The organism is Rhodocyclus gracilis (assembly GCF_009617575.1).
In the GTDB taxonomy this organism is placed as follows: Bacteria; Pseudomonadota; Gammaproteobacteria; order Burkholderiales; family Rhodocyclaceae; genus Rhodocyclus; species Rhodocyclus gracilis.
Genome location: NZ_WIXJ01000002.1, coordinates 163318 through 220988 on the forward strand (window position 1 = coordinate 163318; position 57671 = coordinate 220988).

The following is a 57671-nucleotide window of genomic DNA, read 5'->3' on the forward strand; positions in this document are numbered from 1 at the left end:
ACATGCTGACCGCCTTCGCCGATATCGCGACGACGCACAACTACGCCCGGCCACGCTTTACCGAAACACCGGGTCTCTGGATCGAAGGCGGACGTCACCCGGTAGTCGAAAGTCAGCTCGCCGATGGCAAGCCCTTCATCGCCAACGACCTCAGCTTCGACGACACGCGCCGCCTCCTGCTGGTCACCGGGCCGAACATGGGCGGCAAATCCACCTACATGCGGCAGAACGCGCTGATCGCCCTGCTCGCCCATATCGGCAGCTTTGTGCCGGCAACGCGCGCCCTGCTCGGGCCGCTCGACCGCATCTTCACGCGCATCGGCGCCGCTGACGATCTCGCATCCGGCCGCTCGACCTTCATGGTCGAAATGACGGAAGCCGCCGCCATCCTGCACCACGCCACCGACAGGAGCCTCGTGCTGATGGACGAGATCGGTCGCGGCACGTCGACCTTCGACGGCATGGCGCTCGCCGGCGCAATTTGCCGCCGCCTGCTCGAAAAGAACCGTTGCCTGACGCTCTTTGCCACGCACTATTTCGAGCTGACCCTGCTCGCCAACGAATACCCGCAACTCGCCAACGTCCACCTCGACGCGGTGGAACACGGCCACGGCATCGTTTTCCTCCACTCCGTCGAGGAAGGGCCGGCCAATCAGAGCTACGGCATCCAGGTCGCCGCGCTCGCCGGCATCCCCGCACCCGTGCTGCGCGCCGCACGCCGCCAGCTCCGCGAATTCGAGGAGCGCGCCGCCGCCAACCCGCTCTACAACTCGCTGCAACCGGATTTGTTCAGTGCTGGCGCCAGTATCGACGAGGGCTTCGACAACGCGCCGGAAGCCCCGGCACCCCTGCACCCGGCGCTGGAACGACTGGCACAGACCGATCCCGACGTGCTCACGCCACGCCAGGCCCTCGACGCCCTCTACGCCTTGAAAGCCCTGCTCGGCCCCAGCGACGCCTGAGGCGAGACCTTCTCCCCGCTTGCGCTCGCGGCGCAAGGCCGCCGCCCACCACGAGCGGTGACCGCAAGACGCCCATAAAAAAACCGGCGCCCCCGCCAAGGAGGCGCCGGCTCGGCGCTGATCGCTGTCGGGCAGCCAATCAGTCTTCGTCAGCCTCTTCGTCGTCGATGCCGCCGCGTTCGATCTCGGCAGCACTGGCGGGACGAACCGCCGTCACCGTGCAGGTAAATACCAGCGCCATGCCGGCCAGCGGGTGATTGCCATCGAGGACGACTTTATCGGCGGCGATTTCGGTCACGCGATAAATCTGGAAGTCGTCTTCGTCAGAGGCTTCCGGCGCTCCTTCAAACTGCATGCCGACCTGCAATTCCTTAGGGAAGGCGTCGCGCGGCTCGATCTGGATGAGCTCGGCGTCGTATTCGCCAAACGCGTCGGCCGGCTGCATCTTCACCGTCACCGACTCGCCGACCTTCTTGCCGTGGATCGCTTCTTCGATCATCGGGAAAACATCGTCGTAACCACCGTGCAGATAGACGATGGGATCTTCGCCTGCATCGACCAGCACGCCATCGGGATCGGTCACGTTGTAGTCGAGGGTAACGACCGTGTTCTTTGCTACTGTCATGTTCATGAATCGAGTTCCTTAACTACGCGGAGCATTTCGAGCGCGTGGCCCTTGGCGTTGACGCCATAGAGTGCCAGCCTGACGACGCCCTGTTTATCGATGACGAAAGTCGAGCGAACGATGCCGTGTTTCTTTTCACCGTCGACCTCTTTCGCCTGCCAAACGCCGTACTGCCGGCAGATTGTTCCATCAACGTCAGCAAGGAGACGCACTGCGATGCCGTGTTTGTCGCGAAACTCGGCGTGACGCAGACAATCGTCCCGGCTAACGCCGAGAATGCAACAGTCGAGGCGCGCAAACGCCTCTTCGTGATCTGAAAAATCGGTCGCCTGCAAGGTGCATGAAGGCGTGTTGTCCCGAGGGTAAAAATACAGGAGCACACGCCGGCTTCCACGAAATGCAGCCAGATCGACGGCTTCCATATCAGCATCGGGAAGCACGAAGGTCGGCGCCATCTGGCCTGGTTTCAGCATGCGGACTCCTCAAGGACGCATCCCGATTCGGACGGCAATCGGGACGGCCTGATTCTAACCAAGGCAAGCCGCACTGACCACTACACGCCGATGAAAAACCAACACTCGCCATGGATAAAACCGGGAGGCGACAAAGACGCCGGAAATACAGGCTAGCGTGCGCGCGCAGCCGCGGGTGGCATCGGCGCAGAAGACGGCGCCGCGCTGGAAGAATCCGTTTCGGCGGGATGTTCGTTGGCCGCCTGCATGCGGTCGGGAATCTGCACGAAAACCTCGCTTTGCTTGATCATCCCCAGCTCAAAGCGGGCACGCTCCTCAATGGCCTCGAAGCCCTGCTTCAGATCGCGCACTTCGGCATCGAGGCCGCTGTTGCGAATCTGCAGCTTCTGGTTGGCCTCGCGCTGCTGCTCCAGCTGGTGACCGACGTCCCAGACACGAAGCCAGCCACCTTTGCCGATCCACAAGGGGTACTGCAAGAGGGCAATCAGAGCGATCAGAGAGAGCGTCAGCCAGCGCATTCAACCCCTCCCGCACAGCACGCCGACGCGCGACGCGAACGAGCACGAGTTTCCTCGAAGCCGTTCGCCGCCACGCGCCGTCGAGGCACTAGCGCAGATTGTAAAAAGCGTCGCGACCAGGATAGGTGGCGGTATCGCCGAGATCTTCCTCGATGCGCAGCAGTTGGTTGTATTTGGCGATGCGGTCCGAGCGCGACAGCGAGCCCGTCTTGATCTGCAAGGCGTTCATACCGACCGCGATATCGGCAATGGTGCTGTCTTCGGTTTCGCCGGAGCGATGCGAAATCACCGCCGTGTAGCCGGCGCGCTTGGCCATTTCGATGGCGGCGAAGGTTTCCGTCAACGTGCCGATCTGATTGATCTTGATCAGGATCGAGTTGGCGATGCGCTTCTGAATGCCTTCTTTGAGGATGCGCGTGTTGGTGACGAAAAGATCGTCACCGACGATCTGCACCTTGTTGCCGAGGCGCTCGGTGAGGAGTTTCCAGCCGTCCCAGTCGCCTTCGGCCATGCCGTCTTCGATCGAGACGATCGGGAATTGATCGGCCAGATTCGCCAGATAATCGACGAACTGAGCGGAGGTCAGTTGCAACTTTTCGCCGGCAAGGTGGTACCGGCCGTCGCGGTAGAACTCGGAGGCGGCGCAGTCGAGCGCGATCAGGACATCACTGCCCGCCTGATACCCCGCTTGCTCGATCGCTTGCAGAATCAGCTGAATCGCCTCGGCGTGGCTGCCGAGGTTCGGCGCAAAGCCGCCCTCGTCGCCAACAGCGGTAGAGAACCCCTTCTTGTCCAGCAACTTCTTCAGCGCGTGGAAAATCTCGGCGCCGCAGCGCAGCGCTTCGCGGAAGCTGTCCATGCCGACCGGCATGATCATGAATTCCTGAATGTCGAGGCTGTTGTTGGCGTGCGCGCCGCCGTTGATGATGTTCATCATCGGCACCGGCATCTGCATCGAACCGGAGCCGCCGAAGTAGCGATAGAGCGGCAGGCCGGATTCTTCGGCAGCCGCTTTGGCAACGGCCATCGACACGGCGAGAATGGCGTTGGCGCCCAGACGCGACTTGTTGTCGGTGCCGTCGAGGTCGATCAGAGTCTTGTCGATGAACGCCTGTTCTTGCGCGTCGAGGCCGATGATCGCTTCGGAAATCTCGGTATTGATGTTCTCAACCGCTTGCAGGACGCCCTTGCCGAGATAGCGGCGGGCATCGCCGTCGCGCAGTTCGATCGCTTCACGCGACCCCGTCGACGCACCCGACGGCACGGCAGCGCGGCCCATGACGCCCGATTCCAGCAGGACATCGCACTCGACCGTGGGATTACCGCGCGAATCGAGAATCTCGCGGGCAACGACATCAACGACAGAACTCATGAAAGAACCCCTTCAGACAGTAAAAAATGTCGCGAACGCGACGACAGCAGATGCACACCCCATCCCTGATAGCCCTGCCGCGATTCTGCCGCTACTCCCCGGCGAGAATGCCGCTCGCTGCCGAATCTCGCACTACCCAAGGTGGTGCGCTCACCGGCATATCGTATCAAGCTGTTGCCTTACACCATCTACCTGCCAGCAAACCCGGACGGGCCAATGATCCGTCAGACGTGGCGCAACTCTTCAAAACCTGCCGATTTCACGGCGCGATCCAGCGCCACCAGCGTCGTCAGCAGACTCTCCATACGCGCCAGCGGCCAGCTATTCGGGCCATCGGACAGCGCATCTGCCGGTCGCGGATGCGTCTCCATGAACAAGCCGGCAATCCCCGTCGCCACCGCTGCTCGCGCCAGCACCGGCACGAACTCGCGCTGACCGCCCGAAACGTTTCCCTGCCCGCCGGGCAACTGCACCGAGTGCGTCGCGTCAAAGACCACCGGACAGGCGGACTCGCGCATGATCGCCAGACTGCGCATATCGGAAACGAGGTTGTTATAACCGAACGAAGCGCCGCGCTCGCAAACCATCAGCGTATCCGCACCGCCATTGGCCTCGCGCGCCTTGGCGACGACGTTCTTCATGTCGCCCGGCGCCAGAAACTGGCCTTTCTTGATGTTCACTGGCTTGCCCGTCGCCGCGACCGCATGGATGAAATCCGTCTGGCGGCAAAGAAAAGCGGGAGTCTGCAAGACGTCGACGACAGCCGCCACCGCCGCCACATCGCGCTCGTCATGCACATCGGTCAGGATCGGCACGCCCACCTGACGGCGTACATCGTCGAGCAAGGCAAGACCAGCGTCGCGGCCGGGGCCGCGCGGCGACGCCCCGGAACTGCGGTTGGCCTTGTCGTAGGAGGCTTTGAAAATGTACGGGATGCCGAGACGCGCGCAGATTTCCTTCATCTGCCCGGCCACATCGACGCACAGCGACAATGACTCCGCCGTGCACGGGCCGGCGATCAGAAAGAACGGCTGATCGAGACCCGCCTCGAACCCGCAGAGCTTCATGCCTGCGCCCGGTGCGCCAAGGCTGCCCGCACGAAAGCCGTAAACAACGGGTGTCCGGCGCGCGGCGACGACGTGAATTCCGGGTGAAACTGACAGCCGACGAACCACGGATGCGCCAACGGCCCGTCTTTCGGCAACTCGATCATTTCGCAGAGCGCGGTTCCCGGCGCCCGGCCAGAAACGACCAGCCCCTTGGCTTCCAGCGCATCGAGCAGCGTGTTGTTGACCTCGTAGCGGTGCCGGTGCCGCTCAACCACCTCGGCGGCGCCGTAAATCTCACGCGCCAGCGAGCCTTCGCGCAGTTCGCAGACCTGACCTCCAAGGCGCATCGAGCCACCGAGATCGGAATTCTCGTCGCGCTTTTCGATACGGCCGGAGGCGTCCTGCCATTCGGTAATGAGGCCGATCACCGGGAACGGCGAGGTCGCGTCGAATTCCGTGCTGTGCGCGCCAACCATACCGGCCACATCGCGAGCGAACTCTACGACAGCGAGCTGCATGCCGAGGCAGATGCCGAGGTAAGGCGTACCGCTTTCGCGGGCGTAACGGATCGCGGCGATCTTGCCCTCGGTGCCGCGCTTGCCGAAGCCGCCGGGAACGAGGATCGCGTCCATGCCACGCAGCGCGCCGACGCCAAGCTTTTCGATCTCTTCCGAGTCGATGTACTCGATGTGCACCCGGCTTTGCGTGTGAATACCGGCGTGTTTCAAGGCTTCGCTGAGCGATTTGTACGACTCGGTGAGGTCGACGTACTTGCCGACGAAAGCGATCTTCACCTCGTGCTTCGGGTGATCCAGCGCATCGACAAGCTTTTTCCAGACCGACAGATCAGCGGCATGGGCGAGGATGTCGAGCTTGTGGCAGACGATCTCGTCGAGCATCTGGCCGTGCAGCATCGCCGGAATCTTGTAGATCGAATCGGCATCGAGCGCTTCGATCACCGCCTCGCGCTGAACGTTACAGAAGAGCGCGATCTTGCGCTTTTCGTCTTCGGGAATATGGCGATCGGCGCGACACAGCAGGACGTCGGGCTGAATGCCGATTTCGCGGAGTTCCTTGACGGAGTGCTGCGTCGGCTTGGTTTTCAGCTCGCCGGCCGTCGGAATGTACGGCAGCAGCGTCAGGTGGATGTAGCAGGCGTTGTTACGCCCTTCATCCAGCCCCATCTGGCGGATTGCCTCAAGAAACGGCAGGGATTCGATATCGCCGACCGTGCCGCCGACTTCAATGATGGCCACATCGGCCCCCGCGGCGCCGCGGACGATGTGCGCCTTGATCTCGTCGGTGATGTGGGGAATGACCTGAACGGTCTTGCCCAGATACTCGCCGCGCCGCTCCTTCTTGATCACCGACTCGTAAATCTGGCCAGTGGTGAAGTTATTGCACTTCTTCATCTTGGCGCTGGTAAAGCGCTCGTAGTGGCCAAGATCAAGGTCGGTCTCGGCGCCGTCTTCGGTGACGAAGACTTCGCCGTGCTGGAACGGACTCATCGTTCCAGGATCGACGTTGATGTAGGGGTCCAGCTTGAGATGGGTGACGCGCAGACCGCGGGATTCGAGAATCGCACCCAGCGATGCGGCGGCGATGCCTTTACCGAGCGAGGAAACGACACCGCCGGTAACGAAGACGTATTTGGTCATGGAAGGACGGGCAGCGGGAAAGCCGAATGATAGCCGAAAAGGCGAAAACGCTCCAAGCGCGTCGGTCGCTTTGCGTCACCCGAGTCGGGTGGCCGAGCACGCCGACGCGCGCAATCAGGCCGCCGGAAGCAAAGCCAACTCACGCTCCAGCGCCCGCGCATCGGCGTCAAAGCGGCGAATGCCGTCGGCGAGTTTTTCGACCGCCATAGCGTCTTCGTTATGGCGCCAGCGATAGCCGGCCTCGTCGAGCGCAAGCCGCTCATCGGCGCTGCCATCGTCTGGCGAAAGCTGGCGCGTCAGCTCACCGGAGCGGGCAGCCAGTGCGTCGAGCAACTCGGGGCTGATCGTCATCAGATCGCAACCGGCCAGCCGCTCGATCTGTTCGATCTTGCGGAAACTCGCGCCCATGACTTCGGTGGCGTAGCCATGGCGCTTGTAGTAGCGGTAGATGCGCGCCACCGACGCAACGCCGGGATCCTCGTCCGGCGCAATGTCGGCGACGCCTTTGGCCTTGCAATACCAGTCGTAGATGCGGCCGACGAAAGGCGAAATCAGCGTAACGCCGGCATCGGCGCACGCCGCTGCCTGTGCGAAAGAGAACAAGAGCGTCAGATTGCAGTGCACGCCTTCCCGCTCCAGACGTTCGGCGGCGCGAATCCCTTCCCAGGTGCTGGCGACCTTGATCAATACGCGTTCGCGCCCAATGCCGGCGGCGGCGTAGCGATCGATCAGCGACAGGCCGCGCCGCACCGTCGCCTCGGTGTCGAAACTCGCGCGCGGATCGACTTCCGTCGACACCCGTCCGGGAACGAGCTTGAGAATCTCGCCGCCGATGTCGACCGCGAGCTGCTCGATGGCGCCGGCGACATCACCGCGCGCCCGCGAGCGCGCCAGCGACGCGCTGACCAGCGACTGCGTGTGCGGATCGCGCGCCGCCTTTAGCAGCAGCGAGGGATTGGTGGTTGCGTCCTGTGGCCGCAGACGGGCGATCGAGAGCAGATCGCCCGTATCGGCAACGATGGTGGAAAAGCGTTTCAAAGAAGCCAGATGGTCAGTCATTACCGCAATCCTTGTAGGTTTCAGCCGAGCAGCACAGGCAAGAAAGGCCGATGTATCCGGTCGCAGCGCCGGAGCCGCGCGCTTATGCCGGCCACAACCAGTCGCGTACTTCCGGGCGGTCGATGCCGTGGCGATGCGCGTACTGCGTCTGGTCGATGATTTCGTTCTTCATGCGCTCCTTGACGTAGGCCGCCGCCGAGCGCAGTTGGGGAACGCGATCAATGACGTCGATCACCAGGTTGTAGCGATCCACCTGATTGATGATCGCCAACTCCAGCGGCGTGTTGATACTGCCCTGCTCCTTGTAGCCCCGGACGTGAACGCGCGACTGGTTGCTGCGCCGGTAAATCAGTTTGTGGATCAGCCACGGGTAGCCGTGGAAGTTGAAAATGACCGGTTTGTCGGGCGTAAACAAGCTGTCGAAATCGGCATCGCTGAGGCCACTCGGATGCTCCTCCGGCGGCGCGAGGCAAAAGAGATCGACGACATTGACGAAGCGCACGCGCAGATTCGGAAACTCGCGGCGCAGGATTTCCGTCGCCGCCAGCGCCTCCAGCGTCGGCACATCGCCGCAACTGGCCATGACGACATCGGGCTGATCCGGCTCACTCCCCTGATCGTCATTGCCAGCCCAGGACCAGATGCCGATGCCCTTGGCGCAATGGCGGATCGCCTCATCCATCGACAGATACTGCAAATGGCTCTGCTTGTCGGCGACGATGACGTTGATGCGGTCGCTGCTGCGCAGGCACTCATCGGCCACCACGAGCAGGCAATTGGCATCGGGCGGCAGGAAGATGCGCGTCACCGCGCTGCTCTTGTTCGTCACCACATCGAGGAAGCCCGGGTCCTGATGCGAAAAACCATTGTGATCCTGCCGCCAGACGGTCGACGAAAGCAGGATGTTCAGGGCCGAGACCGGCGCGCGCCAGGGCACCTCGCGCCGGCTGATGTCGAGCCACTTGGCGTGCTGGTTGAACATCGAGTCGATAACGTGGGCAAAAGCCTCGTAAGTCGCGAAGAAACCGTGCCGACCAGTGAGCAGGTAGCCTTCGAGCCAGCCCTCTAGCGTGTGCTCGGAGAGGATTTCCATCACCCGGCCGTCGACGGACAGGAAGCCGCCATCGGCGTCTTGCGGAATCATCTGCGCCATCCACGTCTTGCCGCTGACTTCGTAGATCGCATCGAGACGGTTGGACGCCGTTTCGTCAGGGCCAAAGACGCGGAAATTCGTCGGATTCGCCCGCATCACATCGCGCAGCAAAGCACCCAGCGGGCGCGTCGTATCGGCCCGCGAATGTCCGGGATGCTCGACCGGCACCGCGTAATCGCGAAAATCAGGCAGACGCAGCTCGCGCCGCAGCAGGCCACCGTTCGTCACCGGATTGGCGCTCATCCGCCGCCGCCCTTGCGGCGCCAGCGCCCGCAGATCAGCGCGCAGGCGGCCATCGGCATCGAACAGCTCATCCGGGCGATAGCTGCGCAACCAGGCTTCGAGCTGAGCCAGATGCGCCGGATTGCGCACCACGTCGCCAATCGGCACCTGGTGCGCCCGCCACGAGCCTTCGATAGCGTGGCCGTCGAGCACATGCGGACCGGTCCAGCCCTTCGGCGTACGCAGCACGATCATCGGCCAGCGCGCACGGGTCGCGACGCCGCTCGTGCGCGCCTCCCGTTGAATGGCCTTGATGTCGGCGATGCAACGCTCAAGCGTCGCGGCCAGCGCGCGATGCACTGTTTCGGGATCGTCGCCCTCGACAAAATGCGGCGTCCAGCCGTAGCCACGGAAGAGGTGATCGAGTTCCTCATGGCTGATGCGCGCAAGGATCGTCGGATTGGCGATCTTGTAGCCATTGAGATGCAGGATCGGCAGCACAGCCCCGTCGCGGATCGGGTTGATGAACTTGTTCGAATGCCACGAAGCCGCCAGCGGACCGGTTTCCGCCTCGCCGTCGCCAACCACGGCGGCGACGATCAGGTCGGGATTGTCGAACGCGGCACCGTGCGCGTGCGACAGGCTGTAGCCGAGTTCGCCGCCCTCGTGTATCGACCCCGGCGTCTCCGGCGTCGCGTGGCTACCGATGCCGCCAGGGAAGGAAAACTGGCGGAAGAAGCGGCGCAGACCCTCAATATCCTCGCTCTTGTCCGGATAAATTTCGCTGTACGTACCTTCGAGATACGCCGGGGCCAGCACCGCCGGCGCGCCATGGCCGGGGCCGGCGACAAAGATCACGTCGAGGTCGTATTTTTTGATCAGGCGATTGAGATGCACATACAGCATCGTCATGCCGGGATCGGAACCCCAATGGCCGAGCAAACGCTCCTTGATGTGCTGCGGCGCCAGAGGCTCACGCAGTAGCGGATTGTCGAGCAGATAAATCATGCCCGCCGCGAGGTAATTGCAGGCCCGCCACCAGGCGTCGAGCGCCGCGAGTTCGTCATGAGAAAGCGGCAACGGCTCGCTTACGGGCAAAGCGACATCAGTCATGCCTGACTCCGAAGAAGAAAAACACACCTGCCACACATGCATGGCGATTAAGCCAGCGAGAAAAAACAGTCACTGCCGAACGTTCCAGTGGCTGCAAGGAAACCATCGCCAGCGCCAGGAGAAGGATTGCAGCGCAGCATCTTGCCACGCGAAATCAGGCCCTCGCATTACACGCACATGACCTCGCGATGACGCGCGCACAGCCGAACCATAACGCAACACACCACCACACCGCCAATCGGTCAGCCATCTCGTGGCTCACCTCACGCCAGAAAAGCCCCGCTCAGACGACGTAAAAGAAGATCACCGCGAAGTGCACCGCACTGCCGGCAACCACGAACAAATGCCAGATCCCGTGCCAGTGGCGGAAGCGTTCATCGAAGACAAAAAACACGATACCAACGGTGTAAAGCAGACCGCCCAGCGCCAACCACGCGAAGCCTACCTCACCCAAACGGGCTATCAGCGGCCGTATCACCAGCAAGGCGACCCATCCCATCGCCAGATAAATCAGGAGCGACAGCACCCGCGCCTTGGAGCGGCTGCGCATCTCCTGCAACATGCCAATCGCCGCCAGCGCCCAGACACCACCGAGCAGCCCGAGGCCCCAATCATCGCGCAGGGTGATCAGACAAAACGGCGTGTAACTGCCGGCGATGAGGAGATAAATGGCCTGATGGTCGAGCTTGCGCAGAATGCCTTTCAGCCGCCCACGCACGCTGTGATACGCCGTCGAGATGCTGTAGAGCAATACCAGCGTCGCGCTGTAGATCAGCACGCCGATCAGCGCCAGACGATCGCCCGCCAATAGCGTGCGCACCACCAGCAAAACGCTCCCCGACAGGGCCAGCACGGCGCCCACCAGATGGCTGATGGCATTGAAGCGTTCTCCGTAGTACATATGCGCTCCCGAAGTCATGCCCGCGGCGAATGAGCGGCCTGCCCGGCGGCGCTCGTCCCTCGCCAGCCTCATGGCGAACCGCTGGCGGGAAGGCGCACAAGCTGCCATGCTGAACGCCGAATGCCGAATGCCGCAAATTCTGAATTCTGAAATTTCTGCCCACGCGCAACGCTTGCCCGATACCAGCTTTACGGCCACCCGCGCGCAACAGTTCGACCCGTTCCTGTCAGCATGGACCAAAACCGGCACCTTTGCCGGAGCGGCTTTCCACACGCAGCAGCAGTCCTTCGCGGGAGGCAAGGTGAACGAGAGCCAGGCATCTGACGACACGTCGCGCGCGGGCGAGGCCGCCGTCGCCCAACGCCGCGAGCACGACGCCTTCGGCGCCATCGACGTTCCCGCGGAACGCTTGTGGGGCGCGCAGACGCAGCGCGCGTTGCAGCATTTCCAGATCGGCGACGAAAAGATGCCGGCGGCACTGATCCTCGCGCTGGCCGAGGTCAAACGCGCCGCCGCCCGTGTGAACGGCCGTCTCGGCGAACTTCCGCCGGAAAAAGCCGACGCCATCCAGCGCGCCGCCGACGAAGTCATCGCGGGAGAGCATTTCGGCGAATTCCCGCTGCCCGTCTGGCAGACCGGCTCCGGCACGCAAACCAACATGAATCTCAACGAGGTGCTCGCCAATCGCGCCTCCGAGCTTCTCGGCGGAGGCCGTGGCGCGGCCTGCCGCGTTCATCCGAACGACGATGTGAATCACGGCCAGTCGTCGAACGACGTCTTTCCGAGCGCCATGCACATCGCCGCCCTACTCGGCATCAAGCACACTCTCCTGCCCGTCTTGGGGCAGCTGCGCGACGCGCTGGCCGCCAAATCGGCCGAGTTCGCCGACATCGTCAAAACCGGCCGAACGCATCTGCAGGACGCCACGCCGCTCACGCTCGGCCAGGAATTCTCCGGCTACGTCGCGCAACTTGCCCATGCCGAAGACGCCATTCGCGCCACCCTGCCTGCACTGCACGAGTTGGCCATCGGCGGCACAGCCGTCGGCACCGGACAAAACGCGCCAGCCCACTTCGGCGAAGCCGTCGCAGCCGAACTCAGCGTGCGTCTGAGCGAGCCCTGGGTAAGCGCCGCCAACAAATTCGCCGCTCTTGCCGGGCACGAAGCCCTCGTCGCCGCGCATGGCGGGCTGAAAACGCTCGCCACAGCGCTCACCAAGATTGCCAACGACCTGCGCTGGCTCGCCTCCGGCCCGCGCTGCGGGCTTGGCGAGCTGCGCCTGCCAGAAAACGAACCGGGCAGCTCGATCATGCCGGGCAAGGTCAATCCGACCCAATGCGAGGCGCTGACGATGATCTGCTATCAGGTGATCGGCAACGACGTCGCCCTGACGCTGGGCGCCGCCGCCGGCGCCTTTGAACTCAATGTCTACAAGCCTCTCATCATCCGCAACTTCCTGCAGAGCCTTCGCCTGCTGAGTGACGGCATGAGCAGCATGGAGCGCTGGTGCGTGCGCGACATCACCGCACAGCGCACGCACATCGCCGAACTGGCGGGCGCATCGCTGATGCTGGTTACTGCGCTGGTACCGCACATCGGTTACGACCGCGCGGCCGACATAGCCAAGCGCGCACATCGTGACGGCCTCTCGCTCAAAGCCGCAGCACTGGCGATCGGCGGCATCAGCGCCGACGATCTTGAGCGCTGGCTCGATCCTCGGCACATGCTTGGCACGGCGGGCGACAAAGACTCCGGCAACGACGCCGCGCACTGATTGCAGGCGACGGATTTGCAATCGCCGGGCCCGCAGAAGAAAATGCGGCTCGAATCAGCGATGGGGTAACCACAAAAATGCGTTTTTCTCGTGAACTGGCGCGCGCAAGCTTGCTCGCCGCACTCGCCACCGTCAGCCTGAACAGCCAGGCCGCACCAGACGAAATTCAGGTTTATACCGAAGAAATGGACGAACCCGGTGATTTCGGCCTGGAACTGCATGTTAACTACGTCCCGAAAGGCCGGCGCGAGGCGACGTACGATGGCGAAATGGCGTCCAACCATCGCTTGCAGGTAACGCCCGAATTTTCGTACGGCATCAGCAAGACACTGGAAGCGGGCCTTTATCTGCCCGTCGCCATGAGCACCGACGGCAACCTCTACGGTAACGGCGTGCGTTTGCGCCTGAAATACATCGCCCCGCGCGCCGATGGCGATCACTTTTTCTGGGGGCTGAACGGCGAATTCGGCTCTTCCGCGCGCCGCGTTTCGGAAAGTGCCCTGACGCTGGAATTCCGGCCGATCATGGGCTACCGCGACGAAAACTGGCTGGTCAGCTTCAATCCGATTCTCGATGCCGATCTATCGACCAACGTCAGCCGGAAGCCGAATTTCGAGCCGGGACTCAAAGTGACGCACCGCGTCGGCGAAGGCAAACACGCCGGATTCGAGTATTACGGCGAGTATGGCCCGGTCGGCCATTTGCTGCAGGGCGACGAGCGGACGCACTATCTGTACGGCGTCATGGATATCGACCTGCACGGCTTCGATATCAATTTCGGCATCGGCCGCGGCTTCAGAAGCGCCGAAGATCAATGGGTAGCCAAGGCGATCATCGCCTTCCCGCTCAACTAAGGAGAGACCATGTTCGCCAAAGCTCCCGTCGCGGCTCTCGTCGCCCTCGGCGTACTGGGCACCGCGCAGCCGGCGTCCGCCGAAACCATTGGCTGCGTGACGACGGCCTGGAAACTGATCGGCGCCAATCACAAAGTCTGCGTCGAAGCCTTCGCCGACCCGAAAGTGCCGGGCGTCACCTGCCATGTCAGTCAGGCCAAGACGGGCGGTGTCTCCGGCACGCTCGGACTGGCGCAAGACCCATCGCAATTCTCGCTGGCCTGCCGGCAGACCGGCCCGATCTCGCTACCGCCCAAACTGCCGCGCGAAGACACGGTATTCAGCGAGGACACCTCCATCCTCTTCAAGGAAACCCGCGTCGTCCGCCTCTGGGACGAGGCGCATAACACCCTCGTCTATCTTGCAATCAGCCGCAAACTGATCGACGGCGCACCAGCCAACAGCATTTCGACAGTGCCGGTCATGCCGTGGGGCGGACGTTAGTCGACGCAAAAAAAACGCCCGACCAAAGGGATGGTCGGGCGTCGTGAGGCGAAGGCTAACGTCTAGCGAAAGATCATGACTTCGTCACGGCTCGACTCCTCGCGCACGCGATAGCTGCCATCGCGCACCGCACCACCGCTCAGCCCACCGAGTTGCTCGTCGAGTTGACGGGCAACATCTTCACCCAGGCTCTTCGACACCTCGGAAATCACTTTGCCGCGATTGAGTACGACGCGGCCGCCGCGCGTCGTCAGCAGCTTGACGTCCTGCCCTGTTCCCATCGCGCTGAACGCGGCCTTGATCTTGTAATCGCGCGTGCTGATCAGGCTGAATTCGCCCACCAGCTCAAGGCTCAGCGTGTTGGAAATGGTATTGGTGTTGTCAATGGGGTTGGCCTCTTGGCGAAACTCGATGCTGTTGAGCGAGCCGAAGAGCACATAGTCAGCACCGGGATACTGCCCCTGCTTGATGCGGGCAATGATGTCGTAGAGCTTCTCCGTGTGCTTGGCATCGGTAAACGGCTTGCCTTGCACCAGCTGGAAGCGTCCTGACTTCAGCATTTCACCCTTGATGTCGGCAGTGAATTTGCGCAATTCGCCACGATCGATGTAGCTATACGTGCCTTCGGCCTCGTAATAGCTGCTTTCGGACTTCGCATTGATCGAGCCGCTGCTGCGCCGTGAATAGGAAGCGTCGGACTCCCGCTCGCTCTCACGCCCGGAAGCACGCAGCGACGATTTTTGCGTCGCGGCAACCACCCGGAAATATTCGCTGACGCGCTCTTCATACGCCAGATCGGTCACCGCAACCTTCGGCGGTGCGGCCACAGCACTCAGGCTGAGCGCAGCAAGTACAGCGCACACGCCCGTGCGCGCAAAACTCATGGCATTCATTTCAATCTCTCCCGAAAACCGTAATGACGAAGCCTAGCGGCGCGCCGTCTTGCGGATTTCTTTCTCATCGGTCCATTCCACGACACCGGTTTCGATCTCGATCAGGCGCAGGTTGATCTTGTAGTACACGTCCTTCTGATCGGCAGTCTTCTTGATGATCGAGGACACAGCGCCGTCGAGCCGGTACTTGGCGCCCTGCATCTTGCCCATCTTGACTGACTTGCTCTTGTCGTAGAGACCGCTCTGATTCTGGCGACGAAGCTCATCCACCTGATTCTGCATGTCTTCGCCCTCGATCGTGTAGCGCACGCCGTTCTTCTGCAACTGGGCAAGGATGGTGTCGGTGATGAGACGCGTATCGAAGTACTCGCTGGTTTTGTTCTTGACCGGCGAAGCCATCAGCAACTGGCGTTTACGAATGAGGTCCTGAATCAGCGGCTCTTGAATCAGCGACTGCGTCATCTTTTCGGAAATCATCTGGATGTCGGTCGAACCCAGATCGGTGGTGACTGTCTCCACCGCCTTCGCGTCACCGTAGCTGACGTTGCCGCTACCGGTCGTCGGCGAGGTCGTCTGACAGGCCGACAGAGAGAACGCCAGGGCGCCGGCGATGAGCGTCAAACGAAGGGCGTGTGAATTTTGAGCTTGCATGTAATTTTCTCCAAAAAAACAAGCGAATGACCGCCCGAGAGCCGTCAGAATCTGAAGCAGAAACCGCCGGGCAGCGAAGCTACCCGACGAAAAAGGCGAATCAGGCGAAGCGGCCCTACCCGCCAATACCCGCTATCTCAGTTATTGCCACTGTTATCGGGGCTTTGCAGGACGAGTCGGAAATCGGTCGCCTTGAAAGTCGGGGCAACGACATTGATGAATTGTTTTTGCGCGCCGTAAACGAGCAAGGGCTTCCACGGCTCGTCATCCCAGACGCTAAAGCCATCTCGGTCAAGCCATTTGAAGCGGTAATACAACTGCTGATTGCCGTTGCTGGTGTTGGTGATCTCGGCCTGAATGCGCAGGAGGTTGTCACGCTTGACGGCGCGCAGGTCGGTCACGCGCAGGTAGCGCATCTGCCCTTGCTCTTCGATTTTGCTGGCGATGGTCGGCCCAGCCGGTTGCGACGCTGCCTCGGGAGGCGTTTGTGCCTGCACCGAAACAGCGAAAACCGCCGCGGCAAGACCCAGCGGAATCAGAAAACGTCGGCTCATTTCACTCTCCTGAAGATTTGGTGGCAGGCGCGGCCTTGGGCGCCTTTTTCGGCGTTGCCCGTGTCTTCTTTTCGGGCGCCGCAACGGCGACCGGTTCGGACGCTTCGGTCGCAGCGGCAGCATCGCCGTTGGCCGCTGCTGATTGGCCAGCATCGACTGCCGCAGTGGGTTGGGAAATATACACGGCGCCGCCCGTCAGACGAATAGGCACGATCGAGAACGGTCCACCGATCAGCACATCGGCGCGGAAGGTGCCTGCGCCGGTCTGGAATTCAACGGTCTGCCGGCCTTGCGGCAGAATTGCCCGCGCCACGGAAATGGTCTCGGGCAAGGTACGCCAGCTGCGATCATCCGCCTGCTCGGTAAGCACCGAGGCGACACTGACGACCAGTCCGGCAATCGGATTCGCCTTATTCGCCTGCTCTTGCGCCGCTGACTTGAGCGCCGCGCGAACAACCGTGCGCAGAATGATGCCCGGCATCTGATCCTTGAGCAGACGCCGCGCCATGCTATCGACGTTCGTCAGGGTTTCCACGGGCAACTGACGGCCGGCGACAGTCAGCGAAGCCGGCACGAAACCACGGTTTTCCGACTTGATCAGCGGGAAGGAGAGCGGCGTGATGACAAAGCCACGATCACGCGGAATGGGAATCGGCACCATCACCGACTTCCACGACGGCGCGAAGCCCGACTCGACGACGAACAGCACGTCCGATTCGCGCGGGCCGGGTTTGCGCCGACCGACGTTCTTCAGGCTGTTTTCGACAATCTTCCTGTTGGGCGCGAGTTGTAATGCGTTGCGATAGCCAGGCTCGGCTAGCGATGGCTCGCCGGTGACTTCGAAGAAATAGCCCGCGAGGTAGTGGGCAAAGGCGTTCTGATAGCCGTTCTTCAACTCCCTGACATCGGGGGTATCGAGCTGATCCAGCGGGTAGTTTTTGAGCAGCGAGGTATCGGCGTTGACGTGCCGTTTGTCGCCGTCTTCCTTCAGCTTGTCGTATTCCTTTTCGCGGAATTCCTCGATGAGCTTTTCACGCTCATAGGTTTTTTTCATCTCGATGCGCGCGAGATCGAAATTGCCGAGCAACAGGTGGTCGAGCGTCAGACGTGAGGAGAGCATCACCTTCTCGTAGTCCTGTCCGTCGTAGCGACGCGTCTTGTCGTTGAGAACGTAGCTGCCAATATCTCCGATCAGCTTGCCCGGATTGGTATGGGCGTCGTCCTCCCACTGCTGAACAATGGCGTCGGCCTGCAACCAGGTATCGCGGCTGCCCGTGTAGTCACGACCGAGCTTGAGCAACTCACCCTTCTCGAAGTAGTAGAGGATATCTTTATCCTTGTTCAGCAGCCCCGGCGCATTGTTTTTTTCCAGTTGATCGACGGCCTGACGAACCGCTCCGGTCTTGACGAGAGTAACCGTCTCTTTTAACTCCGCATCGTATTGCCGCATCGGATTACCCGCACAGCCCGCCAAGACGACGACCGACAGCGTCACCGCTACGGCAAGAACTCTTTCCTTCATGAACACCCCTTCCCTTTCGATTTGTTAACCCCCGCATCCCCTCAAATCCGCTCGATCACCGCGCGATGGGGAATCTCCCGCTACCTCGCGCGCGGGCGAAGTACTTCGGGTGCGGTAGTTTAACCAGATACCGTCATTGTCATAAATACAAATACCGGTACCTCTACTCGAAATATCAGAAGGCGAGTTCTGGCCGATCGCGGAAATGCTCGAGTGCCTCGGGATTGGCGAGCGCCTCGATGTTTTTCACGGGCCGTCCGTGCACGACATTGCGCACGGCCAGTTCGACGATCTTGCCGCTCTTCGTGCGCGGGATTTCCGCCACGTGGAGGATTTTGGCGGGCACATGACGTGGAGTCGTATTGGCGCGAATTTGCTGGCGGATGCGCGTCGCGAGTTCGTCGTTGAGTGCCGTCCCCGGACGCAGGCAGACGAACAAGACAACGCGCACGTCGTCTTCCCAATCCTGACCGATGACCAGCGCCTCGAGCACCTCCGGCACTTGCTCCACCTGCCGGTAAATCTCCGCCGTACCGATCCGCACACCGCCCGGATTCAGCACGGCATCGGAGCGGCCGTGGATGATCAGGCCGTCATGCCGCGTAAGCTCAACGAAATCGCCGTGACACCAGACGCCGGGGAATCGCTCGAAGTACGCGGCGCGATACAACTTGCCGTCATGGTCGTTCCAGAAGCCGACGGGCATGGCGGGGAACGGCTGGCGGCAGACGAGTTCGCCGCGCTGCCCGGAGCCCGGCGTGAGCAACTGACCGGCATCATCGAACACGTCGACCGCCATCCCCAGCCCGCGACACTGCAATTCGCCGCGCCACACCGGGCGAATCGGGCAACCCAGCGCAAAACACGAGAGAATGTCCGTCCCGCCCGAAATCGACGCCAGCAGAACGTCCTGCTTGATCTCGCGGTAGACGTAATCGAAGCTCTCCGGCGCCAGCGGGCTCCCCGTCGAAAAGATCACGCGTAAGGCCTCAAGGCGATGCGAGTGGCGCGGCGACAGCGCATTCTTGGCGAGCGCGTCGATGAATTTGGCTGAGGTACCGAAATGCGTCATTCCCTCGGCGTCGGCGTAATCGAAAAGAACCGTTCCCGGCACGCCCGATTCGCCCACCGCGAAGGGCGAACCGTCGTAGAGCAGCAAGGTCGCCTGCGAGGCAAGCGCCGAAGCCAGCCAGTTCCACATCATCCAGCCGCAGGTCGTGAAATAGAACACGCGGTCGCCAGGGCGTATATCGCTGTGGAGTTGATGCTCCTTCAGATGCTGCAACAAGGCGCCGCCGTGACTGTGCACAATGCACTTGGGGATGCCGGTCGTTCCCGACGAAAACATGATGAAGAGCGGATGCGCGAACGGCAGCGGCGCGAAGTCAATCTCCGCCGGCGAATACGGCGCCACGAAGTCATCCCAAAGCACGCCGCCAGCCACACTCGCCAGCGCTTGCGCCGTCGCGGCCCCCTGCCAGGCGACGACCACACTCGCACGCAGCGACGGCAGGCGCGCCGCAATCTCGGCATTTTTCGCCATGCAATCGACCCGCTTGCCGTTGTAGCGGTAGCCGTCGACACAGACGAGCACCTTCGGCGCAATCTGTCCGAAACGGTCGAGGACGCCAGAGACGCCGAAATCCGGGGAGGCCGAAGACCAGATCGCGCCAAGAGATGCCGTGGCGAGCATGGCGATGATCGCTTCCGGCATGTTCGGCAAATAACCGGCGACACGGTCACCTGACTCGACGCCCGCCCCCCGCAAGGCCTGCGCAAACCGCGACGCCTCGGCACGCAACTGACGACGCGAGAGACGCCGCCGTCCGGGTTCTTCACCGCGAAAGACCAGGGCATCTTGCGCTTCGTCCAGCGCCTTGCCGGCCGAGGCCGCGTCGCCAAGAGCAGGTCGCAGTAAATTCTGCGCGTAATTCAGGCGCGCCTGAGGAAACCAGCGCGCACCGGGCATGGCCTGCGCGTTTTCCAGCACGATCGAGCCGGGATCGCCGAGAACGCCGCACTCGACCCACACCGCCCGCCAGAAGTCTTCCGGCTGCTCAACCGACCAGCGCCAGAGACTCTCGTAGTCGTCCACCGGCGCAGAATAGCGCTCGCGCACGGTGGTGATGAAGGCTGCCATCCCGCTGTCGGCGCGCCGTTGCGGGCTGGCTTGCCACAGCGGGGTCTCCGCCTCCGCCGCGAACGGCGGACGCACGTTTCCATCGAGCATCGTTTCTCCTCCAGTGATGAGTGGTCGCCTGACCGGCCCGCGCAGGGGCACGGCGACTCAGTCGGCGGTCAGCGCGTGACGCAAGACGTCGGGCAAGGGCGTCGATTTGCCGCTGGCGACATCCATCCAGACGATCTTCGCCTCACCGCTGGCGTAGAGCGTGCCGTCGCCCTGACGGCGAATCTCGTAGAAAGACGGCACACTGCTACGTCCCGGCAAGCCGCAGAACATCTGCACCTCAACGACGCCCGGATAGGTCAGCGGCAGGTGAAAGGTACACGCGGCGCTGATGATGACGGGGGCGCTTCCTTGCGGCATGGCGGCGAACCCCATCCGCTCGAGATACTCGACGCGGCACTGCTCGACGTAGCGAAAATAGATCGTGTTATTGACGTGCCCATACGCGTCCATGTCGCCCCAGCGAATGGGAATCAAGCTGGTATGGACGTGTTTCCGCCGAACTTCCATGGTGTCTCCTCGTTTTTGGACGGGGTCTCGCTTTTTTTGCCAAAGTGCGCCATGACGCTTGACGCGAAAGCGTTTTTTTCCATACGATACCGTATTGTAAACAGCATAACAACACGTGCCGACCAAGGCATAGACGCATTCCGGCAAAGGAGATCACGGTGCAACGCGAGACCATGGAATACGACGTCGTAATCGTCGGTGGCGGCCCTGCCGGCCTCTCGGCGGCCATACGCCTCAAGCAGATGGCCAACGAGGCGGGGCGCGACATCAGCGTCTGCCTGATCGAAAAAGGCTCCGAAATCGGTGCCCACATCCTGTCCGGCGCAGTGATGAATCCGCGCGCACTCGACGAACTCATCCACGACTGGCGCGAACGCGGCGCGCCGCTCGACACGCCGGTGACGGAAGACCGCTTCTACATCCTCTCCGCCGAAGGGCAGCTGCATGTTCCGCACTGGATCATGCCAACCTGCTTTGACAACCACGGCAACTACGTCATCAGCCTGGGCGCCGTCTGCCGCTGGCTGGCGACGCAGGCAGAGGAACTGGGCGTTGAAATCTATCCCGGTTTTGCAGGCAACGAGGTCTTGTTCGACGAGACGGGCGCGGTCAAGGGCGTGGCAACTGGCGATATGGGGCGGCTCAAGGACGGCAGCGAAGGGCCGGCCTTTCAGCGTGGGATGGAACTGCATGCCCGCTACACGTTTTTCTCCGAAGGCTGTCGCGGCCAACTTGGTAAGCAGCTGCAGGCCCATTTCTCCCTCAACGCTCACAACGACCCACAGACCTACGCCATCGGCATCAAGGAACTCTGGGAAATCCCCCCGGAAAACCGCGAGCCTGGTGTCGTCATTCACACCGGCGGCTGGCCGATGGATCCGCACACCTACGGCGGCGGCTTCCTCTACCAGATGCAGGACGGACTCGTCGCGGTCGGCTTCGTCATCGGACTGGGCTACGAGAACCCCTACCTGTCGCCCTTCGAAGAGTTCCAGCGCTACAAGACCCACCCCCGGATTCGCGAAATCCTCACCGGCGGCAAGCGCATCAGCTACGGTGCCCGCGCGATTGCGGCCGGCGGCCTGCAATCGCTGCCCAAGCTGGTTTTCCCCGGCGGCGTTCTCATCGGCGACGACGCGGGTTTTCTCAGTGCCTCGCGTATCAAGGGTGCGCATTGCGCGATCAAATCGGGAGCACTGGCGGCAGAAGCCTGTTTCGCCGCGCTGATCGAGGATCGTCGTGCCGATGAACTGAGCGCCCTGCCCGAGGCATTCCGCACGAGTTGGCTGTACGACGAGCTATACGCGGGCCGCAACTTCAAACCGTGGATGAGCAAGGGGCTACGCAAGGGCGCACTCATGTTTGGCATCGACCAGATCATCTTCCGAGGCCGCGCCCCGTGGACACTGCGCAACCACGCCGATTTCACTCGCTTCAAAGCGGCAGCCGAATGCACTCCCATCGACTACCCCAAGCCAGATGGCGTGCTGAGTTTTGATCGCCTGTCATCGGTCTTCCTCTCCAACACCAACCACGAGGAAAATCAGCCCTGCCACCTGCTGCTGACTAACCCGGAAAACGCCATCCGCGTCAACCTTGACATCTACGATTCACCCGAGCAGCGCTATTGCCCGGCGGGAGTCTACGAAATCGTGCACGATGCCGTCGGCAATACCCCCCGCTTGCAGATCAATGCGCAAAACTGCATTCACTGTAAAACCTGCGATATCAAAGACCCGACGCAAAACATTACCTGGGTTGCGCCGCAAGGGGGCGAAGGCCCTAATTACCCCAATATGTAGCACGCGCCTGTCCATTTGCACCAAATAGGTGCAGCAAGCACCATCTTGGGATATCGGCCAAACACGGCGGGAAAACACCCCGCCGACAGCGAAGAGAGCCGCCAGAAACCCATCGGCAGCGCATCGGCGATTGACCAATAACAATTAACAATCAATCTCTTGCAGACGTCATTAACACCACGCCATATACTCAGCGGCCCGGCGGGCCGGGGAATTTTATTGATTCGTCGTGACAGCCGTGTTGCGGATGCAACGCCAGGATCAAGATTCTTCGATTTTTTCGCGCCGAATCTCCCCAATATCCACTGATTTTCGCTAAATTGTAGCCCGCGTTTGGCTGCTCGCTTATCGGCGGGCATGTCCGGGCGGGTTCTGCCTGCGAGCAGCGGGAAACATCCACTGCTGCATGTATTCATTTTCCGCACGTCTGTTATGCCTGGATCGACTCGGGGCTGCATGCCCGAGACGAGCCTTTTTTTGCACGCCACTTTATACACGGGAGGAAATATGCGAGTTGTCGCCAGATATCTGGGCGCAGTAGCCTGTATTGCGGCGCTGGGATGCGGTACCGCCCAAGCACGCGACTGGAGCGTCATCAAGGATTCGGGAACCATCATTGCAGCAACCGAAGGGGCTTTTTACCCCTTCAACTATTTTGAAGGCCCGAAGCTGACCGGGTTTGAAGTTGAAGTCGCCGAAGCCGTTGCCAAGAAGCTTGGACTGAAGCTCGAATGGCGCGTCGTCGCGTTTGACGCCCAGCTCGCCGCCATCCGCCAGGACCGCTTCGACTTCGCCATCGCTTCGCACGGCTACACCGCCGAACGTGCCAAGTCGGTCGATTTCGCCAACCCGCACTACTGCACCGGCGGCCAGATCGCCGCGCACAAGGACGGCCCGCTGACCGTTCAGGCGCTCAAGGGCAAGACGGTTGGCGTGCAACTGGCTACCAGCTACGCCGACAACGCCAAGAAGATCGGCGACATCGGCGAACTGAAGACCTACAAGGCAGACCCGGAAGTCTTCTCGGCCCTGAAGGCGAAAAAAATCGACGCCTGGATCTCCGACAAGTGGGTGATCAAGGGAACCCTCGACAAGAACCCGGATTCCGGCATCGTCGCCGGCGAACAGGTCTTCGTCGAACGCGTCTCGATGATCCTGCGCAAGAACAACAAGGAACTGATGGACCAGCTCAATCATGGCCTTGCTGAAATCATGAAGGACGGCACCTACGCGGCCCTGTCGCAGAAGTACTTCAAGACCGATGCGTCCTGTCACTAATAGGGCGGAAATCACGGCATGAAGTGGACCAGAAAAAACCCCGGATGGGTGATGTTTGCAGCGATGATCGGGCTGCTGCTCTTCCTCTGGGGAATGGCGATTCCGCTCGCCGCTGCGCCTGACCCCATCGGGCCGGCAGCAAAGCAGTTCGCGGAAGGCGCTCGTGTAACCGTCTGGCTGACCCTGATATCGGGATCGGTAGGCGTTGTCTTGGGTGTGATCGCGGGCTTGGGCAAGTTGTCTGCCTTTGCTCCGCTACGCTGGCTCTGCAACTTTTACGTCTGGCTGATTCGTGGCACGCCGTTACTGTTGCAGATTCTGTTCGTCTGGTTGGCGGTGCCGCAGATATTGCCGGATTCCCTGCAAATCTCCGACTTCGCCTGTGCGGCTATTGCCCTGGCGCTCAACATCGGCGCCTACAACACCGAATGCGTCCGTGCCGGCATTCTGGCTGTCCCGCAAGGACAGGTAGAAGCCGCCCGCGCGCTCGGCCTGTCGCCGTTCCAGACCTTCATGGACATCGTCTTGCCACAAAGCATGCGCGTTGCCCTGCCGGCGTTGGCCAACAACCTCGCTTCTCTGGTCAAGGACTCGTCGCTGGCGTACGCCATCAGCGTCGTCGAATTGACCATGGTCGGTTATCGCATCCAGGCCGAAAGCTATCAGCCGATCCCGGTATTTCTCACGATTGCCATGATTTACCTGATTCTAACCACCGCCTTTACCACCCTGACGGCGGCGCTCGAGAACCAGCTCGATGTCGGCAGAAAGCGTCAGGAGAACAGCTGAATGGATACTCACCAAGCCAATCTCCGGCCTCTGATCGAAGCGCAGAAAGTCAGCAAGCATTTCGGCAGCTTTCACGCCTTGAAAGAGGTATCGGCCACGTTTTACGAGGGGCAAGTCACCGCCATCATCGGGCCGTCCGGCTCAGGGAAATCGACCTTCCTGCGCACGCTCAACCGCCTCGAAACACACGACTCGGGCAGCATCCGTGTCGACGGCATCGAGCTGAACGACGACCTGAAAAACCTCGACGCCATCCGGCGTGAAGTGGGCATGGTCTTTCAGAGCTTCAATCTGTTCTCGCACCTGACCATCTTGCGCAACGTGGCACTGGCGCCGATCCGCGTGCGCAAGACGTCGCCGGCCGAGGCAGAAGCGAAGGCCATGGCCTTGCTGGAACGTGTGGGACTGGCGGACCAGGCGCATAAATACCCGGTGCAGCTCTCCGGTGGGCAACAGCAGCGCGTTGCCATCGCCCGCGCCCTGGCCATGGACCCGAAAGTCCTGCTCTTCGACGAGCCCACCTCGGCGCTCGATCCGGAAATGGTCAACGAAGTCCTCGCCGTCATGCGCGAACTGGCGCACACCGGCATCACCATGCTCGTCGTCACGCATGAAATGGGATTTGCGCGCGAAGTTGCCGACCGCATCATCTTCTTCGACAACGGCGTCATTCTCGAAGACACCACGCCAGAAGCCCTGTTCACGCAGCCGGCGCACGAGCGTACCAAAGCGTTTTTGTCTCAAGTGAAGCACGGTTTTTGATGCACTGCCTTTCCCTGTTAGCCCAATAAAAATCACCTATCAAGGAGTAATGATGAAGCGTAAGAAAATCGTCCTCGCGCTTGTCGCCGCTGGCCTCTGTGCCGGCGCACTGCCGGCGCACGCCGCCGCCGGCGACGCCGACCGCATCGCGCAGCTGGAAAAGCAACTGAAGATGTTGCAAGAGCAAGTCGAAGCGATGAAGAAATCGGCCGCCACGAGCCAGGAAGTCGCCGACCTGCGCGACCAGGTCACGGCGCAAGGCAAAGAAGCCGTCGTCGCCGGCGACATCCCGAACTCGTTCCGCATCCCGGGCTCGGACACGTCGATCCATCTCTATGGCATTGCCGAGATGAATATGATCCGCGAGTTCAAGGGCGACAATGGCAATAACGATTACTCGACTTTTGCTCCATACATTCCACTGCGCGGTTCGACATTAGCCAGCCGCAAGGGTGAAACCTATTTAACGGGGAGAACCAGCCGCATCGGCATCGAAGGCGCTACGCCGACCCCCTACGGAGTAGCGATGGTCAAAATCGAGGGGGATTTCGCCAATGATCCTCGTACCGGCAATTCCCAACTCAATGGCAAACTTGGCAACATCCAGACCCAGCAAGGCACGAACAGCTACGACTTCCGTCTGCGTCATGCCTACCTACAGGTAGGCCCATGGTTGTTCGGTCAAACGTGGTCAACCTTCATGGACGTCGACAACACCCCGGAAACGGTGGACTTCAATGGCCCGATTGGTTCGACGTTTATTCGCCAGCCGCAAATTCGCTATACCTACGCGACGCCGCAATACGGAAATTTCAGCGCCGCTCTCGAGAACTCGGTTAGCTATGTTCTTAGATCCAGCGACTGGAGCGCATCGACCGACGGATTTTCCAAATCGCCCGACTTCATCGTGCGCTGGGACAAACCCTACAACTGGGGCTCGATGAGTCTGCGCGCAGTCTCCCACGAACTTCGCGTTCAGGGCGCTCTTGGCGACCAATCACGCCGCGGCTACGGTCTCGCTGCCAGCGGCCAAATCAAGACCGTTGGCGATGATTTCATCAGCTGGATCGTCACGGGAGGAAACGGGATTGGCCGCTACTTTAACTACATCGAAGGTGCTGCCTATAATTCAGCAACCAACACGATTGAAATGGAAAAAGTGCTGGGTTTAGTTCTTGGCTACCAACATAAGGTAAGCGATCAGTTGCGCTTTAATTTTGTGTATGGGACGCAAAAGAGCTACAACAGCGGCTACACCGATCTCGCTATTGCAAGCGGTTATGGTGGTTCCGTGACGCAGAACGGCAGTGATCAAGGACAATTTGGTGTCAACCGTCGGGTCAGCCAGTTGCATATCGGTGGAATCTACAATCCAGTCAAAGTTGTCGATATTGGTCTCGAGTATATTTACGGAAAACGCGAAACCTTGCTGGGCGAAAAGGGCGACATGTCTCGCGTGAACTTTCTTGCCCGCTACAACTTCAACTGAGGCACCCTCCGGCGGCGGCGCGTTTTGGCCGCTGCCGAGCACCGACGGGGCGCTTGCCGCGCTTTCGTCAGTTCAAACCGCCCCTTTCGGGGCGGTTTCTTTCTTCGGGCGGACGCCCGCCTGAGGAGAACCGAATGGGCCACGACTTTTTTTCCTCCGTATTCCTGCTCCTGCTGCTGCTCGACCCGCTCGGTAACGTGCCGGTATTCCTGTCGCTGCTCAAGGATCTGCCACCGGCGCGGCGGCGGCACGTCGTGCTGCGCGAATGCGCGGTCGCGGGCGTTGTATTGATCGTTTTCGTTTTCGTCGGCGACGTTCTGCTGAAGGTGATGCACCTCTCCGAACCGGCGCTGGAAATCTCGGGCGGCATCATCCTCTTCCTGATCGCCATGGGCATGGTCTTTCCGCGACCACCGGTGATCGATACGGATGCGCCGCCCAATGGCGAGCCATTCATCGTACCGCTGGCGATTCCGATGATCGCCGGTCCGGCCGCGCTGGCAACCGTGCTGCTGGCCTCGCGGCAAGCGGAACAGCCATGGCTGCTGGTCGCCGCCATCGTGGTCGCCATCGCCATCAGCACGCTCGTTCTGCTGGCCGCCGGCTGGCTTTCCCGCATGTTTGGCAAATCCGGGCTGCAAGCCATGGAGCGGCTGATGGGCTTGGTATTGACGGCCATGTCGGTGCAGATGCTGATTTCCGGCATCCGCATTGCCTTCAATCTGGCGCCCGCGACGATGCCGTAACGGCCACCTCCCGACGTGGCTGCCCTTTCCCTCGAATTCCCGGCGGAACGTGTGCGCCGGGCCACCTTTTTGTCTGCCTGATCAATGAGTCGAACCCTTGCCAATTGTCTGATGCTGCTTGCCGCCCTCATCTGGGGAACGACCTTTGTCGCCCAGCAACTCGGTATGCAGGACGTCGGCCCACTGACCTACACGGGGATTCGCTTTCTCATCGGAGCAGTGTTCATATCGCCGCTGGCACTGCGCGAATATGGGCGTCTGTCGGCGAGGGGGGTCGTGCTGACGCGACGCGATTTCATCTCGTGGAGCGTGCTGGGCGGCCTGCTTTTCTCGGGAGCAATACTGCAACAGGTCGGCATGCTGACGACCACCGTCACCAACGCCGGCTTTCTGACGGCGATCTATGTTCCGCTCGTGCCCGTACTCGCCTGGCTGGTGCACGGGCAACGACCGCACCGCTCCACCTGGCCCGCCGCCTTCGGCTGTCTTGCCGGTACCTATTTGCTCAGCGGCGGGCATTTCGACGCCATGACCGTCGGCGATTTCTGGGTGATTGCCAGCGCCTTCTTCTGGGCGGCACACGTGCTTTGGGTCGGACGGCTGGCAGCGCACAAGGGAACGCCCATTCTCGTGGCGCTGACGCAGTTCGTCGTCTGTGGCCTGCTCGCCAGCACGGCGGCGCTCGTCACCGAACCGATCTCCCTGCAAGGCGTCGAAGCCGCCATGCCGACAATCCTCTACGGCGGCCTACTTTCGGTCGGCGTCGGTTACACCTTGCAGGTGGTTGCCCAGCGCCATACCCGCGCCGCCGATGCCGCCATTCTGCTGAGTTCGGAAACACTGTTCGCCGCCATCGCCGGCGCCGTGTATCTCGGCGAAAGACTCGATGGCATGCAGATGGCGGGCTGTGCCCTGATCTTTGCCTGCATCCTCGCCGTGCAGTTGATCCCCTTCATCGGCCAGGCACGCAACAGCGGCGAAAGCGCCCACTAGGAAGCTTTTTCGCCCGAGATCGTCCGATCATCGACTCGCCCCACCCACCGGCTGCACAAAAAACGGCGGGTGGCAGCCTGCGCCACCACCCGCCGTCGCTGGCCGAAAGTGCTTAGAAGCGATCCTCGTCCAGCGCCATGACTCCCGGCGCACCGAAAGTGATGCAATCGGCCAGTCCGTCCGCTTGCGACAGGATATGGTCGGCGAAGAAACGCGCAGTGACGATCTTGTCCTGATAGAACGGATCGGTATCGCCCGCATCGATCTTCGCCTGCGCAATCAGTGCGGCCCGCGCCATCTGCCAGCCCCCGGCGACGATCCCCAAGAGCATCAGGAAAGGCGTGGCGCCCGCCGAAGCAGCGCGCACGTCGACGCCGTAGGTATCGACGATCCAGCGCCCGGCCTCGGCAAGGGCTTCGACGCCCGCCGCAAAGCGACGATGAATCGCCGCGAAATGCTCGCCACTCGCCTGCCCCAGATCGGCGTCGAGGGCGCGCATCTCTTCGATCAGCGCATTGAGCGTGGCGCCACCCTCGCGGGCCATCTTGCGGCCGATCAGGTCATTCGCCTGAATACCGGTCGTTCCTTCGTAGATCGCCGAAATGCGGGCATCGCGCAGGTATTGCGCCGCCCCCGTTTCCTCGATGAAGCCCATGCCGCCGTGCACCTGGATGCCGGTCGAGGCGACCTGAATGCCGACCTCGGTGCTCCAGCCCTTGACCACCGGAATCATCAGATCGACGAAGGCCTGATTGCGGCGGCGCGTCGCCGTATCCGGGTGGCGCGTCGCCACATCGTGCGCGGCGCCGACCACATAGGCCAGCGCGCGCGTCGCCTCGGCATGGGCGCGCATGCTCATCAGCATGCGACGCACATCCGGGTGGCGAATGATCGGCACACGCGGCCCGCCACGCACGCCCGTTTCGACGCACTGAATGCGGTCACGGGCATAATCGCGGGCACGCTGGTAGGCACGCTCGCAGGCAGCAACGCCTTCGAGACCAACGCCAAAGCGCGCTGCGTTCATCATGATGAACATGTATTCGAGGCCACGATTCTCTTCACCGACCAGATAACCGACGGCCCCACCGTGATCACCGAAAGCCATCACCGCCGTCGGGCTGGCGTGGATGCCGAGCTTGTGTTCGATCGACACGCACCAGGCATCGTTGCGCGCGCCAAGGCTGCCGTCGGCGTTCACGAGGAACTTCGGCACGACAAACATCGAAATCCCTTTGACGCCCTCGGGCGCCGTCGGCGTACGCGCCAGCACCAGATGGACGATATTCTCGGCCATGTCGTGGTCGCCGTAAGTGATGAAAATCTTCTGGCCGAAGATCCGGAAGCTGCCGTCGGCCTGCGGCTCGGCGCGCGAGCGGATCGCCGACAGATCGGAGCCAGCCTGCGGCTCCGTGAGATTCATCGTGCCGGTCCAGACGCCGCTGGTCATCTTCTCGAGAAAGGTTTTCTTGAGCGTGTCCGAGCCGCACAAGGAGAGCGCCTCCGCCGCGCCCCCCGTGAGCAGCGGACAGAGCGAAAAGGCGTGATTGGCCGACTTCCACATCTCCGTGACCGCCGCGCCGACGAGCTTCGGTAGCCCCTGCCCTCCCCACTCCGGGTCCGACTGCAAGGCGGTCCAGCCGCTTTCGGCAAAGAGCGCGTAAGCCTCCTTGAAACCGGCAGGCATCGTCACCCCCGGCCCATCGCCGTTCGCTGACCCGTTTGCCGACCATTTCGCCCCCTCGCGATCACCGGGGATGTTCAGCGGCGAGAGCACCCCTTCGGCAAACTTCGCGGCCTCGTCGAGGACGGCATCAACCAGATCGACGGTGGCGTCCTCGTACCCCGGCAGTTGTGCAACCTGATCGAGACCGGCAAGTTCTTTAAGCACGAACTGGATGTCACGCAGCGGGGCAACGTATTCACTCATTGCATTCTCCTTCAGCGGGGTTCAGGGCCGGGGGCCGCAGAACGGCCTCCCGACAAAGGGAAAAAACCAAAAAAGGGGGAGCGCGCCGGCGGAGGGAAAGCGTCTGCGCGCCTCCGCCGGCGGAAACCTCAGCGCAATGCGGCGGCCAGCGCCGGTGCGACGTCGAACAGATCACCCACCAGCCCGTAATCGGCCACCTGGAAGATGGGCGCCTCCGGATCTTTGTTGATGGCAACGATTACCTTGCTGTCCTTCATGCCGGCGAGGTGCTGGATGGCGCCCGAAATACCGACGGCCACGTACAGATCCGGGGCGACGATCTTGCCGGTCTGGCCGACCTGATAATCGTTCGGCGCATAGCCGGCATCGACAGCGGCGCGCGAGGCACCGACGGCAGCACCGAGCGCATCCGCCAAGGGTTCGAGCACGCTGTGAAAATTGTCGCTGCTACCCAGCGCACGGCCACCAGAGACGATGACGCGCGCTGCCGTCAGTTCGGGACGCGCCGACTGCGTCAATTCGCGACCGACGAGACGGGAAAGGCCAAGATCAGGCCCCGCCGCCAAGGCTTCGACGGAAACCGGCGACGCCTCGCCAGCGGCTTCGAAGGCCGTACCGCGCACGCTGATCACCTTGACCGGATCGACCGATTGGACGGTCGCCAAGGCGTTGCCGGCGTAGATCGGACGCACGAAGGTATCGGTCGAAACAACGGCGACGATGTCGGAGATTTGTGCCACATCAAGCAGGGCAGCGACGCGCGGAAGGAAGTTCTTGCCCGCCGCCGTCGCCGGCGCCAGCACGTGGCTGTAGCCCGGCGCATTGGCAACGACGAGGGCCGCGAGGTTTTCCGCGCCGTGGTCGGCATAGTGCGCCGCGTCTACCAGGCGCACACGCGTCACGCCGGCAATGCGCGCCGCCGCCTCGGCGACGGCCGCACACGCGGAACCGGCGACCAGCACATCAATGTCGCCGCCAATCTGGGTAGCCGCGCTAATGGCGTTACGGGTCGCCGGCTTGAGGACGGCGTTGTCGTGTTCGGCAATAACGAGAATGGGCATCAGATCACCTTCGCTTCGTTTTTCAGTTTTTCGACCAGCTCCGCCACGTCAGCCACCTTGACGCCACCACTGCGGCGAGCCGGTTCGGCCACTTTCAGCGTCTTCAAGCGCGGTGCCACGTCCACGCCAAGCGCTGCCGGCGTCGTCGTTTCGAGCGGCTTCTTCTTCGCCTTCATGATGTTCGGCAGGGTCGCGTAACGCGGCTCGTTCAGGCGCAGGTCGGTCGTCATCACCGCAGGCAGGGCGATTTCGATGGTTTCCAACCCCCCGTCAATTTCGCGGGTCACCGCAGCGGCGGTCTTGTCGGCGTTGACGACCAGCTTCGAGGCGAAAGTCGCCTGCGGCCAGCCGAGCAGTGCGGCGAGCATCTGGCCTGTCTGGTTGGAGTCGTCATCGATGGCTTGCTTGCCGGGAATGACCAGTTGCGGCGATTCCTTCTCGCACACCGCCTTGAGCAGCTTGGCCACAGCGAGCGGCTGCAATTCGACATCGGTCTCGATCAGGATCGCGCGGTCGGCGCCAAGCGCCAGTGCCGTGCGCAGGGTTTCCTGACTGTTAGCGAGACCGGCGGAGACCGCCACCACTTCGGTGGCGATTCCCGCTTCTTTGAGGCGCACGGCCTCTTCGATGGCGACTTCGTCAAAGGGATTCATCGACATTTTGACGTTGGCAAGATCGATGCCGGAGCCGTCGCTTTTGACGCGCACCTTGACGTTGTAGTCGACCACTCGCTTAACGGGCACGAGAATCTTCAAGGGTCTTTCCTTTCATGGCAGCGGAGCAAGTACTCCAGAGCGCATTATGCGGCGAGTTCATGACAAGCGCACACGCATCGCCGACCGTTTGACAGCTTTGGAAGGCGTCCGGACAATAAGCCATACCCTAGAGTATGGAAGCGGCTACGCTACCGTACGCGCAAGGCGGCTGTCAAGGCGATTAAAACGCTCGTTTGACGTACAACTTGCCCCTGTCCTGTGCCAATCACCATGTCACAGGAGCGCATCGCGCGCCGGATGCTTCACCCGATTGGAGAACGCTGCTGTATGGATGTGCAACACGACAAGCCACGCCAACCCCTCGAACGACAGAACTGGATCGACGCCGCCTTCGACGTCCTCGCCGATCAGGGGATCGACGGTCTGCGCGTCGAAACGCTCGCCAAGCGCTGCGGCGTCACCAAAGGCAGCTTTTACTGGCATTTCAAGGATCGTCAGGATCTTTGCGCGGCGATTCTGGATGACTGGAAAGACGGTCGCATTCGCGACATCAACCGGCAGACGGCCAGCGATCCCGGCCACGAGCGCGAGCAGTTACAACGCGTCATCGAGGTCTACAGCGCCGCCCGCAACCGCAAGGGCGTCTGGATCGAACTCGCTGTGCGTGACTGGGCGCGGCGCGATGAGGGCGCCGCGCGCATTGTCGAAGAGGTCGACGCCTGGCGCCTCGAATGCACGCGCAAGCTCTTCGTCAATTGCGGCTATTCGGACGATGAGGCGAGGAGCCGCAGCCTGCTGCTGTACGCCTACGTGTTTGGCCAGAGCCTGATGGCCTACGACCGACAGGACCCGAAGAACAGCGACTTCAAACTCTGGATCGCCGACCGCATTCTCCGCAACTGACCGAACGATTCGCTAAGGCTCTTGATCTGGACCGAACGGTTCAGTATCATTCGCCGCACTCTCTGCGAACTCCTTCCTCATGCCGCGCTGCCGCGAATTTGACATCAACGAAGCTCTCGATCAGGCGCTCAACGCGTTCTGGCTGAAGGGCTACGCGTCGACCTCGCTGTGCGATCTGCTCACCGCCATGGGCCTGAGCAAGAGCAGTTTCTACGAGTGTTTCGGCAGCAAGCGTGCGGTCTTACTGGCGGCGCTGGCGCGCTACAGCCAACGCGAACTCGCCGAGTCGCGCTGCCATTTCGCCGCCGCGCGCCCTGTTCCGGCCCTGATTGCCGACTGGATGAATCAATCGCTCCTGCCCAACACCTGCCGCCCCGGCGAGCGTTGCGGCTGTCTGGTGCTCAATCTCGCCATTGAACTGGCGCCGCACGACCCGGAAATCGAAACCGCCGTGCGGCAGCACATCGATGCCTTGAACGACTGTCTCGCCAGCGTCATCGCCCGCGGCAGAGCGGAAGGCAGCCTGTCGGGCAAGCTCGATCCACCGCGCGCCGCCGACGCGCTACTCAACGTCCTCACCGGCACGCATGTCCTCGCCAAAGGCGGCGTCGAGCGCGAACGGCTGCAGTGGGTTATCGACGACCACCTCGCCAAGCTCTTCGCAGACGTCGCCGTGTCACATTGAGACGAACACTCATCCGCATTTTTTTCAACGTTCAGGACCGTCCGGTCCAGTCACCCAGGAGAATACGATGACCGCCGCTCACAGTTCCGCTACGCCGCCCGACCTTTTCGCACCTTTCGCCTCGCACGGCCTCACGTTCAGCAACCGCATCGTCATGGCACCGCTGACGCGCTCACGGGCGCTGGCCGGCGACATTCCCGGTCCGCTGACGGTCGAGTACTACCGGCAGCGCGCCAGCGCCGGGCTGATCATCAGCGAAGCCTCGCAAATCTCGCCACAGGGCAAGGGCTACATCCAGACACCGGGCATCTACAGCGCCGAGCAGATCGCCGGCTGGCGCCGTGTGACCGACGCCGTGCATGCCGCTGGCGGCAAGATTTTCATCCAGCTCTGGCACGTCGGACGTATCTCGCACCCCGACCTGCAACCCGGCGGCGCGCTGCCGGTTGCGCCCTCGGCGATCCAGCCGGAAGGCAGCGCATTTACCGCCAAAGGCATGCAACCGCTGGTGACGCCGCGCGCACTTGAGGTTGGCGAACTACCCGGCATCGTCGCCGACTACCGTCGCGCCGCCGAGAACGCGAAGGCCGCCGGCTTCGACGGCGTGGAAATCCACGGCGCGAACGGCTACCTGCTGGATCAGTTCCTGCGCGACAAATCGAACCATCGTCAGGACGCCTACGGCGGCAGCATCGAAAACCGTGCCCGTCTGCTGCTCGACGTCACCGACGCCGTTCTCGGCGTCTGGGCTCCCGAACACATCGCCGTGCGCCTGTCGCCGCTGTCGACCGTCAATGACATCGACGACAGCGATCCGGTGCCGCTCTTTACCTACGTGACGCAGCAGTTGTCGGCTCGCCGTATCGGTTTTCTGCACGTCATCGAAGGAATCACCGGTGGCGCACGTGACCCCGGACGCGGCATCGCACCCGACTTCCTGCGCGCGCACTTCGCCGGCACCTACATCGCCAACAACGGCTACACCCGCGATACGGCCATTACCGCCCTCAAGGAAGGTCATGCCGATATGATTGCCTTTGGCCGCCCCTTCATCGCCAACCCCGATCTCGTCGCCCGCCTGCGCGCCAACGCCGCACTGAACGAACTCAACCCGGCCACGCTCTACGGCGGTGACGAACACGGCTATACCGATTACCCTTCTCTCGACCAACACGCCTAGGACCCCCATGCAAAACTTCACCTACCAAAACCCGACACGCATCCTCTTTGGACAGGGCCGCATCGCCGATATCGGCGGTCAGATTCCCGCTGGCGCGCGCGTCCTCATCACCTACGGCGGCGGCAGCGTCGTCAAGACCGGCACCCTGGCCGAAGTCAAACACGCGCTGACCGGTGTGACGGTCTTCGAATTCGGCGGCATCGAGGCCAATCCGACCTACGAAACGCTGCTACAGGCCGTCGAACTGGCGCGTCGCGAAAAGATCGACTTCCTGCTCGCCGTCGGTGGCGGCTCGGTCATTGACGGCACCAAGTTCATCGCCGCCGCCATCCCCTTCGCTGGCGATCCCTGGGACATTCTCGCCAAGCGCGCGCCGATCACCAGCGCCGTGCCGTTCGGCAGCGTGCTGACGCTGCCGGCTACCGGCTCGGAGATGAACGACGGCGCCGTCATCACCAAGAAGGCGACGCAGGACAAGCTCGCCTTCTCCAACCCGCGCCTCTTCCCGCAGTTCTCGGTACTCGATCCGGCAAAGACGCTGACGCTGCCCCCGCGCCAGGTCGCCAACGGCGTCGTCGATGCCTTCGTGCACATCGTCGAGCAATACCTCACCTACCCGGTCGAGGCCCGCGTTCAGGACCGCTTTGCCGAAGGCCTGCTGCTGACGCTCATCGAAGAAGGCCCGCGCGCGCTCAGCGAACCCGACAATCTCGACGTGCGCGCCAACATCATGTGGACCGCGACGCTGGCACTGAACGGCCTGATCGGCGCCGGCGTGCCGCAAGACTGGTCGACGCACATGCTCGGCCACGAGATCACGGCGCTGCACGGCGTCGATCACGCGCAAACGCTCGCCATCGTTCTTCCCGCCATGCTGCACGTGCGGCGAGAAGAAAAGCACGCCAAGCTCGTCCAGTACGCCGCACGCGTCTGGGGCCTGCATGACGGCGACGAAAACGCCCGCATCGATGCGGCCATCGAGCGCACGCGCGAGTTCTTCGAGTCGCTGTCGGTTCCCACCCGCCTCTCGGCCTACGGCATCGGCGCTGACGCCATTCCGGCGCTCGTCGCCCAGCTCGAACGCCACGGCATGAAGCGCCTTGGCGAACGCCGCAGCCTCGATCTGGCAGCATCGCAGCGCGTCTATGAGCTCGCGGCGTAAGCCCGAGCGCGCTGTCTACGCCCGCTGACACCGGGAAGTCGTTCACGGCCCATCCGTTCGGACGACTTCCCGGCGTCGCATGAGATGCGTAAAGTGCCGGGAATCGGGCATTTCAATGCCCCGCCATTCCCCGGAGATTACGCATGCTTCACCCGCTTGCCGGCCAGCCAGCGCCTGCTTCGTACCTGTGTGACGTTCCCGCCCTGCTGGCGGCTTACCAGCGCCTCCCCGATATTAGTCAGGCCGCGCAACGCGTCGCCTTTGGCACCAGTGGCCACCGTGGCAGTGCACTGAACGGCAGCTTCAACGAAGCACACATCCTCGCCATCGCGCAGGCAATTGCCGACTACCGCGCCCAGGCCAACATTCGCGGACCGCTGTTTCTCGGCAAAGACACGCACGCCCTGTCGGGCCCGGCGCAGGAAAGCGCGCTGTCGGTGCTCGCCGCCAACGGCGTCGAGGTCTACCTGCAACAGGACGACGGCTTCACGCCAACGCCGGTCATCTCGCACGCCATTCTGCTAGCCAACCGCAACGCCACGGCCGCTCGCGCCGACGGCATCGTCATCACCCCCTCGCACAATCCGCCCGGCGACGGCGGCATCAAATACAACCCGCCGCACGGCGGCCCGGCGGATACCGACATCACCGGCTGGATCGAACGGCGCGCCAACGCCTTGCTGGCCGACGCCAACCGCGACGTCAAACGTCTGCCCTACCCGGCCGCACTCACCGCCGCGACAACGCACGCCATCGACCTGATGACGCCCTACATCGACGACCTCGGCGCCGTCATCGACATGGAGGCGATCCGCCGCGCGGGGCTGCGCATCGGCGTCGACCCGATGGGTGGTGCGGCAGTGGCCTACTGGGCGCCGATTGCCGCCCGCTACGGCCTCGACATCACGGTGGTCAATCCCAAGGTCGATCCCGCCTTCGGCTTCATGACGCTCGACCATGACGGCAAGATCCGCATGGATTGCTCCAGTCCTTACGCCATGGCGAGTCTTGTCGCGCTCAAGGATCGCTTCGACATCGCCTGGGGCAACGACGCCGACGTCGACCGACACGGCATCGTCACGCCCTCGCAGGGGCTGATGAACCCGAACCACTTCCTGGCCGTCGCCATCCGCTATTTGCTCGAACATCGGCCGGCCTGGCCGCGCTCCGCCGCCATCGGCAAGACGCTGGTGTCGAGCAGCCTGATCGATCGCATCGTGAATGATCTGGAGCGCACGCTGTTTGAAGTGCCCGTCGGCTTCAAATGGTTCTCGGCCGGGCTTCTCGACGGAGCGCTGTGTTTCGGCGGCGAAGAAAGCGCCGGCGCCAGCTTCCTGCGCCGCGACGGCAGCGCGTGGACGACCGACAAGGACGGCATTCTCCTCGGACTGCTGGCCGCTGAAATCACCGCCGTCACGGGACGCGATCCCGGCATGCACTACCGCGAACTCGCGCAACGCTACGGCACGCCGTACTACCAGCGCATCGACGCGCCAGCGAGCCCGGCGCAGAAGGCCGCCTTCAAACAGCTCACCGCCGAACGCGTCACCGCGACGACGCTGGCGGGCGACACCATCCTTGCGCGCCTCACCCACGCCCCCGGCAACGGTGCCGCCATCGGCGGGCTGAAGGTGACGACGGCCAACGGCTGGTTCGCTGCCCGTCCGTCAGGCACGGAAGATATCTACAAACTCTACGCCGAGAGCTTCAAAAGCCCAGAGCACCTGCAACAGGTGATCGCCGAAGCGCAAAGCATCGTCAACGCCGCGCTGGCGGACTGAGCCAGCGGCGACGCATCCGTCGGGCCATTCGCCCCATTCGCCCCTCAGACGGCGACGCTCTGCCCCGCTACGGGCGGTGTCGCCGGCTCCGGGCCGAGAGGCTCCTGCCGCAAATACGCCCGATACACGCAGGCGGCGCGCAACAGGTTCGCCAGCAACAAACCCTGCGCCAAGGCGAACACTGCACCGCAGATCCGCGCGAACACCTCCGGCCAGACGCTCGCGAGTACCAGCAGTAAACACGCGGCGAAATGGCAACGCGCCTGCCGCAGCATCGCCGGCTCGCCCAACACCTGCCGCATGTTCGGCGCCGGCCCGCGCCTTGCCGCGTTGCGCGCGTGCAGCCAGACGAGAAACGGCACGATCTTGTAGAGCATTCCCGTCATCGCGCTGAGAAAACCGCCGACGATGATCAGCCCACCGAAAAGCACGGCGCCTCCCTGTCCCGCCAGCCAATCCGCCGCCGGCACCTTCAGCACGTCCAGCGGCGGCAGCCACATCAGCGCCTGCCGCAGCAGCCATAGCGCGCAGGCGAGGAGCGCGCACAGCATGGCGACGCGCCAGCACTGCTGCGTCGCATCGAAGCGTGCGCGTTTGCTGCGCGACTGCACCCACAACGTCACCGCCGCCAGTACCGCCCCGGCGACCGCTGCCGCCACCGCAAAGACCGCTGCCGCATGACGCCAGCCCGCCAGATCGAACACCGTCCAGGCGAGCACGAAGGCGAATGCCGCCCGCGAAAACCCGCGCTCGAACCAGCGCGGATAACTCGGCGTGAGCTGAAACATCGGCACCACCACCAGGGCCACGCCGGCGAGCAGCACGCCGCCCCAGGCCACGAAACCCCAACTCAGGTGGATGTCAGCCAGCGCTGGCAACGGCAGACTCAGCGCCCCCGCCAGTCCGGCCGCCAGCAATGCGCCGAAGATGAGCGTCACCGTCAGGCCAAGCAGTGCCAGCCGCATATCGCGCACCGTCGCGCTGGCGTTGCCCTCGTCGCGCAAGGCGACGACCGCAGCGGCAACGAAGCCAAGAATGCCCACGCTGAGCAAAGACGCTGCGGCGCCGAATGCGACCGGCGCCGACAGCCAAAAGGCCGCCACCAGCAGCACCGTCCCGGCACTGATCGCCGCGTGCACCCAGCCCGCTACGCTCAACGGCCGCTCCATCTGCGCCCCGGCGACCACCGGCAGCAGTTGGCACAAGGCGCCCAGCATCACCTGCAGCATGAAGCCGAGAGTCAGCAGATGCGTCACCGCCAACGTTGCCGGCATCCAGCGCGAGGCGAAGAAATCGCTGCCGTGCACGACAAGCAGAACACCAGCGGCCATGGCAAAGATCGGCGCCGTCAGAAAGAAACGCATCGGCGCGGCCAGCGGCGGCGCCTGATCGAGCGAAAGTACGGTAGCCATCCTTACCCCGCCTCGCCCATACGCCGGGCAATGAGAATCTCGAAAATCCCCGGCGCCGTCGGCGTGGTGCGCCACGCATACCCGTGTTGCGTGAGGGCGCGGTAAAGCGGACGCGGCTCGCGCGGCAGCAACAGCAGGAGCTTGCCCTCCGGCGGCAAGGCATCCAGCGCCTCGAAGGTACGCACGAATGGTTCGGGCGGCTCTAGACCACGGGCGTCGAGTACGGCATCGGCGCCCAATGCGCGCCGGCGGGAATCGATCCAGTCGCCCCCCTCGGTCGCGCCAAGGGCTTCGACATCGCCAGCCGGCACCGCCCCGCCGCCCTCGCCCGTCGCCTGAGCCTGGGCCTGGGCCGCGGCAAAGAGGCACGCGCACTCCGCACAGACAGCGGCGAGCGCAGAAGCGCTCACGCCCTCAGACGGAGCACCGGCGGCGGCTGCGAGTCCACTGGCCGGCGCGCTCAGGCTTCCGTCTTCAACCGGCGCGGTCACGCGGCGGCCTCTGAAGAACTGATCTCTGCGGCATTGACAGGCGAGGCACCGATAATTGACTCGCGCAACGCGCCGACGAGCGTCTCGCCGCCCACGCCGAGTTGGCGGTCGCACATCGGGTAGAGAATGCTCTCTTCCTTGACGTTGTGCTGCTGCATCAGGATGAGCAGCGTTTCCGCATCGCCAAGATAGTCGTCGCTGTTCCCTGCGGCCAGAGCGGCAGCAGCGCTGGCAAGCAGATCGCGCATCTGGCGGTGCTCACCGCGCATGACGGCGGTCGGCCCCTCGCACATACCGGTTGCCGCCTCAAACGCCGGGAAAAGCAGCGACTCTTCCGCCGCGAAGTGGGCGAGGATCGCCTCGTTGAAAGCGGAGAAAGCGGCGGCCGCGCGTGCCTTGTCCTCATCCGCCAGGGCCGCCTCGACGGCGGCAAACAGGGCATCGCAATGGCGATGATCGCCAGTCAGAAAGTCCCGAATCTGTGTCATGACCGCTCCTCAGAAAATGAGCGGTCATTGTCCTCAGGCCACGCGTGTCGCGACTTTGAGCCGAATCAAGAAATTCGGGATTGCCGGCAGGAGGCCCCGCCGGCAATCGGCGCCACACAAGGCACTACAGGCAGCATCAATCGTCGCTCAGCACGCCGGTCAGTTGCAGCAGGCTCAGGAAAAGGTTGTAGATCGACACGAACAGGCTGACGGTAGCCATGATGTAGTTGGTTTCACCGCCGTGGATGATGTTCGAGGTCTCAAACAGGATCAGCCCCGACATCAGCAGCACGCAGGCTGCCGACACCGCCAGCGACAGCCCCGGCACATGGAAGAACACCGCCGCCAGGCTGGCGAGGAACACCACCAGCATCCCCACCGTCAGGAAGCCACCCATGAAGCTGAAATCCTTGCGGCTCACCAGCGCGTAGCCCGACAGGCCCAGGAACACCGCACCCGTGCCGCCCATCGCCATGGCAACGATCTGTCCGCCCCCCGGCAAAGCGAGGTAATGGCTGACGATGGGTCCAAGCGTGTAGCCCATGAAGCCAGTAAGGCCAAATACCGCCAACAGGCCCCAACCGCTGTCGCGCAGGCGCGTGGTCAGGAAGAGCAGGCCGAAGTATCCGACGAGGGTAATCAAAATGCCGGGATGCGGCAGACCGAGCGAAGCGGTCACCGACGCAACACCGGCGGAGAAAAGCAGCGTCATCGCCAGCAGCGCATAGGTATTGCGCAACACGCGGTGCGATGACAGCAGCGACGAACGCGCTACGTCGCCACTACGGGCAATCGACAGCGGGGACTGGCCCAGTTGATTCATGACGTATCTCCTCGGCAAAACAGGTTGAAAGCAATGATCAATCGACAAAACGGGCTGCCAGCCGGGGAAGCGGCCGGCAGCCCCCGCCGCCGGAGGGAGAAGCCCCCGGACTGCGGCAGAGCGCAATCTACAGACTTGTTGTCATCAGGTAAATTCGCATTATCGACTCATTCATATCGACTTTATCGAACAAAGAGAGTTCCCGCAAAGCCTAGCGCTCCAGGACATAGCGGCCCGGCGCGGCATCAGAGGGATCAGCGGCGGCCGCCGCCGCAGGCGCTGCCTGATCGTCGGTGACCGCGACGCGCTCGCCACACTGCGGCGCCAGCCAGTCGCGCCAGTCCTCCCACCACGAGCCCGGATGCTCGACCGCGTGCGCAAGCCAATGCTCGACGTGGTCGTTCCGCGCTGCCACGCCGACGCGAAAGTGACGCTTCGGCGGGTTTACCACTGGATTGACGATGCCGAAGATATGCCCGGACGAAGACAGGACAAAGCGCATCGGTGCCGCCACGTTGATGAACTTGCGGATGCGATAACACTGCTGCCAGGGCGCGATATGGTCGTCCTCGGCCGTCACGGCGTAGAGCGGCGCGTCGATGCGGTCGAGGTCGATCGGCTGGCCGGCAATCGTCAGGGCATCGCGCTTCTTTAAATTATTGTTGAGGTACATCTCACGCAGATAAAACGAGTGCATCGCCTGCGGCATACGCGTGCAGTCGACGTTCCAGAACAGCACATCGAAGGCCGGTGGCGCCTCGCCGTAAAGGTAGCTGTGCGTGACGTAGTGCCAGATCAGGCTGTTCGAGCGCAGCAGGCGGAAGCTCGACGACATCTGGCTGCCGTCGAGATAACCCTGTCGCGCCATCATCTCTTCGAGCGCGGCGATGCTCGACTCATCGATAAAGACGTCGATATCGCCGGGGCGCGCAAAATCGGTCAGCGTCGACAGCAAGGTCCAGTGCGCCACCGGCATGCGATCGGGCGCGTACTGGCGTTTGGCCCAGGCCATGTAGGTGGCGCAGAGGGTGCCGCCAATGCAGTAGCCGACCAGATGCACCTGCTTCGCCCGGCTGATGCGGAGCGCCTCCGTCACAGCCTGATCGACGCCCTCGCGCAAATAATCGTCGAAGCGCACGTCGGCCATGGCGGCATCGGGATTTTTCCAGCTGGTGATGAAGACCGAAAACCCCTGCGCGACGAGATAGCGGACGAGGCTCTTTTGCGGCGTGAGGTCGAGGATGTAGTACTTGTTGATCCACGGCGTGACGATGACGATCGGCGTGGCAAACACGGTCGGCGTCGTCGGCGCGTAGTGAATCAGCTCCAGCAACCGATTGCGCAGGACAACGCGCCCCGGCGTCAGCGCCAGATCGACGCCCACCGTGAAGGCGTGCTCGTCGACCATGCGCACTGTCCCCGCCTTGAGGTCGTCCGCCCACAAGGCAGCGCCGCGCAACAGGCTCTCCCCGTGGCTGTCGACGAACTTCTGCCAGGCCAGCGGATTGCTCCAGAAAAAATTGGTCGGCGCCATGGCGTTGAGCCATTCACGCACCCAGAACGCCGCGCGCCGACGCGACTTTTCGGACAGCCCCGGCGTCTCGAAGAGCATGTCCTGCAAACGCCGGGTGAAGAGAAGATAGTTGTCCTTGAGGATGCTCCAGCTGGGCGACTCGCTCCAGACCGGATCGCTAAAGCGCGGATCGTCGACATTGCGGCGAGTTACGGCCCGATTCGCCCCCACATCCGCCGCCTCCTCCGGCAGCCCCCAGGCACGGCGAACAAGCCGCTGTTGCAGGGCAACATACTCGTCGCTCCAGCCGGCCAGCGCGCGCGACAGTTCCATGGGATGTGCAAGCCACGCCGCGCAGGCATTGAGCACAGAGGTAGTGACGCCAAAGGGGTCAAGGCGCTGTTCTGCCGCAAGCAAGGCGCGTTCGACGCCATTGGCGTGTTCAGGCGACAGCCCTGCGATGGCATCCGCAGCCCCTCGCCCGGATGCGGCGGGGTGGTGCGCGGGCAACGATTCGCGTGTATCCATGACAGCCTCCTTCGCTCAGACATGACGCCACCGTCAGCGTCGTACGACAACGAGCACCTATCGGCGCAGCAACCCACATCACGGGCGACACGACCGGCGCGCATATGAGGCCGGAGCGCTTCGGGACGGAGGGTAGCGTCCCCGCCCACGCGAGGAAACGGCATCGTCCCCTCGCGTGGGGCCCCTCACAGTTCGTAACTCTGCTCCGGATGCGCCACTTCGACCTGCGCCCATCCCAGACGCTCGCGTACGCGATCAGCGAAGGCCGCCGAGGTCGCCGCTTCGCCGTGCATGATGAATGTTCGCTGCGGCGCATGCGCGAAGCCGCCCAGCCAGGCGAGCAAAGCAGCCTGGTCGGCGTGCGCCGACAATCCGCCAATCGTGCGAATCGCCGCCCGTACGGGCGTCGGCTCGCCAAAGAGTCGCACCAGCCGCGCCCCGTCGACGAGGCGCCGTCCCAGCGTCCCGACGGCCTGAAAGCCGGTGATCAGCACCGTACATTCCGGTCGCGGCAGATTGTGCTGCAAGTGATGCTTGATCCGCCCGGCGTCACACATGCCACTGGCCGAGAGGATCACCGCGCCCGAACGCACCTCGTTGAGGCGGATCGACTCTTCGGCGTCGGCGACGAACTGCACGCGCACCGCCTCCGGATGGGCGCGCTGCCAGTCGAGCAAGTCGAGCGTTTCGGCATCGAGAAGCGTCTGGTGCCGCAGGGTGATCTGGGTGGCCGTACTCGCCATCGGCGAATCGACGTAGACCGTCAGCGGCGAGAGCCGTCCGCGCCGCACCAGATCGGCAATGACGAAGAGCATTTCCTGCGTCCGCCCGACGGCAAACGACGGGATGATGACGTTTCCGCCGCGTTCGTGCAGGGTCGAGGTGAAGGCCTCGACGATCTCATCCTCCGTCTCCGTCAGCGGTCGGTGCAACCGATTGCCGTAGGTCGATTCGATGAACACGGCATCCGCCTCCTCGATCCACTCCGGGTCACACAAAACAGGCCGCTGCGGCTGCCCCAGATCGCCGGAGAAGACGAGTTTGCGCGTTGCATCCTTCTCGCTGAGCCAGAGCTCGACGATGGCCGAGCCGAGAATATGCCCGGAATTCCGCAAACGGCAGCGCACGCCAGCCGCCGGCTCGAAGCTCTCGCCATAGTCGACGGCACGCAACTGTCCGAGCACAGCCTGCGCCTGCGTCACCGTGTAGAGCGGCGCCTGCATTGCACGCGCTTTGCCGCTATTGCGATGCTGACGGCGCAACTGCCACTCGCTTTCCTTTTCCTGGATGTGCGCGCTGTCCTGCAAGAGCACGCTGACAAGATCGATCGTCGCCGGCGTCGCGTAAATCGGCCCGCGAAAGCCAAGCATGGCCAGACGCGGCAGCAATCCGGCATGGTCGATATGGGCGTGCGTGAGAACGACAAAATCGAGCGCGCGTACGTCGAACGACAGCGCCGAAACATTCTTGGCATAGGCCTCCCGTCCGCCCTGAAACATGCCGCAGTCGACCAGGAAATTCGCCGTCTCGTTCGTTACCTGGGTACAGGAGCCGGTCACCTCGCCGGCGGCGCCATGAAAGACAATTTTCATTGTTGTTCTCCCCATAAATTGCCGCCTGCCGGCGGACGTTCAGAACCCGTAAAGCGCTTCCTGTCACCCTGCTCGCCGGTTGTGGGGCATAGCCTGCCAGGCGTAGGATGAGCCCACAGCGCTTGCCGCAGCGCGCAGGGCAGGATTGGCGAACCGCCACCCTGCCGGTGCGCGCGCGATTCGTGCTGTAGCAGTCGTTACTGCCCCTTTTTCCGTCAAGAGGTTCATGCCATGTTCAAAAACATTCTCGTCCCCACCGACGGCTCCTTGCTTTCTCAGGAAAACTCGCGCCGCGCGGTGACGTTTGCCAAAGAAACCGGCGCCCGGATCACCGCCTTTTTCGCCAAGCCCGGCTACCCCGTCACCTACTATGGCGAAGGTGCCCTGATCGATCCGACCTCGCCGGAGAAATTCGCCGAGCTGGCCGAACAGCAGTCACACGAAAACCTCGCCTTCATCGCCCAGCTCGCGCAGGAAAACGGCGTTCCCTGCGACACGGTCTCGCTGACCAGCGATGTGCCCTGGGAAGCGATCATCGAAGCGGCGACGCGCCATCACTGTGACCTCATCTTCATGGCCTCGCATGGCCGGCGCGGCATCAGCGGCCTGCTGCTGGGCAGCGAAACGAACAAGGTCCTCACGCATTCGAAAATCCCGGTGCTGGTCTACCGCTAGAGGCCCGGCACGCCACCTTGCCCTTCGCCAGCGCCACGCCAATCCCATTCGCGCGTGCGGCTGGCGAAAGGCAAGGTAATGGGCGCCCCGGCATTTACACGTTCCGTTAGACCTGAGTCTGCGTCACCGAACGGCGGAAACGTTCCAGCGCCAGCGAGAAGAACACGCTCCCCAAGGCCAGCATCGCCAGCAGGTCTGTCCACACGGCCGCAAAGCCGGCGCCACGATAGAGGATGGCTTGCGCCAGACGCACGAAATAAGTGGTCGGCGCCAGCAGCATGAAGTTCTGCACCGCCTCCGGCATGCTTTCGCGCGGCGTGGTGCCCCCCGAAAGCATGAGCAGCGGGATGATCACGAGAATGATCAGCAGCCCCAACTGCGGCATCGAACGCGCGACAGTACCGAGGTAGACGCCAATCGACGCAGCGGCAAAGAGATATAGACTCGCCGCGCACAAAAACAGTGGCAGTGAGCCGGCAATCGGCACCCCCAGCACCTGACGCACGACGACGAGCAGGGCAAAGCTGGCACCGATCAGCACCGCCAGACCGTTCGCCCATATTTTCGCCAGAACGATCTCGAACGGCGCCAGCGGCATCACCAGCAGATGCTCGATGGTGCCATGCTCGCGCTCGCGAATGAGTGCCGCGCCGACGAGGATGATCGTCAGCATGGTGATGTTGTTGATCACCTCCATTACGCCGCCGAACCAGAGACCGTTGAGGTTCTGGTTAAAGCGCACGCGCGTCACCAGATTGATCGGCGTCTGCGCCGAATCACGCCGCCCCGTGAGGTACTCGCTGATTTCCCCGGCGGCGATGTTCTGGATGTAGCCGGCGCCGATGAAGGCCTGGCTCATGATCGTCGCGTCGATGTTGAGCTGCACGTCCGGACTGCGCCCCGCGACAAGATCGCGCTCGAAGTTCGACGGAATGACGATCACGAACGAATAGCGGCCGCGATCCATCGCCGGGTCGAGTTCGGCGAGCGTAATCTTGACCGGCGTATGGAAAAACGGCGGATAGAGCGCATCGGCAAGACGCCGCGACAGCGGCGAATCGTCCTCATCGACCACCGCTACCGGCGCCTTGTGCAGTTCCAGCGAGGTACCGGTCGCCGCCTCGTAGATCGCGCCCGAAAACGCCCAGACGATCAGCGTCAGCAGCACTTTGTCGGCGGCGAGGCTGCGCAGTTCCTTGACGCCAAGCCGGTAGATATTTGCCAGATGCAGCCGCAGCGGATGGTCGGGCGAAAAGATGGAGACGCGTTTCATCGGCTAGCGCTCCTGCTTGCGCAGCAGCGCAAGACTCGACAGGGTCAGCACCGGGATGAAGATCGCCAGTGCCAGAAATTCGCGGCCCAGATCGGCAAAGCCCAGGGCTTTGGTGAAGACACCCCGGCTGATATTCAGAAAATACGTCGCCGGATAGCCCTGACTGATCCAGTAGCCCATCCCTTCCAGCGAGCTCACCGGCGAGGTCAGCCCGGAAAACTGGATGGTCGGCAGCATGGTCAGGATCGCCGTGCCAAAGAGCGCGGCAATCTGCGTATTGGTAAAGGTCGAAATCAGCAGGCCGATACCGGTCGTCGCCGTCACATACAGCAGGGCACCGACGCTCAAGGCGAGAAAACTGCCCTTCACCGGCACACCGAACACGACAATGACCTGTAGCACGAGCGCAAAAAAACTCACCATCGACATGGCGATGTACGGCAGCTGTTTACCGAGCAGAAATTCCAGCCGTGTCACCGGCGTCACGTACAGGTTGGTGATCGACCCCAATTCCTTCTCGCGCACGACGCCGAGCGCCATCAGGATGGCCGGCACGAAAACGAGCAGCAGCGGCACCACCGCCGGTGCCATGGCGTAGATGCTGCGCACGTCCTGGTTGTAGCGATAGCGCGCCTCGATGCTGGCGACAGCGACCCCCTCGCCGCCACTGGCGTCGACGGCCAGATCGGCGAGATAGCGTCGGTGCATCCCTTCGACATAGCCGCGTACCGTCTCGCCGCGGTAGGGCATGGCGCCATCGATCCAGACGCCGACCTCTGGCGTTCGACCGCGGCGCAGATCGCGCCCGAAGCCGGAAGGAATCTCCACCGCCAGTGCCACTTCCCCGCGCCGCATGCGCTGGTCGAGATCGGCATCGCCGGTGAGTGGCGCCTGCTCGATGAAGTAGCGCGAACCAGCGATGTTGTGCAGATAAGCACGGCTCTCCGGCGTCTGGTCGCGGTCGAGCGCGGCGAAACGCAAGCCTTCCACGTCAAGCGAAATGCCGTAGCCGAGCACGAACATGAGCAAGACCGAGCCCAGCAAGGCGAAGGTCAGGCGAATCGGATCACGGCGCAACTCCAGCGTCTCGCGGTAGGCGTAGCCAAGCAGACGACGCAGGCTGAACCACGGGGGCGGCTTTGCCGCCGCAGCGATGCTGGCCGGCATCTCGCCGGAAGGTGTACCTGCTGCTGGCGTAGCCTCTGCCACGGCCTCCCTGGCCGGCGGTGCCGCGCTATTCGATGGCGCGGGAGACTCGCCGGGTGCCGTCGGCTCGGTGGCGGGCGACGCCGCCTTCGCCGCGCTGGCCGAAGCGGCGTTCGCCTCTTCGAGGAAAGCGATGAAGGCCTCCTCCAGCGTCGCCGTTCCCCGCGCCCGGCACAGCCCCGCCGGCGTGTCGCTCGCCAGCACCCGGCCAGCGTGCATCAGCGAAATGCGGTCGCAGCGCTCGGCCTCGTTCATGAAGTGCGTGGAAATGAAGATGGTGACGCCCTGCTGGCGCGATAGCTCGATCAGCAAGGCCCAGAATTCGTCACGCGCAATCGGATCGACGCCCGAAGTCGGCTCGTCAAGAATGAGCAGTTTCGGTGAATGAACGACCGCCACCGCCAGGGACAGGCGCTGCCGGATGCCAAGCGGCAAGGCGTCGGCGCTATCGTCGAGATACGTCATCAGGCCGAAGCGCGTCACCAGAGCATCGATGCGCGCGGCGATCTTCTCCTCCGGCAGATGGAAGAGACGCGCGTGCAACTCGAGGTTCTGCCGCACCGTCAGCTCGCCGTAGAGCGAGAACGACTGCGACATGTAGCCGACCTGCTTGCGCGTATCGAGGTCCTTGGCGTCAACCTCACGGCCAAAGAGATGCGCCGTTCCTTCAGTCGGCGGCAAGAGGCCGGTGAGCATCTTCATCGTCGTCGTCTTGCCGCAGCCGTTCGAGCCGAGGAAGCCGAATATCTCGCCACGGCCGATGCGGAAGCTGACGTGATCCACCGCCGTGAAATCGCCGAAGCGCTGCGTCAAACCATCGGCCTCGATCGCCAGATGAGCGGATTCGTCAGCGTCCACCTGACGCGGCGGGATCGTCAGCGTCTGATGGCCGTGCCGCTTGGCCTCCGGCAGAAGCGCGATGAACGCGTTCTCCAGCGTCGTCTCGCCCGTCTTCGCCAGCAGTTCGGCGGGAGAACCGGTGCCGATGACACGCCCTTCGTCCATCGCCGCCAGCCAGCCGAAGCCGGCGGCTTCTTCCATGTACGCCGTGGCAACGAGCACCGTCATGCCCGGCCGGCGCGCGCGGATGGTGTCGATCAACTCCCAGAACTGCCGGCGAGACAAGGGATCGACGCCGGTCGTCGGCTCATCGAGAATCAGCAGATCCGGGTCGTGAATGAGCGCACAGCACAACCCCAGCTTCTGCTTCATGCCGCCGGAGAGCTTCGCCGCCGGCCGGTCGCGGAATGCCGCAAGGCCGGTGCTTGTGAGCAATTCGTCGATACGCGTACGGCGCTCGCGCGCCTTCTGCCCGAAGAGGCGCCCGAAAAAATCGACGTTTTCGAGTACCGACAAGGTCGGGTAAAGATTACGCCCGAGCCCCTGCGGCATATAGGCGATGCGTGGCTGCACGCGGACGCGGTGGCGGCGATTGGCGATATCGCCGCCCAGCACTTCCAGCGATCCCGATTGCACAACGCGCGCGCCGGAAATCAGCGACAGCAGCGTCGATTTACCGACGCCGTCCGGCCCGATCAGCCCGACCATGCCGCCTGCGGGCAGATCGAGCGTCACGTCGTCGAGCGCCGTCACCTTGCCATAGCGCTGGCTGAGCGACCGCACGCGCACGACCGGTGGCACGGCGAGCACCTGCGGGGAAAGAACGCCGGGAGCCGGCACGGGCGCTTACCTTTTGCCCAGCTTATCCGGCCACGGCTGCGCAGGATCGAGACGGAACCACGCCACGGCGGGCGTACCGACGGTGATGCGCTGTACGTTGGCCTGCAACCAGTCGGCGTCGACCTTCAGGCGCACGCGGAACATGAGTTTTTCGCGCTCGTTGCGGGTTTCCACTTCGCGCGGCGTGAATTGCGCGCGCGGCGAGACGAAGCTCACATGCGCCGGAATCACCTGATCCGGCCACGCGTCAGCGACGATCCGCGCTTCACTGCCAAGCACCACGCGCCCCGCTTCGTTGGCGGGCAAAAAGACGTAGAGGAAAACGTCGCTGAAATCGAGCAGGGTCAGCACCTTGCCCCCCGCCGGCAACACCTGTCCCGGCTCGGCCAGGCGGTACAGCACGCGTCCGTCGATGGGCGCCTTCAGCACGGTCTCGCCAACGTTGGCACGCAGGCTGTCCGCACGCGCCACCGCCGCTGCCTGCGCGGCATCGGCCTCATCGACCCGCGCCCGCGCCGCGGCGAGAGCCGCTACGGCACCGTCCTCGGCGCTCAGATCGCGGTCGAGACGATCCTTGCTGATGAAGCCGCGTTGCACGAGTTCCTGCGAACGGGCCAGTGTGCGCTGGGCAAGCCGCTGGTCAGCCTCGCCCTTGCGCACGCCCTCGCGCGCCTCGCGAACAGCCTCCTGCGCCTGCCGTACCTGCGCCTCGGCTGCGCGCAACTGGGCGGCAACATCGAGGGCATCAAGTTCGCCGACGACTTCGTCGGCCCGCAGCGTCGCCCCTTCGCGCGGCTGCAAGCGCAGCAGCCGGCCCGGCACCTTGGTGGCAACGTCGACCTCCGTCGCCTCAATCCGCCCGGCACCGGTGGCAAAGCCGGCCGGCAAAGCGGGCGGACGTGTCAGAAAGTAGGCCGCCGCCGCGCCCCCCGCCAGAACGACCAGCCCAATCACAACCTGCGAACGCGAGATGCCCAAAGCCATGCCAACCCCTTTAATGACTGACCGGTCAGTAATAATCAATAGTATATCTCATCCGCGCAAAAAGGTTCCCGTCTGCCGGCGCACATACGCCGCCGGCGATTCCGCTCCGCGGTGTCGCCATTTTTTCATCATCCGGTGCTAGGCTTGGTCCCTGACAGCACAGCCACAGGAGGCCCGTCGCATGGCGAGGGAAACGCTGCCGCAGATACTCGAAAGCCGCACCTACGACGACATTGCCCTCGGCGATAGCGCCGAGTTGACGCGCACGCTGCGTCCCGAGGACATCCAGCTGTTTGCCGTCATGTCCGGAGACGCCAACGCCGGAGATGTTGATCCTGAATTCGCGCAGAGCGGCCTGTTTCGCGATGTCGTCGCCCACGGCATGTGGAGCGCCTCGCTGATTTCGACCGTTCTCGGGACGCAACTGCCCGGCCCCGGCACGCTGCTCCTCGAACACTCGCTGCGCTTTCTGCGTCCAGTCAGTCTCGGCGATACCATCCACATCGTCGTCACCGCCCGCGAAAAATTCGCGCACAACCGGCACATCGTCTTCGACTGCGAATGCCGCAATCAGGAAGGCCAGAGCGTCGTCAGCGGCAGCGCCGAAGTGCTGGCGCCGACGCAGAAATACCGCACCCGCCGCGCCGCATTGCCGGAGGTGACCATCTCCGACCGCTATGCCCGCCTGCAAACGCTGCTGGCGCGCGCCAGCGGCCTGCCGCCCGTCGACATGGCGGTCGTCCACCCTTGCGACGCGGAATCGCTCGGCGGCGCCCTCGCCGCCGCTGAGGCCGGATTGATCACGCCCATCCTCGTCGGCCCGGCCGCCAAGATACGGGCCGTTGCGGCCGAAAACGCACTCGATCTCGCCGCGCATCGCCTCGTCGACGTCCCGCACAGTCACGCCGCCGCCGCCATGGCGGTCAGCCTGACGCGCAATGGCGATGCCGCGGCGCTGATGAAAGGCAGCCTGCACACCGACGAACTGATGGCCGAAGTCGTCGCCCGCAGCAGCGGTCTGCGCACCGAACGGCGCATCAGCCATGTCTTCGTGATGGACGTGCCGACCTATCCGCGGCCGATCCTGATTACCGACGCCGCCGTCAACATTGCCCCTTCGCTGGCGGAGAAGCGCGACATCATCCAGAACGCCATCGATTTCGCGCAGATCATCGGCGTGCCGACGCCAAAGGTCGCCATTCTGTCTGCCGTCGAAACGGTCAATCCCTCGCTGCCATCCACGCTCGACGCAGCGGCCCTGTGCAAAATGGCCGACCGGCGGCAGATCACCGGCGGACTCCTCGACGGCCCACTGGCCTTCGACAACGCCGTGTCGCTCGTTGCCGCCAAGAGCAAGGGAATTCACTCTGCCGTCGCCGGGCAGGCCGACATTCTCGTCGTTCCGGATCTCGAATCGGGCAACATGCTGGCCAAACAACTGGAATACCTCGCCAACGCACTGACCGCCGGCATCGTCCTCGGCGCGCGCGTACCGATCGTCCTGACGAGCCGCGCCGACACTTGCGAGACGCGCATCGCCTCGTGCGTCCTGGCCGTCCTCATCGCCCACGCCAACCCGCCGGCCAATCACACGGAGAACACGCGATGAGACACGGCATCCTCACCATTAACGCCGGCTCGTCGTCGATCAAGTTCGCCCTTTTCGACACCGCCGGCGGACTGGCCAAGCGGCCGGCCCTCTCCGGGCAGATCGACGGACTGGGCGCCGAGGTCAGCCTGAAAGCACGCGACGAAGACGGCGCCCACCTGCCCGAACTCTCCCTCGCGCCGGGCATCGACCACGAAGACGCCCTCGCCGCCTTGCTGCGCTGGCTGCCGCAGGCCGAAGGCGGTGAAGGGCACTGGCAGATCGTCGCCGTCGGCCATCGCGTCGTGCACGGTGGCGAGGTCTGCACCCAACCCGCACGCGTGACGCCAGAACTCCTCATCGCGCTGGAAGCATTCTGCCCGCTCGCCCCGCTGCATCAGCCGCACAATCTCGCCGGCGTGCGCGCCTTGGCCGCGCTGATGCCCGAGGCAAGCCAGGTCGTCTGCTTCGACACCGCCTTCCATAGCCAGCAAGCCGCCGTCGCCCGCGACTTCGGGCTGCCTCGCGCGCTGACCGACTCCGGCATCAAGCGCTACGGCTTTCATGGCATTTCCTACGAATTCATCGCCCGTCGTCTGCCGCAGTACACGACACGTGCCGAGGGCCGCGTCGTCGTAGCCCACCTTGGCAACGGCGCCAGCCTGTGCGCCCTTCAGGCAGGCCAGAGCGTTGCCACGACGATGGGCTTCACGGTGCTCGACGGCCTCGTCATGGGCACGCGCACCGGCAACATCGACCCCGGTGTGATCCTCTACTTGCTCGAAAGCCGCGGCCTTGACGCCGCCGCGCTGACGCATCTGCTCTACCACGAGTCGGGATTGCTCGGCGTCTCCGGCATCAGTCAGGACATGCGCACCCTGCTCGCCAGCGAGCACCCGGCCGCTAGCGAAGCCATCGAGCTCTTCTGCTATCGGGCCATACGGGAAATAGGCAGTCTCGCCGCCGCACTCGGCGGCATCGACGCGCTCGTTTTCTGCGGCGGCATCGGCGAGCACGCCGGTGAAATCCGGCGCCGCATCGTCGAAGGATGCGCCTGGCTCGGCGCGACTCTCGACGCCGACAGCAACCGCCGCGCGGCAACGCGCATCAGTACCGCGGAGAGCCGCGTCGAGGTGCTGATCATCCCCACCGATGAAGAATGGATGATCGCCTGCCACACCGCGGAACTGCTCGGCATGAGGGTCTAGCGCCGCACATTCAAGGACTTGCCATAGCCCTGCGGCCAGCACCGCTGGAAACTACATTTAGTCAAGTCGTTGCACGATGCCACTACCTGTAGTAGCTTATCACCCGACCGATGACCACGGCCCGCTAGCGCCATTAGCTCTGGTGCCAGCCGCAACGCCCGGCAATCACACCCCGAAATTCGTTCAAAAAATCTCCGTTTCTGTCCGCGACAGCCGCCCGGCACAAGGCGCTGGCGCGAAGACAAACGGGGGGCGAAATGATGATATGGCCGACCAAGAGAGCCGACACCGACCACCCATCGATGGCCGCGCCCGGCGCCGAACCGACGACAGAACGAACGCCTCACAATCCAACGCGAATACGAAAGACACGACAATGAGTAAAGACGCGCAGCAACTCTCGCTCGCCAGCATTCCCGAAGCCCCCGCCATCGCCCCCCTGCCCGAACAGGAGATTTCGGTGGAAGTGCTCATCGAAAAATACGCCAAAGGCAAGGAAACGAGCGTTGGCGACGTGCGTCGCCGCGTTGCCCACGCGCTCGCCGAGCGCGAAGACGAAAAGCAGCGCGCGCATTGGGAAGGCCGCTTCCTGTGGGCGCAGGAAAACGGTTTTGTACCGGCCGGCCGCATCAACTCGGCGGCTGGCACTGATCTGGCGGCAACGCTGATCAATTGCTTCGTCCAACCCGTCGGCGACTCCATCGTCGAAGTCGTCGATGGCAAGCCCGGCATCTACAGCGCGCTCGCCGAAGCCGCCGAAACCATGCGTCGTGGTGGCGGCGTCGGCTATGACTTCTCATCGATCCGCCCACAAGGCGCGCGCGTCAAGGGCACGCAATCGCGCGCTTCCGGCCCGGTGTCGTACATGCGCGTCTTCGACCGCTCGTGCGAAACCGTCGAATCCGCCGGCGCCCGCCGCGGCGCGCAGATGGGCGTCCTGCGCTGCGATCACCCGGACATCGAACTCTTCATCCACGCCAAGGACAAGGGCGACCTGACCAACTTCAACCTGTCCATCGGCGTCACCGATCCCTTCATGCAAGCCGTCGAGGACGACGCCAACGTCGAACTCGTCCACCGCGCCGAGCCGAACACCGAAATGAAGCGCAATGGTGCCTTCCAGCGAGAAGACGGCCTCTGGGTGTACCGCACCGTGCACGCCCGCGACCTGTGGGAACAGGTGATGAAGTCCACCTACGACCATGCCGAGCCGGGGATTCTCTTCCTCGACCGCATGAACAAGGACAACAACCTCTACTACTGCGAGCTGATCGAAGCGACCAACCCCTGCGCCGAACAGCCTCTGCCGCCCTACGGCTGCTGCTGCCTCGGCTCGATCAACCTGACGCGCTTCGTCAACAAAGCCTTCTCCAGCGACGCCGAATTCGACTTCGCCGCCTTTGGCGAAGTGATCAAGGTATCGACGCGCATGCTCGACAACGTGCTCGATGTCACCGCCTGGCCGCTCGACCGCCAGCGCGAAGAAGCCGCCAACAAGCGCCGTGTCGGCCTCGGCTTCACCGGTCTGGGCGACGCGCTGTGCATGCTGCGCCTGCGTTACGACCGTCCCGAAGCAACGGCGATGGCCGAACGCATCTCCGAATTCCTGCGCGACACGGCCTATCTGGCCTCGGTCGAACTCGCCAGGGAGCGCGGCGCCTTCCCGCTCTTCAACGCCGAGCTCTACCTCTCCGGCGGCAACTTCGCCTCGCGTCTGCCGACCGAGATCAAGAACGCGATCCGCAAGCACGGCCTGCGTAACTCGCACCTGCTGTCGATCGCGCCGACCGGCACCATTTCGCTCGCCTTTGCCGACAACGCCAGCAACGGCATCGAACCCCCCTTCTCCTGGACCTACAACCGCAAGAAGCGCATGGCCGACGGCACGCTCAAGGAATACGCCGTCGAAGACTACGCCTGGCGCCTCTTCAAGCACCTCGGCGGCGACGTCGAAAAACTGCCGGAATACTTCGTCACCGCGCTCGAAATCTCTGCCACGGCGCACAAGAACATGGTCGCCGCCGTCGCCCCGTTCATCGACACGGCAATCTCCAAGACGGTGAACGTTCCCGCCGAATATCCCTACGAAGAATTCCAGGATCTCTACATGAGCGCCTGGAAATCGGGCCTCAAGGGACTCGCCACCTACCGACCGAACAGCGTGCTCGGCTCGGTGCTCTCCGTCGAATCGCAAAAGCAGACCGAAGAAAAGAAACAACCGCAGGACTTCGTCAGCGGCGACGCCAATCGCCGCCTGACCATCAAGAACCTGCCCGCCCCCGTGCTCTCCAGCCTGCGCTGGCCGAATCGCCCGACCCTGCCGGACGGCAATCTGGCCTGGACGTACATGGTCGAGCAGCCGCAGGGCAAATTCGCCCTCTTCGTCGGCGACGTCGAACAGGAAGGTCAGGCGTGGCCCTTCGAAGTCTGGGTCAATGGCCCGGCCGCACCGCGCGGCTTAGGCGCCGTCGCCAAAACGCTGTCGATGGACATGCGCGCCAACGACAGCGCCTGGCTCAAGCTCAAGCTCGAATCGCTGGCCAAGACGCCCGATGGCGAAGGTTTCGATCTGCCGATGCCGCCGCACGGCGGCGACAAGCGCGTGCCATCCATCGTCGCGGCCATGGCGCAACTGATCCAGTACCGCGTTGAACAGATCGGCGCCTTCCGCAACACCGGCCCGACGCCGGTGCTCGACGCCCTCTTCAGCCTGAAAGAGCCGAAGACCGGCACCGACGGCACGCTCTCCTGGACGGTCGACGTCTTCAACCCGGCCACCGGCGAAGACTTCGTACTCGGCCTCAAGGAAATCATGCTGCCCGACGGCGTCACCCGTCCCTACTCGGTCTGGCTCTCGGGCAACTACCCGCGTGCCCTGGACGGTCTGACCAAGCTGCTGTCGCTCGACATGCGCGTGCTCGATCCGGCCTGGATCGGCATGAAGCTGCGTAAGCTGCTCGACTACCCGGAACCGCTCGGCGACTTCATGGCCTTTGTCCCCGGCACCCGCCGCCAGCAGAACTACCCGTCGACGGTGGCCTATCTCGCGCACCTCATCATCCACCGCTACGCCATGCTCGGCATCCTCGACGAAAACGGTCTACCAATCACGCAGATGGGCATTCTCGAAACGCCGGCCGACAGCGTCGCCGCCAAGCCCACCGCCGGCAAACTGTGCAACGAGTGCGGCAACCACACCGTCATTCGCAAGGACGGCTGCGACTTCTGCACCGCCTGCGGTGCCGTTGGCTCGTGCGGCTGATGGGGAGAGCGAAACTCCGGCCTCACTGCGCGAGCAAAAGGCCGGAGTAGCCCGCCAAATGTCGGTTGCAGCAGATGCCCCCCCTAAAAAATCCCCGGTGATCAGTTCCTCACCGGGGATTTTTTTGTGCTCAACATCTGCTGGCGGAACAGACGGCCAGGCACGCAGTTCCTGATCTACGGCCCAGCCTGCAATTCCGAATCAGTCAGCACGAATTCCGTTTGATTGCTCAGCTGATCCAGAGCGAATTCGATAAACCGCCGCACGCGTGCCGGTTGGGCCCGGCGACTGCCGTAGTAGAGGTAGACGCCCATATGGGCAGTCATGTGCTGAAGAAGCAGTGGCCTGAGTCTGCCGGCCCGGATGTGCGGCACTGCCGAGATCGCCGACAACTGTCCAACCACCTGACCGTCCAGCACCGCTCGCAGTTCGAGTTCGATGTCGTTGGTAGAAATTGCGGGCGGCAGGTCGCGGCTGACTAACTCGCCATCGACTTTCACGTACCACGGATAGACCTTCCCGGTCGCCGGATGGCGAAAGACGCTACACCGATGCGCGGCCAGGTCTTCAAGGCGCAGTGGCAAGCCATGCCGCTCCAGATAGGCCGGCGATGCACAGATGATCAACTGGATGGGGAAGAGCTTTCGGGCAATCAAGCCTTCTTCGGGGGGCGCACCGATCCGGAAGCCAACATCGGCCCGCTCCAGCACCCAGTTGCTGATGTGATCATCGAGATGCAGGTCGGGCTGTATCTCCGGGTATTGCTCACAGAACGCATTGAGTACCGGCCATATCACCGGAACAAAGCCCGAGCGGGGTGCGGCGATGTGGAGCGGCCCGGCGATTTCGTCCTTGGCGCTGCGGACGCGTTGCAGGGCTCGCTCCAGCATCGCCAAGGCGGGCTGCGTAGCCTCCAGGAGTTGCTGCCCTTCGTCGGTCGGGGAAATGCTGCGGGTCGTGCGATGCAGCAAGCGGACGCCCAGACGCTGTTCCAGTTGCGACAAGGCCTGACTGGCTGCCTGCGGACTCATGCCTTGAGCGGCGGCGGCCTTGCGCAGGCTACCCAGTTCGACGGCCTTCGCAAAGATTTCCATCGCCCGTAATTCGTTGATTGGCACCGTAGCTCCAGAGGCTGTT

General features: G+C 63.1%; 49 protein-coding genes (1 of these 49 running past the window's edge). 20 read left to right on the forward strand and 29 right to left on the reverse strand.

Features of this window, described 5'->3' with window-relative positions; translation table 11 throughout:
* A protein-coding gene (gene mutS / locus GHK24_RS03945; RefSeq protein WP_228384530.1) for a DNA mismatch repair protein MutS crosses the window boundary here: on the forward strand, window positions 1-962 show its 3' end. It extends 1681 nt beyond the left edge of the window; the window shows 962 of its 2643 coding nt (coding positions 1682-2643); its start codon lies beyond the left edge, outside the window; it ends in the stop codon at window positions 960-962.
* Between the two features lie 139 nt (window positions 963-1101).
* On the opposite strand, the gene GHK24_RS03950 is transcribed toward mutS, so the two are convergent.
* From GHK24_RS03950 to trhA, 9 genes are all read right to left on the reverse strand, one after another.
* Window positions 1102-1593, reverse strand: coding sequence for an FKBP-type peptidyl-prolyl cis-trans isomerase (locus GHK24_RS03950; protein ID WP_209022567.1), 492 nt, complete (start codon window positions 1591-1593; stop codon window positions 1102-1104).
* Entirely contained in the window at window positions 1590-2060 is a 471-nt protein-coding gene (locus GHK24_RS03955; protein WP_153469365.1) for a peroxiredoxin, read from the reverse strand. Before GHK24_RS03955 ends, GHK24_RS03950 begins: the two co-directional genes overlap by 4 nt.
* Before the next feature lie 152 nt (window positions 2061-2212).
* Entirely contained in the window at window positions 2213-2578 is a 366-nt protein-coding gene (gene ftsB / locus GHK24_RS03960) for a cell division protein FtsB (RefSeq protein ID WP_153469368.1), read from the reverse strand.
* Between the two features lie 88 nt (window positions 2579-2666).
* Window positions 2667-3950 (reverse strand): phosphopyruvate hydratase, encoded by a 1284-nt coding sequence (eno, locus tag GHK24_RS03965; RefSeq protein ID WP_153469371.1) that lies wholly within the window; start codon window positions 3948-3950, stop codon window positions 2667-2669.
* 224 nt (window positions 3951-4174) lie between these two features.
* On the reverse strand, window positions 4175-5017 hold the full coding sequence (gene kdsA, locus GHK24_RS03970) for a 3-deoxy-8-phosphooctulonate synthase (protein ID WP_153469374.1): 843 nt from the start codon (window positions 5015-5017) through the stop codon (window positions 4175-4177).
* Window positions 5014-6657, reverse strand: coding sequence for a CTP synthase (locus tag GHK24_RS03975; protein ID WP_153469378.1), 1644 nt, complete (start codon window positions 6655-6657; stop codon window positions 5014-5016). The genes kdsA and GHK24_RS03975 overlap by 4 nt, the downstream gene beginning before the upstream one ends.
* A gap of 114 nt (window positions 6658-6771) precedes the next feature.
* A complete protein-coding gene (gene tal, locus GHK24_RS03980) occupies window positions 6772-7716 on the reverse strand; it encodes a transaldolase (protein WP_153469381.1) in 945 nt (314 codons plus the stop codon).
* An 82-nt stretch (window positions 7717-7798) separates the two neighbouring features.
* On the reverse strand, window positions 7799-10204 hold the full coding sequence (locus GHK24_RS03985; protein WP_153469384.1) for a phosphoketolase family protein: 2406 nt from the start codon (window positions 10202-10204) through the stop codon (window positions 7799-7801).
* Window positions 10205-10487: 283 nt separating this feature from the next.
* Window positions 10488-11105, reverse strand: coding sequence for a PAQR family membrane homeostasis protein TrhA (gene trhA / locus GHK24_RS03990; RefSeq protein WP_153469387.1), 618 nt, complete (start codon window positions 11103-11105; stop codon window positions 10488-10490).
* Window positions 11106-11232: 127 nt separating this feature from the next.
* On the opposite strand from trhA, the gene fumC reads away from it, so the two are divergent.
* From fumC to GHK24_RS04005, 3 genes are all read left to right on the forward strand, one after another.
* Complete coding sequence (gene fumC / locus GHK24_RS03995) at window positions 11233-12879, forward strand: class II fumarate hydratase (protein WP_153469391.1); 1647 nt, start codon at window positions 11233-11235, stop codon at window positions 12877-12879.
* A 77-nt stretch (window positions 12880-12956) separates the two neighbouring features.
* Window positions 12957-13733 carry a hypothetical protein gene (locus GHK24_RS04000; protein WP_153469394.1) on the forward strand — a complete coding sequence of 259 codons (777 nt, stop codon included), beginning with the start codon at window positions 12957-12959 and terminating at the stop codon, window positions 13731-13733.
* A gap of 9 nt (window positions 13734-13742) precedes the next feature.
* Window positions 13743-14216, forward strand: coding sequence for a CreA family protein (locus GHK24_RS04005; RefSeq protein ID WP_153469399.1), 474 nt, complete (start codon window positions 13743-13745; stop codon window positions 14214-14216).
* Between the two features lie 62 nt (window positions 14217-14278).
* Here GHK24_RS04005 and GHK24_RS04010 read toward each other — a convergent pair whose 3' ends face one another.
* From GHK24_RS04010 to GHK24_RS04035, 6 genes are all read right to left on the reverse strand, one after another.
* Window positions 14279-15100 carry a penicillin-binding protein activator LpoB gene (locus tag GHK24_RS04010; RefSeq protein WP_153469402.1) on the reverse strand — a complete coding sequence of 274 codons (822 nt, stop codon included), beginning with the start codon at window positions 15098-15100 and terminating at the stop codon, window positions 14279-14281.
* A 42-nt stretch (window positions 15101-15142) separates the two neighbouring features.
* On the reverse strand, window positions 15143-15760 hold the full coding sequence (gene lpoB / locus GHK24_RS04015) for a penicillin-binding protein activator LpoB (RefSeq protein ID WP_153469405.1): 618 nt from the start codon (window positions 15758-15760) through the stop codon (window positions 15143-15145).
* 137 nt (window positions 15761-15897) lie between these two features.
* A complete protein-coding gene (locus GHK24_RS04020; RefSeq protein ID WP_153469408.1) occupies window positions 15898-16314 on the reverse strand; it encodes a DUF1425 domain-containing protein in 417 nt (138 codons plus the stop codon).
* 1 nt (window position 16315) lies between these two features.
* On the reverse strand, window positions 16316-17836 hold the full coding sequence (locus GHK24_RS04025) for a COG3014 family protein (protein WP_194286369.1): 1521 nt from the start codon (window positions 17834-17836) through the stop codon (window positions 16316-16318).
* Window positions 17837-18011: 175 nt separating this feature from the next.
* On the reverse strand, window positions 18012-20066 hold the full coding sequence (locus GHK24_RS04030; protein WP_153469411.1) for an acetoacetate--CoA ligase: 2055 nt from the start codon (window positions 20064-20066) through the stop codon (window positions 18012-18014).
* Window positions 20067-20123: 57 nt separating this feature from the next.
* Entirely contained in the window at window positions 20124-20534 is a 411-nt protein-coding gene (locus GHK24_RS04035; protein ID WP_153469415.1) for a thioesterase family protein, read from the reverse strand.
* Window positions 20535-20692: 158 nt separating this feature from the next.
* Here GHK24_RS04035 and GHK24_RS04040 point away from each other — a divergent pair, with 158 nt between their 5' ends.
* Window positions 20693-22336: an electron transfer flavoprotein-ubiquinone oxidoreductase gene (locus GHK24_RS04040; RefSeq protein WP_340666091.1), complete on the forward strand. Its 1644-nt coding sequence runs from the start codon at window positions 20693-20695 to the stop codon at window positions 22334-22336.
* Here the strand turns inward: GHK24_RS04040 and GHK24_RS04045 are convergent.
* Window positions 22321-22695, reverse strand: a complete 375-nt coding sequence (locus GHK24_RS04045) for a hypothetical protein (protein WP_153469418.1) — start codon at window positions 22693-22695, stop codon at window positions 22321-22323. The two genes, GHK24_RS04040 and GHK24_RS04045, sit on opposite strands and share 16 nt — an antisense overlap.
* 148 nt (window positions 22696-22843) lie before the next feature.
* On the opposite strand from GHK24_RS04045, the gene GHK24_RS04050 reads away from it, so the two are divergent.
* The 6 genes from GHK24_RS04050 to GHK24_RS04075 all read left to right on the forward strand — a co-directional run bounded on the left by GHK24_RS04050 (window position 22844) and on the right by GHK24_RS04075 (window position 28393).
* Entirely contained in the window at window positions 22844-23614 is a 771-nt protein-coding gene (locus GHK24_RS04050) for an ABC transporter substrate-binding protein (RefSeq protein ID WP_153469421.1), read from the forward strand.
* Between the two features lie 18 nt (window positions 23615-23632).
* Window positions 23633-24403, forward strand: coding sequence for an amino acid ABC transporter permease (locus GHK24_RS04055; RefSeq protein ID WP_153469424.1), 771 nt, complete (start codon window positions 23633-23635; stop codon window positions 24401-24403).
* A gap of 30 nt (window positions 24404-24433) precedes the next feature.
* Window positions 24434-25165, forward strand: coding sequence for an amino acid ABC transporter ATP-binding protein (locus GHK24_RS04060; protein ID WP_167681374.1), 732 nt, complete (start codon window positions 24434-24436; stop codon window positions 25163-25165).
* A gap of 49 nt (window positions 25166-25214) precedes the next feature.
* Window positions 25215-26654, forward strand: coding sequence for a DcaP family trimeric outer membrane transporter (locus GHK24_RS04065; protein ID WP_153469431.1), 1440 nt, complete (start codon window positions 25215-25217; stop codon window positions 26652-26654).
* Window positions 26655-26788: 134 nt separating this feature from the next.
* Entirely contained in the window at window positions 26789-27400 is a 612-nt protein-coding gene (locus GHK24_RS04070; protein ID WP_153469434.1) for a MarC family protein, read from the forward strand.
* Window positions 27401-27484: 84 nt separating this feature from the next.
* Window positions 27485-28393 (forward strand): DMT family transporter, encoded by a 909-nt coding sequence (locus tag GHK24_RS04075; RefSeq protein WP_153469437.1) that lies wholly within the window; start codon window positions 27485-27487, stop codon window positions 28391-28393.
* Window positions 28394-28505: 112 nt separating this feature from the next.
* Here GHK24_RS04075 and GHK24_RS04080 read toward each other — a convergent pair whose 3' ends face one another.
* The 3 genes from GHK24_RS04080 to GHK24_RS04090 form a co-directional block, all read right to left on the reverse strand.
* Window positions 28506-30323 (reverse strand): acyl-CoA dehydrogenase C-terminal domain-containing protein, encoded by a 1818-nt coding sequence (locus GHK24_RS04080; protein ID WP_153469440.1) that lies wholly within the window; start codon window positions 30321-30323, stop codon window positions 28506-28508.
* Window positions 30324-30451: 128 nt separating this feature from the next.
* Entirely contained in the window at window positions 30452-31384 is a 933-nt protein-coding gene (locus tag GHK24_RS04085) for an electron transfer flavoprotein subunit alpha/FixB family protein (protein WP_153469444.1), read from the reverse strand.
* Entirely contained in the window at window positions 31384-32139 is a 756-nt protein-coding gene (locus tag GHK24_RS04090) for an electron transfer flavoprotein subunit beta/FixA family protein (protein WP_153469447.1), read from the reverse strand. Before GHK24_RS04090 ends, GHK24_RS04085 begins: the two co-directional genes overlap by 1 nt.
* Before the next feature lie 288 nt (window positions 32140-32427).
* Between GHK24_RS04090 and GHK24_RS04095 the strand changes: the two genes are divergently transcribed.
* From GHK24_RS04095 to pgm, 5 genes are all read left to right on the forward strand, one after another.
* Window positions 32428-33003 (forward strand): TetR/AcrR family transcriptional regulator, encoded by a 576-nt coding sequence (locus GHK24_RS04095; protein ID WP_153469450.1) that lies wholly within the window; start codon window positions 32428-32430, stop codon window positions 33001-33003.
* 79 nt (window positions 33004-33082) lie between these two features.
* On the forward strand, window positions 33083-33688 hold the full coding sequence (locus GHK24_RS04100) for a TetR/AcrR family transcriptional regulator (RefSeq protein WP_153469453.1): 606 nt from the start codon (window positions 33083-33085) through the stop codon (window positions 33686-33688).
* 67 nt (window positions 33689-33755) lie between these two features.
* The gene (locus tag GHK24_RS04105; RefSeq protein ID WP_153469456.1) at window positions 33756-34868 is read left to right on the forward strand and encodes an alkene reductase; all 1113 of its coding nucleotides are present in this window, start codon (window positions 33756-33758) and stop codon (window positions 34866-34868) included.
* A 7-nt stretch (window positions 34869-34875) separates the two neighbouring features.
* Window positions 34876-36030, forward strand: coding sequence for an iron-containing alcohol dehydrogenase (locus tag GHK24_RS04110; protein WP_153469459.1), 1155 nt, complete (start codon window positions 34876-34878; stop codon window positions 36028-36030).
* 143 nt (window positions 36031-36173) lie between these two features.
* Window positions 36174-37811: a phosphoglucomutase (alpha-D-glucose-1,6-bisphosphate-dependent) gene (gene pgm, locus GHK24_RS04115; protein WP_153469462.1), complete on the forward strand. Its 1638-nt coding sequence runs from the start codon at window positions 36174-36176 to the stop codon at window positions 37809-37811.
* A 44-nt stretch (window positions 37812-37855) separates the two neighbouring features.
* Here pgm and GHK24_RS04120 read toward each other — a convergent pair whose 3' ends face one another.
* From GHK24_RS04120 to GHK24_RS04145, 6 genes are all read right to left on the reverse strand, one after another.
* Window positions 37856-39223, reverse strand: coding sequence for a hypothetical protein (locus GHK24_RS04120; RefSeq protein WP_153469465.1), 1368 nt, complete (start codon window positions 39221-39223; stop codon window positions 37856-37858).
* Window positions 39224-39225: 2 nt separating this feature from the next.
* Window positions 39226-39633 (reverse strand): DUF2249 domain-containing protein, encoded by a 408-nt coding sequence (locus GHK24_RS13875; RefSeq protein WP_340666092.1) that lies wholly within the window; start codon window positions 39631-39633, stop codon window positions 39226-39228.
* A gap of 77 nt (window positions 39634-39710) precedes the next feature.
* Complete coding sequence (locus GHK24_RS04130) at window positions 39711-40202, reverse strand: hemerythrin domain-containing protein (protein ID WP_153469468.1); 492 nt, start codon at window positions 40200-40202, stop codon at window positions 39711-39713.
* A gap of 136 nt (window positions 40203-40338) precedes the next feature.
* Complete coding sequence (locus tag GHK24_RS04135) at window positions 40339-41025, reverse strand: Bax inhibitor-1/YccA family protein (protein WP_153469471.1); 687 nt, start codon at window positions 41023-41025, stop codon at window positions 40339-40341.
* A gap of 211 nt (window positions 41026-41236) precedes the next feature.
* Window positions 41237-43066, reverse strand: coding sequence for a PHA/PHB synthase family protein (locus GHK24_RS04140; RefSeq protein WP_153469474.1), 1830 nt, complete (start codon window positions 43064-43066; stop codon window positions 41237-41239).
* A 185-nt stretch (window positions 43067-43251) separates the two neighbouring features.
* Window positions 43252-44658 carry an MBL fold metallo-hydrolase RNA specificity domain-containing protein gene (locus GHK24_RS04145; RefSeq protein WP_153469476.1) on the reverse strand — a complete coding sequence of 469 codons (1407 nt, stop codon included), beginning with the start codon at window positions 44656-44658 and terminating at the stop codon, window positions 43252-43254.
* A 231-nt stretch (window positions 44659-44889) separates the two neighbouring features.
* Here GHK24_RS04145 and GHK24_RS04150 point away from each other — a divergent pair, with 231 nt between their 5' ends.
* Window positions 44890-45333 (forward strand): universal stress protein, encoded by a 444-nt coding sequence (locus GHK24_RS04150; protein WP_153469480.1) that lies wholly within the window; start codon window positions 44890-44892, stop codon window positions 45331-45333.
* 106 nt (window positions 45334-45439) lie between these two features.
* On the opposite strand, the gene GHK24_RS04155 is transcribed toward GHK24_RS04150, so the two are convergent.
* Genes GHK24_RS04155 through GHK24_RS04165 form a run of 3 tightly spaced genes read right to left on the reverse strand, consistent with a single transcriptional unit; the run spans window position 45440 to window position 50476 of the window.
* Window positions 45440-46606, reverse strand: coding sequence for an ABC transporter permease (locus GHK24_RS04155; RefSeq protein ID WP_153469483.1), 1167 nt, complete (start codon window positions 46604-46606; stop codon window positions 45440-45442).
* A 3-nt stretch (window positions 46607-46609) separates the two neighbouring features.
* On the reverse strand, window positions 46610-49492 hold the full coding sequence (gene rbbA, locus GHK24_RS04160) for a ribosome-associated ATPase/putative transporter RbbA (RefSeq protein WP_340666093.1): 2883 nt from the start codon (window positions 49490-49492) through the stop codon (window positions 46610-46612).
* Between the two features lie 6 nt (window positions 49493-49498).
* Window positions 49499-50476, reverse strand: coding sequence for an HlyD family secretion protein (locus GHK24_RS04165; protein WP_153469486.1), 978 nt, complete (start codon window positions 50474-50476; stop codon window positions 49499-49501).
* A gap of 181 nt (window positions 50477-50657) precedes the next feature.
* On the opposite strand from GHK24_RS04165, the gene GHK24_RS04170 reads away from it, so the two are divergent.
* The 3 genes from GHK24_RS04170 (at window position 50658) to GHK24_RS04180 (ending at window position 56534) form a co-directional block, all read left to right on the forward strand.
* Window positions 50658-52085 (forward strand): bifunctional enoyl-CoA hydratase/phosphate acetyltransferase, encoded by a 1428-nt coding sequence (locus GHK24_RS04170; RefSeq protein ID WP_153469489.1) that lies wholly within the window; start codon window positions 50658-50660, stop codon window positions 52083-52085.
* Complete coding sequence (locus tag GHK24_RS04175) at window positions 52082-53272, forward strand: acetate/propionate family kinase (protein WP_153469492.1); 1191 nt, start codon at window positions 52082-52084, stop codon at window positions 53270-53272. Before GHK24_RS04170 ends, GHK24_RS04175 begins: the two co-directional genes overlap by 4 nt.
* A 376-nt stretch (window positions 53273-53648) precedes the next feature.
* Window positions 53649-56534: an adenosylcobalamin-dependent ribonucleoside-diphosphate reductase gene (locus GHK24_RS04180; RefSeq protein ID WP_153469495.1), complete on the forward strand. Its 2886-nt coding sequence runs from the start codon at window positions 53649-53651 to the stop codon at window positions 56532-56534.
* 176 nt (window positions 56535-56710) lie between these two features.
* Here GHK24_RS04180 and GHK24_RS04185 read toward each other — a convergent pair whose 3' ends face one another.
* Entirely contained in the window at window positions 56711-57652 is a 942-nt protein-coding gene (locus GHK24_RS04185; protein ID WP_340666094.1) for a LysR family transcriptional regulator, read from the reverse strand.
* Window positions 57653-57671 lie beyond the last annotated feature (19 nt).

What these genes read in the sequence shown, in the direction of transcription:
- GHK24_RS04070 (WP_153469434.1), top strand. Translation starts at nt 26,789, where the DNA reads ATGGGCCACGACTTTTTTTCCTCCGTATTCCTGCTCCTGCTGCTGCTC.
- eno (WP_153469371.1), bottom strand. Translation starts at nt 3,950, where the DNA reads ATGAGTTCTGTCGTTGATGTCGTTGCCCGCGAGATTCTCGATTCGCGC.
- GHK24_RS04130 (WP_153469468.1), bottom strand. Translation starts at nt 40,202, where the DNA reads ATGACACAGATTCGGGACTTTCTGACTGGCGATCATCGCCATTGCGAT.
- GHK24_RS04155 (WP_153469483.1), bottom strand. Translation starts at nt 46,606, where the DNA reads ATGAAACGCGTCTCCATCTTTTCGCCCGACCATCCGCTGCGGCTGCAT.
- GHK24_RS04005 (WP_153469399.1), top strand. Translation starts at nt 13,743, where the DNA reads ATGTTCGCCAAAGCTCCCGTCGCGGCTCTCGTCGCCCTCGGCGTACTG.
- GHK24_RS04010 (WP_153469402.1), bottom strand. Translation starts at nt 15,100, where the DNA reads ATGAGTTTTGCGCGCACGGGCGTGTGCGCTGTACTTGCTGCGCTCAGC.
- GHK24_RS04165 (WP_153469486.1), bottom strand. Translation starts at nt 50,476, where the DNA reads ATGGCTTTGGGCATCTCGCGTTCGCAGGTTGTGATTGGGCTGGTCGTT.
- GHK24_RS04175 (WP_153469492.1), top strand. Translation starts at nt 52,082, where the DNA reads ATGAGACACGGCATCCTCACCATTAACGCCGGCTCGTCGTCGATCAAG.
- GHK24_RS03950 (WP_209022567.1), bottom strand. Translation starts at nt 1,593, where the DNA reads ATGAACATGACAGTAGCAAAGAACACGGTCGTTACCCTCGACTACAAC.
- tal (WP_153469381.1), bottom strand. Translation starts at nt 7,716, where the DNA reads ATGACTGACCATCTGGCTTCTTTGAAACGCTTTTCCACCATCGTTGCC.
- GHK24_RS04140 (WP_153469474.1), bottom strand. Translation starts at nt 43,066, where the DNA reads ATGGATACACGCGAATCGTTGCCCGCGCACCACCCCGCCGCATCCGGG.
- GHK24_RS04050 (WP_153469421.1), top strand. Translation starts at nt 22,844, where the DNA reads ATGCGAGTTGTCGCCAGATATCTGGGCGCAGTAGCCTGTATTGCGGCG.
- GHK24_RS04045 (WP_153469418.1), bottom strand. Translation starts at nt 22,695, where the DNA reads ATGCCCGCCGATAAGCGAGCAGCCAAACGCGGGCTACAATTTAGCGAA.
- GHK24_RS03955 (WP_153469365.1), bottom strand. Translation starts at nt 2,060, where the DNA reads ATGCTGAAACCAGGCCAGATGGCGCCGACCTTCGTGCTTCCCGATGCT.
- pgm (WP_153469462.1), top strand. Translation starts at nt 36,174, where the DNA reads ATGCTTCACCCGCTTGCCGGCCAGCCAGCGCCTGCTTCGTACCTGTGT.
- GHK24_RS04100 (WP_153469453.1), top strand. Translation starts at nt 33,083, where the DNA reads ATGCCGCGCTGCCGCGAATTTGACATCAACGAAGCTCTCGATCAGGCG.
- GHK24_RS04150 (WP_153469480.1), top strand. Translation starts at nt 44,890, where the DNA reads ATGTTCAAAAACATTCTCGTCCCCACCGACGGCTCCTTGCTTTCTCAG.
- GHK24_RS04145 (WP_153469476.1), bottom strand. Translation starts at nt 44,658, where the DNA reads ATGAAAATTGTCTTTCATGGCGCCGCCGGCGAGGTGACCGGCTCCTGT.
- GHK24_RS04020 (WP_153469408.1), bottom strand. Translation starts at nt 16,314, where the DNA reads ATGAGCCGACGTTTTCTGATTCCGCTGGGTCTTGCCGCGGCGGTTTTC.
- GHK24_RS04075 (WP_153469437.1), top strand. Translation starts at nt 27,485, where the DNA reads ATGAGTCGAACCCTTGCCAATTGTCTGATGCTGCTTGCCGCCCTCATC.
- GHK24_RS04170 (WP_153469489.1), top strand. Translation starts at nt 50,658, where the DNA reads ATGGCGAGGGAAACGCTGCCGCAGATACTCGAAAGCCGCACCTACGAC.
- trhA (WP_153469387.1), bottom strand. Translation starts at nt 11,105, where the DNA reads ATGTACTACGGAGAACGCTTCAATGCCATCAGCCATCTGGTGGGCGCC.
- GHK24_RS03985 (WP_153469384.1), bottom strand. Translation starts at nt 10,204, where the DNA reads ATGACTGATGTCGCTTTGCCCGTAAGCGAGCCGTTGCCGCTTTCTCAT.
- GHK24_RS04095 (WP_153469450.1), top strand. Translation starts at nt 32,428, where the DNA reads ATGGATGTGCAACACGACAAGCCACGCCAACCCCTCGAACGACAGAAC.
- GHK24_RS04035 (WP_153469415.1), bottom strand. Translation starts at nt 20,534, where the DNA reads ATGGAAGTTCGGCGGAAACACGTCCATACCAGCTTGATTCCCATTCGC.
- GHK24_RS04105 (WP_153469456.1), top strand. Translation starts at nt 33,756, where the DNA reads ATGACCGCCGCTCACAGTTCCGCTACGCCGCCCGACCTTTTCGCACCT.
- GHK24_RS04030 (WP_153469411.1), bottom strand. Translation starts at nt 20,066, where the DNA reads ATGCTCGATGGAAACGTGCGTCCGCCGTTCGCGGCGGAGGCGGAGACC.
- ftsB (WP_153469368.1), bottom strand. Translation starts at nt 2,578, where the DNA reads ATGCGCTGGCTGACGCTCTCTCTGATCGCTCTGATTGCCCTCTTGCAG.
- GHK24_RS04120 (WP_153469465.1), bottom strand. Translation starts at nt 39,223, where the DNA reads ATGGCTACCGTACTTTCGCTCGATCAGGCGCCGCCGCTGGCCGCGCCG.
- GHK24_RS04000 (WP_153469394.1), top strand. Translation starts at nt 12,957, where the DNA reads ATGCGTTTTTCTCGTGAACTGGCGCGCGCAAGCTTGCTCGCCGCACTC.
- fumC (WP_153469391.1), top strand. Translation starts at nt 11,233, where the DNA reads ATGCCGCAAATTCTGAATTCTGAAATTTCTGCCCACGCGCAACGCTTG.
- kdsA (WP_153469374.1), bottom strand. Translation starts at nt 5,017, where the DNA reads ATGAAGCTCTGCGGGTTCGAGGCGGGTCTCGATCAGCCGTTCTTTCTG.
- GHK24_RS04110 (WP_153469459.1), top strand. Translation starts at nt 34,876, where the DNA reads ATGCAAAACTTCACCTACCAAAACCCGACACGCATCCTCTTTGGACAG.
- GHK24_RS04025 (WP_194286369.1), bottom strand. Translation starts at nt 17,836, where the DNA reads ATGAAGGAAAGAGTTCTTGCCGTAGCGGTGACGCTGTCGGTCGTCGTC.
- GHK24_RS04080 (WP_153469440.1), bottom strand. Translation starts at nt 30,323, where the DNA reads ATGAGTGAATACGTTGCCCCGCTGCGTGACATCCAGTTCGTGCTTAAA.
- GHK24_RS04085 (WP_153469444.1), bottom strand. Translation starts at nt 31,384, where the DNA reads ATGCCCATTCTCGTTATTGCCGAACACGACAACGCCGTCCTCAAGCCG.
- GHK24_RS04065 (WP_153469431.1), top strand. Translation starts at nt 25,215, where the DNA reads ATGATGAAGCGTAAGAAAATCGTCCTCGCGCTTGTCGCCGCTGGCCTC.
- GHK24_RS04055 (WP_153469424.1), top strand. Translation starts at nt 23,633, where the DNA reads ATGAAGTGGACCAGAAAAAACCCCGGATGGGTGATGTTTGCAGCGATG.
- lpoB (WP_153469405.1), bottom strand. Translation starts at nt 15,760, where the DNA reads ATGCAAGCTCAAAATTCACACGCCCTTCGTTTGACGCTCATCGCCGGC.
- GHK24_RS03975 (WP_153469378.1), bottom strand. Translation starts at nt 6,657, where the DNA reads ATGACCAAATACGTCTTCGTTACCGGCGGTGTCGTTTCCTCGCTCGGT.
- GHK24_RS04135 (WP_153469471.1), bottom strand. Translation starts at nt 41,025, where the DNA reads ATGAATCAACTGGGCCAGTCCCCGCTGTCGATTGCCCGTAGTGGCGAC.
- GHK24_RS04180 (WP_153469495.1), top strand. Translation starts at nt 53,649, where the DNA reads ATGAGTAAAGACGCGCAGCAACTCTCGCTCGCCAGCATTCCCGAAGCC.